Origin of the sequence: Streptomyces sp. NPDC015032 (assembly GCF_043080425.1) — a bacterium.
Classification (GTDB): Bacteria; Actinomycetota; Actinomycetes; order Streptomycetales; family Streptomycetaceae; genus Streptomyces.
The window spans coordinates 56,197-104,894 of sequence record NZ_JBIBVN010000026.1 but is presented as its reverse complement, the minus strand read 5'-3'; the positions used below and the strand labels follow the sequence as shown (position 1 = coordinate 104,894).

Below are 48,698 nucleotides of genomic sequence, written 5' to 3'. Positions count from 1 at the left end.
AGTTGGGCTTCGAGGTCGGCGATGCGTTTCTCGGCGAATCGGAGGTTGGAACGGGCGCCTTCGAGCCGCTCCTGGAGCCTGCGGTGCTCCTGGGTAAGCTGGTGGACGCGGTGTTTGAGGGTGGTGTTCTCGGTGGACAGCTGCTGGACCAACTCGCCGGGGACCATCTGGTCGAAGTCACGGAGCTGGCCCATGAGTTCGCCGATCCGCTGCCGCTGGGCGAAGACCTCCTTCTGGGTGCGGGTCAGCTCGGACTCTGCGTTCAGGGCCCGCTCCCGCCAGGACGCCTCGATCCGGTCGTGCTGTTCCTGCCCGAGTCGGTCATGCCGACTGCGACTGTCGGCGACAGCGGACTTCACGAGGGCGCGAGCGTCTGTGTTCTCGTAGAGGAACGTGGCGGACACCCCGGCTCGTTCAGCGACGGCCCGGGCCGTCAGACGTCGGCGTTCGCGGCGGAGCTGACCGGTGGCCTTCTCGACCTGGGCGAGCTTGTCCTGGGTCTGCTGCCTGCGGGCCGCGATGGCGGCCCTGGTGGATTCAGGCCCGGAGCTCATGCTGCCTCCCCGGTGTTGTCTTCGCGGGCAAGTTCTTGGGCCCGGAAGGCGGTGCTCCAGACACGGCCGAAGTAGTCCTGGGGCCGCCGTAGGTCGAGTGCGAGGGCTTCCTCGAGGAGGCCGACGGCTTCCAGCGCTCTTTCCAAGCCGGTGATCGCCCGAGCGGTGGGCTCGAAGATCTCGTGCAGGTAATCGGCGGTTGTGCTGTCCGGGGCCCGCTCGGCAAGCATCCGCCACTGTTCCCGCTTGCGGTGCCAGTAGACGAGGTCGGCGCCGGTCATGACGAACTTGTCGCAGTTGTGGCAGTTGAGTTTCCAGGGGCAGGCGTTGCCGTCGACGACGGGCTGGAAGGTGCAGAAACCTCCTTCGGCCGGTGTCGACCTGCGGGTGAGATCGACCAGCATGGCTTCGGCTTCTTCCCTGGTCATCGGCTCGCCGGTGGTCAGCAACGTCCCCGGTTCCGCAGCGCCCGGACCGGCGACCCAGATGGCGTTGAGCGCGTCGTCGAGGCGGGGGTCGGTGTGGGCGAGATGGACGTAGTGCTCTGCCATCCGCTCGGAGACCTGGCCGAGGTAGCGCTTGACGTGCGTGAGGTCCGCGCCGTTGCGCAGGAGTTGGGTGGCCAGGGTGTGCCGCGTCCGGTGCGGGACGGAGTGTCCGATGTCGAGGGTGGTCACCCATGTGCGGAAGAGGCGGTGGAACCATCCGTAGCTCACGCCCTTCAGGCACCCGCGGTTGGCGGTCAGACGAGGGAAGAGCGCGATCTGCGACCTCTCCTCGGCGGTCGGCTCGCGTCCCTGCCGCTGGACGAACCTTGCGATCGTGGTGGCCTGCCGTCGCTCGATGGTCTGGTAGAGGCGTTCGGGGATGCGGATCGCGGCGTCGAGGTTGCCGACCTTCGTCTGGTCGTGCCAGAACAGCGGGACTCCGTTGTGGCGGCTGATGCATTTCAAGCGGGCGTTGAGGACTTCCTTGCAACGCCGGCCGGTGAAGACGAGCATCTCCCAAGGCATCCCGCAGGCCTCTGTCGCCCGGGTCGCCGGTCGCCAGGCGGGCCAGGTTGTCGGGGTGGGCGAGGGCGCGGGCGACATCGTCGGGGAAGGGACGCCGACGCCCGGTTCTCGTCAAGATAGGCAGCCAGATACGCCAGTGCCTCCGGCGACAGCGGGACGGGCTCGCGTGCTCGGGTGCCCTTGGAAATCACCCAAAGCTGGCCTTTTTGTCACTCGGTGTCGCCGAGCTGTACACCCAGCAGTTCCGATGCACGGCAGGCGGAGGAGATGGAGCACGCCAGCAGGGCCCGGTCACGGGTACAGCGCATCTGCTGGAACAGTGCGTTCCACTGATCGTCGGGAATCGCTCGCGGCTGACGAGCCGGGATCTTCGGCCGCATCCGGCCGCGCCGATACCGGACTCGTTCCTCGACCGGCGACCGGTGCGCGAGCGCGGCACGGCGGGCAGGATTCGCAGGGACCGGATTGGCTACCGGACCCCGGCCATAATGCAGGTGAAACGCGTAGAAGCCGTGCAGCACCGACAGTTTGTGCGCGATGCTGGCAGGCGCGTACCCAGATCGCAGCGCCGGCTTTCCCATGATCGCATTCACCGTACCGGGCTGGTATGCACCGCGTTTACGCTCCCGCTGCGGGTTCCGGGCCGATCGCAGCCAGCCCACCGGGACAGCCGTCTCCGACTCGGTAGCCCGCTCCCACCCCACATCCACTGCCCACGGCGCCCGGTACCAGCGGGGCAGGTCATACGCATGGCTCCGGCAGGTCAGCGGGCTCACATCACCGAGCATCCGGTCCAGCAAGTAGTCGCTGACCGGCACGGTCTCCTGACGCGCACCATCCACCACAACCCACGGAAGCGACGGGCTGTCACCAGCAAGCACCGCCCCGATCTGCGGCAGCCGAACCCGCCCATCCATCACGTCCCGGTGCGGATGCTTCGTTTACAAACATGCAGCGATCTTCGACGGGGAATCACCGCCGAGTCGATTCACGCCCTTCGATAGTGCAGTCAACAGACCAGTTCGGCGCCATCCTCGCCACGGCCGCGCCCGAACTCGCCGGGTACGTCCAGGCCGTGGCACGCCGGCAGGTCTTGGTGCGTGGCAGTGGTCAGCCTTGCCGGCGGAAGTCGAGCATGTAGAAGACCTTGTCGTAGCGGCGTTCGCCGACGGCGACGAAGCCGGGCAGGCGGCCGTACTGGGTGAAGCCCAGCGACCGGTAGAGGCGCAGGGCGTTGGTGTTGTCGCCACGGGCGTCCAGGGTGAGGACCTCGACCCCGGCTTCCTGGGCGTCAGCGATCAGGGCAGCGGTCAGTGCCCGGCCGACGCCACGGCCATGGGCAGTAGCCTCTACCGCGATCTTCTCCAGGTCGGCGTGCGGCCGATGGGTCGGTCGGGCGTAGCGGAGCCAGTACCCGAGCCCGACAAGCCGACGGTCGAGGTAAGCGGCGCGCAGGGCCGCTTCACCGGCCTGCACGGCAAAGACGACGTGGCCGAGAAGTTCGGCCACCTCATCCCGCGAGGGTGGTTCGACCCAGCCCAGGGCGGCACCTCCACTGACCAGATCCGCCAGGATCTGGTGGGCCGACTCCGCGAACCGGACCTCCAGCTCCGGATCGGAAGTCAGCTCCACGGCGTCAAGGATGGCGGGCTCAGGGGTCATGTCGCTGATCATGGCCGGCAGCGTAGCCAGCACAGGGCCCGGCCGAGGCCCCGCGCTCCAGTTTCGGTTGCAGGCACGCCGTTACTGCCCCATGCTGCTGGATGATCTGTTCCAAGGGGCAAGTGTGCTGCCGGGGGTGCCTGCCTTTCGCAGCGAGGTGGCTGCGGGTTCAGTGGGAGCCGTAGAGCCTGGCCAGTTCGTGGAACGCGGCCTTCGGCTCCCAGCCGTCCCCGGTCGCCCTGACCATGCCGAAGCCGGCCATGTCCAAGTCGTAGCGCGGGTCGGGTGAGTGCGGCTTCGGCGCGATGAACTCGAACACGTACGCCCCGTAGACCCTCTCGGCTGCGAAGAGTTCCAGTTGTTGTGACAGGTAGTCCGCCTGCACCTGCTCATTGCGGGTGAATGTGCCTGCCAGTTTGGGGGGATTGGCGGTCCAGTCGATGATGCCGTATCCGGCCGGGCCCATCTCGGCGGCGCCGTCAAAGGAGCAGCAGCCGAACTCGGTGATCACTATGGGCTTGCCGTGTTGATGGAATCGCCGGAGGTTGGTGGCGTAGTCGGCGTCGTTGTAGGCCATCCGGTAGTAATTCAGCCCCACCATGTCGAAGCCGTCCCAGTCCACCTCCTCCCACAGGCCTGCTCCGTAGGTCAGGTGGCCGCCGAAGTGCGTCCGGGCCACATCACGAGCGCGTGCGAGCAGGTCGTTCAGCTCCTGGTTGAACTGCGGCAGACGCGGCCACCACTGCGGGTCGGCCAGCTTGGCGGACCGGTCCGTGTGAGTGCCGCCGGGGATGATTCCGGAGCCGAAGACTGTCAGCTCGCAGCCGGCATTGAGGGTGACCTGGCCGTGCCGCTTTCGCAGTTCTTCGGCGGCCGTGGCGGCTGCCGCGAGGTGTTGCAGCATCGCGTCCGGCTCGGCTTCTATGAGCCGGGGCTGCAGGCTGACGTGCAACCCCAGGTCCAGGGCGGCACCGGCGGTCTCGGTCAGCCGCCTGATGTCGGTGCCGAAGAGGTTGACCGAGGTGCAGTTCAGGTCGTTGCGGATGACCGCCATGTGCCGGCGGATCAGGCCGCTGGGCACTTGCTCGCGTGACAAGCCGCTTTCAGCGTAGTTGGTGCCGGTGTCGTAGTTGATGCCTTTTTGGACCAGACCTGTCGTTTCCTCTCGCATGACCGGAGCTTAGGCCGGTCGGCTCCCGAGGGACTGGCTGCGCGCATGGGGCGAGGGCGTTTGACGTCGGTGTGTGAAGGCAGAGTTGGACACCCTTGCGACCGCACTCCGTGTGAAGACCGGCGACGTGCTGACGGCGTCTTCGCATCTCGCGCCCTGGCGGCCGGCCGTGGGGGACGACGTGCTGACGGCGTCTTCGCATCTCGTGCCCTGGCGGCCGGCCGTGGGGATCGCCCCCAAGCCCGTCGGCGCCGAGCTGGTCGCACTGGCGATGATGCAGGCCATGCCCGGCTTCACCTTGGAGGCCGGATGAGTGATTCCAGGGCCCTGCAAGCCGGGGAAGGGTCTGTGGCCGTCTGCGCCCTCGCACCGCCTCGTCGGTCTCCTTCTCCGGGCGGCTGTGCTCATTACCGTCCTCGTCCGTGCGGTGGCCTTGGCGGCTTTGAAGCGGTGGCGGTTGCGCTGCTGCACGGTTCTGCGTCGTCCGCGCGCCGCGGTTGATGCCGGACGCGGCAGCGAGCAGCACACTGATCCGTTCGGCAGAGCCGGGCCCGGGCGGGGGAAGGCCGGTGTCCGGGTCGGTCTCGCCGAGTGAGAGAGGGTGAAGGTGCAGGCAGCAGGAGGCCGCTTTCGTCGCCGGCTTTGGCCGCGTACTGCCACCAGGAGCGGGCGCCGTCGTCGGCGTCGGCGAGCTGCTGGGGGTGTGGGCTGCTTCTCGCCCTGTGGATCCTGCTCTCGGTACCGCGGTTTCCCGGCCACAGGCGAGGTGAGCGGCATCCGCTCCCGGGTGCACTGCGGATGCGGCGTGGCCACCGCACCACCCGGGGGCTTCAGCTCATTTGGGGAGTCCTGCGGTGGCCACCAGCGGCGGCGAAAGGGGAAGCTCGGAGGCTGTCCGGTTGGTTACAGCCCGACCGGGTTGAGGTAGGTGGCCGGGTGGGTGGCACCGTCCTGCTTGAGGATCTGGCCGCCAAAGGGCCACTTCAGGGTGAAGTGCTGCGTCTCGTTCGGCGGGGTGACCAGGAACTTCACCGGAACGAACTTCTCCTTCTGCGGCGTGGACCTGGCCACCGGGAGCAGGCTGATGCTGAAGTCCACCGTGTCGCCCTGCTTCAGGATCATCTTTTCGGGCTTCTTGGAGGAGCGCGCCAGCGACCAGGTCCCGTCGGTGTTCTGAGCGCCGGTCATGTCGACACCGGCGAAGCCGGACAGGGTGCAGGTGCGCGTGCTCCGGTTGGTGAACCAGATGTACGCCTGGGTCTGCTTCTCGGTCTGCTCCATCTCCGGCTTCGCGTCATCCCCCATGGCGAAGCCGGCCTTCAGGTCGGCGGTGTGGCAGCGGGCCGGCTCGGCCTTGGCGGGGGCGGCCGAGGCCGGGATGGCGGCAGCGGCGGTACCGGCGACGACGACGGCCGCAAGGGCCACGGCGGTCAGCTTGCTCTTCATGGAGTTTCGGTTCCCCTTTCGCATACGAATCGGCGCGCGATGGTCAGTGCGCTCCTGTGCACCTGAAGATGTGCAATGCCCGGGGGAGGTTCGATGTGCCGGAGAACCTTTTTTCCGGCAGCCGGGCTCCCTGCTGTGGCCGGGTTGCGAGAACTCATGCGGTGCGGGCCGTTGCAGCGTCGTGGGAAGGACACCGCAACGCCCGGCGACCTCGGTCGGCGTCCGGTCCAGCGCGGCGGGGCCGGTGGCAGCGTGCGACGTCCGTACCCGGCCTGGGTTTCACGCCGGGCTGCAGGGCACTTGGTTCGCCGCCCGTTGACGACACCCCGCGAGGCTGCGAGTCCGCCGCACGCTGCAGGGCGAGTTCACCGGTCTGCGCCCTCCGTACCGCATACGCTGGGGCCCGCCGCCGCGTGCCACGGCAGACAGCGGGCGGCAGTCAAGGGCACGGAACGGGAGGAAGAGCGGGATGACGCAGGCTGCGGGGAGCGAGCTGGACGAGCGGGTGCCGGGACGCCGGTGGACAGTGCGTCTGGACGCCGCCGGCCGGGGCAGTGCGGCGGTGCGCGTCTCGTGCAGCCGCCCCGCCTGCGCCGAGCAGCGTCTTCCCTCTGCGGCCGCCGGCCGGGCAACCGCGGTCGCCCACCTCAAGGCCCACCTGCGTGCCGCCCCCGCCCCCAAGCCCGGGGCGTACTGCGCGTGCAGGGCCGAGGGCTGCCACGCCCATCTGCCCGACACCGGCCGCAATGCGCGTGCCGAACCCTGGCGGTGCGGCGGACCGGTCGTCCTGGCCGTGGTCACCGACCGGGAAGGACGCTGGTGGCAGGCGCTGGAGTGCTGCTCGCGGTGCGCGGCCGCCACACCCGGGGCCAGGACCGCGGCCATCTCCCAGGCCCCCGGGCCCCAGCCCTGCGAACGCCCGGCCCCCGCTGCGGCGGGCGCAGGCGCGGGCACGCCGCAGTTCTCCGACCACCAGGTCGCGGCCGGGACGGGGGTGCCGGCTCCCCGCTGTGCACCCGTGCGGCGCCGCCCACCGCAGGCGAAGATCGCCCAGCGCGTCATCCCGCACCATCTGCGGCCCATCACCCTGCGGGACGAACTCATCGAACTCGGCGACCTCTTCCGCACCTACCAGCAGCGCGACCAGCCCGACCTGGCGCTCCTGGCCGACCTGCACACCCGCAAGGCCGGCGCGTTCGCGGCCTGGGCCGAGGCCACCGGCGACACCCGCCTGCGGCTGGAGGCCCAACGTGCCGAGCAGGCCGCCACCGCCGCCCGACTCCAGCACCAGCAGCGCACCGGCCAGACCACGAGCAGCAACGATCCGGCCGTGACCCGCCTGCTCACCGGCCCCGCCCAGTGGGACCACGCCCGGTCCGTCCTGGCCCACGTCACCGACACCGCGCCGCTGCCCGGTCCGCAGGCGCGCCTGCTGGTGGTGATGCTGACGCTGCGCACCGCGCACACCGGCACGGGCAACCTCGTCGGCCAGGACCTCACCGGGCTGGGCCTGAGCGAGCCGGAAGACCTGGTCGCGCAGCTGGCCGGCTCCGGCTGGCTGCGCCTTCCCGGGACCCCCGGTGACCTGCTCGCTTCCCGGCCCGAGAACCCCACCCCCATCACCGTCCCCTCCTTGGTTCCTGACAAGGACAAGCCGGGACCGTTCACGTTCGGCAGGAAACTGCGGCCCAAGCTCTCCGGGTGGGCCCAGAAGGTCGTCTCGGACAAGAAGCTCCGCAAGACCAGAGCAGGCGCCGGTCCCCGGCTGCTCGCCCTGGTCCTGGCCGCCCACAGCTCCCCTGACGGACGGCTGGGCCCCGGCGGCCAGGGCGCCGGCCTGGACCACCTCGCCTCCTGGTGCGCCGTCGGCCCCGGCGAACTGGCTCCTTGGGCCGACCAGCTGGCCGCCGCGGACTGGCTCACCGAGCCCGCCCTCACCACCACCCGTCTCACCGGCCGGCTGACCGAGCGGGTCCTCCCTCTCACCTGCCCCCTCACCCAGCCGGGCCCGGCCGGGACTTGAGGTACGTCATCCGTGCGGGTGAACCCGTGACGGTGTCGTCCGCCCTGGCCCGCAGGTCCGCCGGCTGATGGGCGGGCATGGCGGGAGGCGGGCCGCGTTCCAGCACGCCGTCCCGGTCCGGCGTGCTGGAACGCAAGGAGCGTGGCATTGCACCGGCCCTGCACCAACGGGATCACCCTCAGCAGCTCGTCAGTGTTCGTTGGCGTGCCGGGACCGGGACGGGGCACGTCAGGGAGGCACGGTCGTGGGCGACCGCTCTTCGTGGGAGTCCCGCAAACTCCGCCACTGGGCCGAGTGCAGTGGGCAGCCCCGCCGCGCCGGCCTTCGAACCAGCCACCCGGCACCCGTGGCCTCACCGGTGCAGGCACGGCTGGAAGCCGCATCCTGGAGCAACTGGGCACCTCTGCGGATCTGTGCGCGCGCCCCTTCGGTATCGCCTCACTGACCGGCTCGGGCACGTCCCTCGCCCTGCGCCTCGACGCCTGCAGCGGACACCCCCGCAGCTCCGGCAGTCTCTCGCCGGGGGTGTCGCTGAAACAGCGGCATCTGCCGGTCGGCCGGTGGCCGGATCCCGGCTTGGATGAGCAGGTCGCGCAGGTGGGCAACCGATCGCCAGGGGTGAGCGGGCTCAGGCCGCCGTGGGTGAGCGGGACCTCGCTGCGGGCCAGGGCCCGAAGGCTGCACTGGGCGTGGGGCCTGCTGGCCCAAGTCCAAGCGTGACAGGGGCCGGCGGATCTGCCACGGGGCGTCCAAGAGCGGGAGCAGTTCGGTGCGCAAGGAGCCGGTGCTGTCGTCAGGGACTTCGCGGAGGCGTTCGGTCAGGACGCGCCGGTGGCAGACCCCGCGCCGGTGGCCGGGCTGGAAAGCTGCGCCGCAGACCTGCGCGCCGTGCTCCCCGATGACGAGTGACCAGCGCTCACAGGAGGGCGGCTGCAACTGGTCACCGGGTCTGGTACGTGACAGACCCGCAGCTCACACCGCGTCCACAGCCAGCAGTCCAGTCACCGGTGATCGCCTTGCGCGCCCGCTCCCCCACGGACCCGGCCGCGCACCTGAACGGATCAGCCCGGCTCAGCCCCGCGTGGGCTGGTCACAAGGGCCGGTCCTGGACACGGACGTGCTGCAAGAACTGGTGCGTGGACCGGGCGTGGACCGGGTGGGGCCTTGCCCGGCACCGCCGGCAAGAGGGTCTGTTGTCAGCGGTGCGAGAGGGCATCGGATAGCGAAGCCGGTTGTCCGGATCAGCGTGATCGGGTCCTGGGCGGGGTGGCCGGCTCAAGCCGTCCGTACCTCTTCGGCCTCCTCGCGGGCACGAGCCGCGGCCGTGTGATCGCCGGCCAGGGCGTGTGCCTCGGCCAGGGTGTCGAGGCCGACGGCCAGCCACCTGCTGGAGCCGATCTGCCTCCAGAGCCTGACGGCGGCTTCGGCGCGCCTGCGGGCGGGTACCGAGCGGCCCACTGCGAGTTGTGCCCCGGCGAGCGCATACAGTGTCGCCGCCTCGCCCCAGAGGTTGCCGAATTCCCGGTAGGTCCACAGGCTCCGGGCCAGCAGGCGGCGTCCTTCCCCGTGCTCGCCCTGCCGGACCAGGATGTCTCCGAGCCAGCAGGTGGCGTGTGTGGCGCTGAGGCGGTCGCCGAGGTCCTCGCTGATCGCGGCGGCTTTCCGGTAGGCGTCGGCGGCGGCCGGGTAGGTGCCGAGTGCGCGATGGCTCTGGCCCAGGCATCGCAGGGCTTGGGCCTCCCCCGGCCGGTAGCCCGCGACCCGGCTGACCTGGAGGCACTTCGTGAACCGCGCGACGGCGGCCTCAATGCGTCCCTGTTCGAGGTCGATGACGCCGAGGCCGTTGGTCGCGTAGACGAGGCAGTTGACGTTTCCTGCCGATTCGGCGAGTTCGGCGGCCTCTTCGAAATGGAGCACGGCAAAGGAGTACTGGCCCAGGAGCCGGTGCACATAGGCCAGGCCGGCCGTGGCGCCGGCCCGGTACGTGGGCCCCTGGCCCTCGGCGAGCAGCAGGGCCTGCTCGAAGTGGTTCAGTGCTTCCGGATAGCGGTCGAGGATGGTGGTGAGTTCGCCGAGGCAACGGTGGACCTTCGCGGCGCTGTGCCGGTCGCTGTTGCTCAGGGCCGCCTTGAGCGCCCGGTTCTGGAGCCTCTCCCAGTCGTCGAAGTGGCTGCCGACCTGGAAGAGGGTCGTGAGGGCGGTGGCCAGCCCGGCGGCGGGAGCGACGCCTTCCCTTGCGTCCAGCGCCTGCTCTGCCACGTTGATGAGGAACTGGCGTTCGTCGTTGAACCAGGCCAGCGGATCGGTGAGCAGCTGATCGGCCGCGGCCAGCCGCCAGGAGGCCAGGTCCAGCTGTGAGATGCCTTGGAAGTCGACGCTGAGGGTGTTGGCGGCGAGGTCGGCGAGGTGCAGGCTCGCCCCGAGCAACCGGGTGAGCGCGGCGGTACGTTCCTGTTCCGGGACGTCCTGCTCCGCTCGCTCCCTGCCGAACATCCGTACCAGGTCGTGCAGTTGGTAGCGGATTGAGGTGGCGTTCGTTGAACCGATCTCCACCAGGTGTACTTCGACCAGGTCGTCGAGGACGGCCTCCGCCCGGGGCAGGTCCGCGTCCAGCAGCGCGGCCAGCGCCCAGGCGCCGAAGCCCGGTCCGGGCAGCAGGGCGATCATCCGCAGGGCGTGCTGTGTAGCCGCGGCCATCTGCTGGTAGGTCAGTTCGAGGCTGGCCCGTACGGCGATGTGGCCGACGGCCAACTCGTCGAGCTTGCGCTGCTCGTCGGCGAGGGCGCGTGCCACCTTGGCCAGGGGCCAGTGCGGTCGGGCGGCCAGCCGTGCACCGGCGACCCATACCGCCAGGGGAAGGCCGCCGCAGGTTTCCACGATGGAGCGGGCCGCCCCCAACTCCGCGTCGGTCCGGTCCCGGCCCAGCATCCCGCGCAGCAGGTCGAGCCCCGTCGCGGGGGCCAGTATGCCCAGGGGGAGCCGGCGGCCGCACAGTTCCGCCATGGTCGTCCGGCTGGTGATGATGGTGGCGCAGCGCACGCCGCTTGGCAGGAGGTGACTGACCTGCTGGGCGCTGGCGGCGTTGTCCAGGACGACGAGGACCTGCTGCCCTGCCAGCAGGGTGCGGTAGAGATGGACGCGGTCGGTCAGCTCTGCGGGCACAGTACCGCCCGGGATGCCGAGCGCGCGCAGGAAGGTGCCCAGGACCGTGAACGGGTCGGCCGGCTCGTCGCCGAAGCCCCGCAGGTCCGCATGGAGCTGACCGTCCGGGAAGCGGGAGGCGAGCAGGTGCCCCGTGTGTACGGCAAAGGCGGTCTTGCCTACTCCGGCGGGGCCGGTGACCAGCAGCATCACCGGGCCGGGCCGTTCTTCGCCGAGCAGCCGGCGGGCCTGGTCCGCCTCGTCCTTGCGGCCGACGAAGAGTGACAGGTCCGCCGGGAGGAGCCGGGGTACGAGCTGGCGTGCCATCGGCGGGTTCACCGCCGTGCCGCTCCTGCCGGCCGGCTTCGTGGTGGCGGGCGGTGCAGCGGGGCGGGGCGCGGCCGGCTCCGGGTCGCCGGTGAGGATCCGTTCGTACAGCCGCTGCAACGCCGCGCCGGGGTCGACGCCCAGCTCGTCGGCGAGCCGCCGCCGAGCGCGTTCGTACACCTGCAGTGCTTCGGCCTGCCGTCCGCACCGGTACAGGGCCAGGATCAGTTGCCCGGTCACCCGTTCGTCGAGCGGATACGCCTGGGCCCGGGCGGCCAGTTCGCTCACCATCGCGTCGTGCTGCGCCAGGCGCAGCCGCACATCTGCCAGCTCCAGCTGGGCGGCCAGCCGCTCGCCGTCGAGGAGGTGGCGCTGCGCGTTGAACCATGGGGTTTCCACCCCGGCGAACGCGCTGCCCCGCCACAGTGCCAGGGCTTCCCGCCACAGAGCCTCCGCCTGCCCGTCGCTGTCCGCCTTCCGGGCCCGGCCCGACAGATCGCGGAAGTGGTGTGCGTCCACCGCCGAGGGCTCGACCGCCAGCCGGTAGCCGCCGCTCTGTTCCCGTGTGATGGCCGTGCCGTCGGCCGCCAGTACGCGCCGCAGCCGGGAGACGTATCCGTACAGTTTCCGGCGGCCGTACGCCGGCTCGGCCGCCCCCCATACCCGGTCCACGAGCGCGTCGGCCGGCACCGCCCGGTCCGCGTCGACGAGCAGCGCCGCCAGCACTCGGCGCTGCATCCCGTGCCCCACGTCGACGGGGACCCCGTTCCGCCGTACCTCGATGGTCCCCAGGATTGCGAAGCGCGTGGTCATCACACCCCCTGCGTCACCCGGTCGTCTTCATGCCACACTCTGGGCGCCACCGGCCCGTGGTCCTAGGCGGATTCAAGCTTTTCCGAAGTTTGCCGATGCCGGCCCCTGGGCCGTGAGCGGCACGTCCCCGGGGCTTCAGGAAAGTGGGCCTGTACCGAAAACGGCAGGTGTGGGGGCGCGGCGGATGCTGCCTGGCGCACGTCTGCGGCGCGGGCTGCGAGGCAGTCGGTCCAGGAGGTCCTGGCGAACCCGGCCCGGCGGGCGGTGGTGCCGGGGTGGGAGGGGTCGTGGTTCCATCACTGGCTCGATCGTCGCCTGTGCCAGGGGCATCACCGGCCTCGGCCCGATCCCGCGTGGTCTGGTCCTCGAGCGGTTCCTCGGCCCCGGGCTCTCTCATCGGTGCCGGTCCGATACCGGTGTGCGGGCTGTTCGGGCCGTTCGGCTGTTCGGGCTGAGCGGGCCGTTCGGGCCGTGCCGGCCGTGCGGGCCGTGCGGGCCGTGCCGACTGTTCGGGCCGTGCGGGCCGTGCCGACTGTTCGGGCCGTGCGGGCTGTTCGGGCCGTTCGGGCTGTGCGGGCTGTTCGGGCCGTTCGGGCCGTTCGGGCTGTGCGGGCCGTTCGGGCTGTGCGGGCTGTGCGGGCCGTGCGGGCTGTGCGGGCTGTGCCGACTGTTCGGGCTGTGCGAGCTGTGCGGGCTGAGCGGGCCGTGCCGGCTGTGCCGGCTGTGCGAGCTGTCCGGGCTGTGCGGGCTGTGCGGGCTGTGCGGGCTGTGCGGGCTGTGCGGGCTGTGCGGGCTGTGCGGGCTGTGCGCCGAAGGCGCCGGGCTGGGCTCGCTGCGCCGGGCCGGCGTGCCCATCGGCCCGCAGCAGCGTGCCGTCCTCGAGACCGTGGCCGCCGCCCTGGTGTGGTAGGGGCCGGCCGCCCTGGGCGAACCGCCACGGCGGAGAGCTTGCCCGGGGGTGCCTTCGGCTTGCCCTCGTCGGTCCCTCCGGCGGAACAGGCCGCGACGAGGCTCGCCGGCCCCGGGGGTGCCCCTATCTGTTTCGTCAACCCTGCCAGGGCTGGTTCATGGGGGTTGGTCATGGTTTCCGGGAACGTCCCGCTTCGCGGGACGTTCCCGGCGGATCGGGTGCCTGATGGGCAGCGCGGGGGCCGGCAGGGCTGAAGTGGCCGTGCCGGTGCGCGGGTGTGATGGGGCCTGGAAGGTAGGGGTGGTGGGGGTCTCAAGCGGCGAGGCCGATGTCGTCGGGGGTGCGTGGTTCGTAGAGAGTGTCGGTGCGGATCATCGCGTGGATGACGTTCACGCGTTGCCGGGCCAGGCGGAGGATGGCCTGGGTATGGGTCTTGCCGCGTGCGCGTTGGCGGTCGTAGTAGATCCGGGAGGACGGGTCACTCCTGCAGCCGATCGCGGCGAACGCGGCCTGGAACAAGGCACGTTTGAGAAGCCGGTTGCCGCGGTGCGGCGCGTGCTCACCGCGGATCGAGGTGCCCGAGGACTTCGTGGCCGGGGCGAGTCCGGCATAGGAGGCAAGGTGTCCGGCAGTGGGGAAGCCGGTGCCGTCACCGATCGCGACGATCACCGCGGCCGTGGTCCTGACGCCCAGACCGGGCAGGGACGTCAGGAGGTGGAAAAGAGGGAGAGCCTCCAGCAGGGCGGCGATCTCCTGCTCGGTGGCCTGACGCTGGGTATGGGCGGCGGCGAGCTGGGCGGCCAGGCCAGGCACGATCAGCGCGGACGCCTCGGTGCCGGGAACAACCAGGGTCTGCTCGGCGAGCGCGTCATAGATCTCGGTGGTGAGGTGGTGGGCCTTGCGCGAGCCGTGTGCCTTCAGCAGAGCCTCGCACCGCGTGCGGCCGAGCTTCTTCAGCCTGGCCGGGGAGCCGTGCCTGGCCAGAAGGGCCTGAACGTAGGGGTAGGCCAGGCGCGGGCCGAGCACGCGCTCCAGGGAGGGATGGATCTGGGAGAGCAGGCCGCGCAGCCGGTTGGTGGTGCGGTTGACCTCGCCGGCCAGGTCGTTGTCGTAGCCGGTGAGCATCGTCAGCTCGGCCAGCACCTCGTCGTCGCGGTCCACCGCGCGCAGGGTGTGCGGCATGGATCGGGCGGTCTCGGCGATCACGAACGCGTCGCGGGCATCGGTCTTGGCCTCGCCCGGGTGCAGGTCGGCGGCCCGCCGCATCGACAACCCGGGCAGGTAGGCGACCCGGCAGCCCGCCGCGCGGGCCACCGTCAACGGCAGCGCGTCGATGTTGGCAACCTGGTCCACGATGACCAGAACGGTGCCGAACTTCGCCACCAGCTTGGTGAACAGCTCCAGCAGTTTCGGCTCGGTGTTGGGCAGCCGCTTGTCATGCACGGTTCTGCCGTCCTCGGTCCGGCCGTGGGCGTGGTGGAACTGCTTGCCCAGGTCCAGGCCGAGGAAGAGATCTGTCGCGGTCGTGTCGACCATGTGCGCGTGCCCCTCGCCTCTCGTCGCCTCAACTCCCGGCCGTCCCTGCGGCACCACACGCCGGCAACCACGTTACGCAGACATCCCCACCCGCAAAGCGGTCCGGCATTGCGCCGGACCAGGCGGTCGTCAGGCCCCTCATCAGCGGTCAAGCGGTGCCCCGAAGCCCGGCGGCAACACCCCCCAGGTCATCGACTTCGACAGGGGGCACACAGCCATACCGGACCCGGGGGCCAGGCGCCCCATTGCGGGGCCACGAAAAAGGCAACGGGGCGGGCTCTGCCTCCGGGGGCGCGGCTGCCTGGCGGCGGGCGGCTGCAGCGGCGGCTTCGTCCCGGGCGACGTCGTCGGCGTGGCAGCTCCCGCACGCGGACGGATCACCGGCCCGCCACGCATAGCCCCGCGTGGCGGTCTCCTCCCAGCGCTGGTCGGTGAGCTTCGCCCCGCACCGTGAGCACGCCCGCCGCGCCTCCGGCTCCGCGGCCCGGCACCGTTCCTCCTCCGCGTCGGCGCGATCGGTCTGGCGGCGGCAGAGGACGTCGCTATCGAGGTTGTCGAGCGCGGCTGTCAGCCACTGCTCGCCCTCGCGGCCCAACCGCCGCCGCACCACCGCGCCCGCGCCGTGCTTCTGGAGCTGCTCCAGGGCGGTGACGGGCACGGGCACGGGGACGGGAACGGGAACGGGGACGGGGACGGGCACGGGGACGGGCACGGCCTGGCGTAGGTCCGGGCGGTGATCCCCCGGTGGCGGGTGCCCGGCGCGACGCCCGGTAGCGGGGGCCGGTAGCGGGGGCCGGTCTCTTCCGGCACGGCGACGGTGCCGGCGGCCTTCACGGAGGTGGTGTCCGCGAACACGAACGCGAGTGGCGGCAGGCCCTGCCTCCCGGCCGGCGGGCAGCCCCGGCGCCACAGCCGCTTCTCGTGGTCGGTGTGCCCGATCGCGTCCGGCCGGGACCGGGCCGGACGCATCGTCTTGTCGTCCGCGTCCGGCGGCAGCCGGAACGTGGACCTCGCGCAGCCGCGCTCCCCTGTCCGCCGGTCTCCGGCGGCCCGGCGGCGGACCGGATCGCCGGAGTCCTCGGCACGCCCGTCCAGCCAGGCGGGAAGGCGGCCATGACCGCGTTCGTCGTCCGGTGCCTCCTCGGCCGCGCTCTGTTCACCGAGCCGAGCGCGAACCCCGCCAAAACACTGCTCCGCCCCGGGCATGCCTCGGACATCTGCCGGCGGGAGGACCTGGCGGAGCTGCTCGCCGCCGGCACCCTCATGCCGCGCGCGGTGGAGAAGGCCGGCGCTCACCGCTCGCGTCGCTGCGCCCGGCACCGGCGCCGCAACCCGCATGAGCATCCGGGTACCCGTACAGCGCCAAGACGGCGCCCCCTGCCCGCCGCGTCCCGGTCGTCCAGGAAGGCGGCCAGGGTGCGGCGTTGCGCTTCCTCGCGGACGGCCTGCCGGGCGAGGACGTCGCAGCAGGGGGCGGCGGCGAGGCCGGGCGGCGGCGAGGCCGGGCGCCCGGCCCCCTCGGCGGGCGGGCGCCGCCGGTCCCGCCGCAGTGCGCGTACCGTCCCGAGCGGGCTGCCCCGGCCGTTCCGGTCGTTCCGGTCGTGTGGGCGGTGCCCAGCAGGAGGCGGGTCAGTCCACGCAGATGGTCTGCGTGCCCGGACAGGTCCCGGCGCTTGCCCGCCCGGGCCCTCGGGACGGTCGGCCGGGCCGCGGCGGGCAGGCCGTGCCCGCCGGTATTGGTCACCGTCCGGCCCGGACGAACCCTGCTGTGCGCGGTCACGTCCGTCGGACAGCCGCCGCGCGCGTGGCCTCCTTGGAACCTACGGCAGGCCACATGTCAAGCAGCGACTTGCCGATACTTCCCGGCGCCCCACCGCCACGGCGGGTGAGTAGACGTCAGAAGATCACCTGCAAGGGCTAATGGACGTTCAATCTCCCAGAATCCAGGCATTTCTGACGGATAATCAGCTTGTGTTCGGAGTGCTGAAAAGGAGCTCTGCACACCCGATCAGCCCCACGGAGCCGGGGGTCCCGATTTGCTCGACATGACAGCAATGGGGGGCGTTAGTACGTTCAATCACGCACCGGCTGTCACAGCGGGACTGTCTCTGAGTCCGAGAAGGAGAACAAGCGACATGATCATGACCCGTTCCCAAGCGATCGCCACGGCCGTCGCGGCCGCCGCGGCACTGACCGCGACCGGCATCACCTACGCCACCGCCGCCCCCACCCCCCAGGCCCAGGTGGCCCCGGTCACCGTCCCCGCCCAGGCCCTCATGGGCGGGGAGGGCGGCAACACGGGCAAGGGCAACGAAGGCAAGGGCAACGAAGGCAACGAGCGCCGGGGCAACGAGCGCCGGGGCAACGAGCGCGAGGGCAAGCGCCACCACGAGGAGGGCAGGATCCACATCAACGAGCGCGAGTTCTCCGGCCGCCCCGACGGCTGCATCACCGTTGTCAGCGGCCTGGGCGCCAAGAGCTTCAACATCCGCAACGACAGCCGCAACGAAGTCGAGGTCTTCCGCGGAGCCGTGTGCGACAACGGCGCCCCCATCGCCACCGTCGGCCCCCGCAGCACCGCCAACAACGTCCGCCCGGGCAAGGACGAGGACGAGAACTTCGAGAAGGGCGAGCACCACGAGAAGGGCAAGCACCACGAGAAGATGAATGACGGCGTGAAGGTCAAGAACGGAGTCGTCGCCAGCTTCCGTGTCGTCAAGCGCCACCACAACGAGAAGGGCGAGGGCGGCGAATTCGGCGAGGGCGGCGAATTCGGCGACTACTAAAACCACCAACCCCCTGATGCGCATGCCGCAGAACCCCGGCCCGCCGTAATCGGGCCGGGGCCCATTGGCCAGGCGCACAACACAGAATCCCGGCCCGCCGTAATCGGGCCGGGATTCTCCTCTGCCACCCAAGGATATCCCTTCCCGGAACATCCGGCTCGGGACCGCAAAGGCGCCTGGAGGCATCAACGAGGACGGTATACAGCCCTACGGACAGGGAACCCAACCGCGCACAGCACCCCAGCGAGCCCGGCCCATCCGTTCTCGACATCACCACAACCAACGAAACAACCACCCACACCGCCATGACCACACCCGAACAGCAGTAGACCACTTCAGGGACCGGCCCCATACACAAAGCGCCCGGGCGAACCAGGAACCACAGCACACATGCACACGTACACCCGGCAGCGCCCTGCCCAGCACACCGGCCGCCTACACCAGGCACCAGGCACCAGGCACCAGGCCGGAACCCGGACCAGACAGCCCCCAGGCACACGGCGGGCAAGACAGGAACGAACACAGCCCCGCTCTTCAGCGCACCCCATCACCACCGAACAGAACAACAGCCCGCCTGCACACCACGAGATGCCAGTACCGGTGCCAGTGCCGGTACCGTGCCGATGCCAGTGCCGGTACCGGCGCGGGCGCCGGTGCCAGTGCTGGTGCGGGCGCCGGTGCCGCTGCCAGTGCTGGTGCGGGCGCCGGTGCCGCTGCCGGTGTCAGTGCTGGTGCCGATGCCAGTGCCGCTGCCGATGCCGGTGCCGGTGCAGATGCCAGTGCTGGTGCGGATGCCGGTGCCGGTGCCGGCGCGAGTGCCGGTGCCGCTGCCGGTGCGAGTGCCGGTGCGGGCGCTGGTGCCGGTGTCGGTGCCGCCCTTCAACTCCTGGCCGAAAACAGGCACTTGTGTGCCTTTTTACTCCTTCCCTGCCGCTGCCCGGCGTCCTGCGGGACGCCACCTGCACCAAGGGCCCGTGGTGACCAGTGCCCCTCAATCCTCAGCAACCGGCTGCATCCTGACGGAACGTACAAGCCCGGACTGCTCCTGATGATCACACACAGGGGCAAACATGACAAACGACGACACTGACACCGCCGGCAGCACAGAGCCACACGTAGCCAGCCGGCCGCTCCAACCGGAGATACCGGCCCCCCGCTCCGAGCCACCACCGCCCCCGAACCCAACACACTTGACACCCCCAACACCACGGCCACCGCCACCGCCGCCACCACCAGACGGACCCAACAAACCCAGGCCGGACACGGCAGTTCGGACAAGGCGTACTGCACCCGGTACAACACCGACACCGACGACACCGAAACCCCACCACCCCCAACGACCAGCCCGCACCTCAGAAACAAAAGAGGGGGCGAACCCCAAGCAGAACCCCTCGTTCGGCGACCGGCAAAGAGCCCTCGGAGCAAGGGCCTTCAGCGGATCGGGTCGGCCCAGCCGGAACCTGACGGCCTGCCGCTCGCCGGCAGGGACACGGAACCGATCCACGCGCAGCACACCAGCGAGCCCGGCCCTGCCGTCCTCGGCATCACCGCGGCCGGCGAAGCAACCGTCCACGCCGCCATGACCGCACTCGGCCAACTCCGGGCCACATCAGCGACCAGACTTCAGCAACCAGACCCGCGCGACGGACGGCCGCTCTCACGGGGCCGGGGCACCGCTGTTCGCGGACAACCGTCGTCGCCCCACCGACTGAACCGGGCACCCGCACCGAAGACCACACCCTGTTCCGGACCACGGAACGCCGGACAGGCCGCCACCAAAACGAGCACCCGCAGGAGCCCGGCCACCAGCAACGTACGGTGCTGGCAGCCGGGGTTCTTCCACCCTCCGGCGACCATTCTCCACCCCCGCCCCCGCACCCCGTGCCCCCGGGAACCGGGATACAGCAGCCGGAACGCAGACGTAGCGCAGACATCGGCCGGAGGCGGCTACCCACGGGGCGGACACAGCATCACCCCGACAATTCCGTCCCGTGGGGGCACCGGAACAGGTGAGACCACCCCGGTACCGACAGCTCACCCGTGCCGCGGTGGCGACGCTGCTTAGCGAACCGTCACCTTGAAGACCGGCGAGGCCGTGGCACCGCTGACCATACGCAGATCGTTCTTGCCCTTCAGCCCGAGCTTGACACCGAGCGAGTAGGAACCATCCCGCAAGATGCTCGTCGACGCGGGCAGGCCGACCCACTTGCCGCGCTGCATCTGCTGAAGAGTCACCTTGCTGCCCGCCTCGAGACCGGTGGTCCGGCCCGTGACCCGGAACAACTGCCAGGCGCGGACGGAGGACGTTGACGGCTTGGCCGTGATACCCGCCTTGGCAGGCACGGCGGGTTCGGCGGGCGGGGACGGGAAAGCTGGCATCGGAAACGGTGCACGGCGTCTCGTCCCCGACCCAACACGCGAACCTGGACAAGAAGGGCTCCAAACTGCTGTTCCAGATCTTCACCGAGAGGGAAGAACGCAAGGCCATCGCGGTCGCGACGAACTCACCGTTCGCCGAATGGGAGAAGACCTTCGGCGACTGCCGGCTCTGCGCGGCCATCGCCGACCGCCTCACCCTCCGCTGCACCCTGGTCCAGACCGGCACCGAGTCCTACCGCCCCCAGGCCACCCGCGACGAACGCGAAATGAGCCTGACGCAGGGTCCCTTCACCATCGGGCTCACCAGCCAGGACTACCTCGACGACCTGGCGATTCGGACCCAGAACGAGGGCATCAGCCACCTCGCCGCAGCGGCTCTGATCGAGCACGAGGGACGCTTCCTCCTCGTCGAGGCCCCGCCCACCGCCGACTTCGACACCGCAGGCTTCAGCTGGGAACTGCCCACCGGCCACATCCGCGCCCGCGAGACCATCCTCCAGGGCCTGGGCCGCATCCTGGCCGAGCACTACGGCTACGAGTCCGTGCAGATCAACCGCTACCTCGGACACACCGACCACCGCCACGAAGCCAACCATGACGCCCGGGCGTTCATCCCGACATCGTCCCCGGCCAGCCCGACACGATCTGCCGGTCCGCCCACATGGGACACCACTGGACCGACAGCGACCACCTCAGCCGCACCGTCGAGGGCATCGACCCCATCCTGCGGGCCCCGTCATCGCGTGCGGCCGTACCGCCGGTTCGAGCAGCGATAACATCCGCTGCCGCGCATCGAGGCCGACGCGGATGCCGACCGGCATCGGCAGATTCGGGCCGGCATGTCCGAACTCGACGTTGCCAAGGACCGGGATGTCACGGTCGCCGAGGACATCGAGGACTATCTCGGGCAGGGTCGGGGACGTGTCGCACGCACCGAACCCGTCGATCGCGTACGGAACGCCCACGACCATGCCGGAGATCCGATCGAGGATGCCGCAGTGCCGCAGTACCTGTAGATAGCTCCACACATGCGATGCTTGGCCGCCCATTTCCTCCCAGAACAGCACCGCGCCGTCGAACCATTCGAGCGGCAGCGCGAAACGCGTCGCCTGCGCCAGCACGATGCGATTGATCAGCCCGCCGATCAGTCGGCCTTCGGTGCGACCGGCACGCCAGCACTCCCACGACGGGGTGGCTGGCAGCGCACCGATCGCCTCGTCGCCGGTCAGCAGCGTCGAGTAGAGCTTTTCAAGTTCCGCTCTGCGTGGCGCGGGCGCGGCCTGCCAGTACCCGCCGAGTCCAGGGGTGGCCAAGTCGGCATGGAATCCGATCAGACCCGTGCGCGCATAGAGCACCAGATGCAGCAGCGAGATGTCGCTGTAGCCGAGGATTGGCTTGGGGTCGGCAGTGATCGCCTCGATGTCGATCAGATCGAGGTAACCAAGCGCCGTCTGGCCGCCGTCATGCGCGATGATCGCGCGCACCTCGGGATCACGCAGTAGTCCATTGAACTCCTCAGCGATCTCCGCCGGCCGAGCCGCGCTCCACCAATGGTGCCGCCCTGCTTCGAGGAGCGGTGCCCGACGCACGCGGAATCCCATCCGCTCGAGCACGACCACCGCCTGCTCGAGGCCGGGCTCGTAAGCGGCATGGAGCGGCCCGGACAGCGATGCGATAACGACGAGATCTCCGGGCCTCAGGGCACGAGGGCGAAGCGGTTGAGGCAGTGCAGAACCGGTCACCGAAACAGTGTCCCGACACGCGCAACAACACGCTACACATTTACCGATCGACGGATGCGACGCCGACAACTCGCACGAGACAGGACATGAGCCGACAAGGGAGCCGGGCCCTTCCGAACCGCGCCTGTCAGGGACGCGGGCCGACAGGGCCCGGTGACACACAAGCTATCGCCACCTGGCTCTACTGCATCGGGGACACTCCACACCGCACGGCCCGATCACGAAGTCACCGATAGGGGTGGCTCCCATTCACTCCGACGATCACGGACTTGTGTCGTGTCCATCCACTTCACGGATGGAGCAACCTGGCTCTCAAACTCGCCGAGACAGTGGCTCTCGTTCGTCCCGACAAAGACAACACGGTCAACGGGGAGCTGCCCACCGCACGCAAGACGACCCGCTGATGGCAGCACCAGGACCGGATCGAAGGCAACCCGACGATCGGCGTCGAGCGGCAACCGGCATGCCCGACCGCACCAACGCCATGACAGGGAACCAGATCACCGCCCCGTGGCGCCTGGACGCCCCCCGCGGGAGAAGACGCGGCGGAAGATGCTCTACGAGAGGCATCAGCCGTGGCTCGAGGTTTAGTCTCACGGGAGTTGATGTCCTCAGCTTCCGGAGGGTGACCTATGACCGTGCACGTGACCGTGTGGGATGACCGTGACCGGGCCGGAGGAGGCCGGGCCCCGACAGCTTCGACGGCCCCAGTGACCCCGGCGGCTGCTGCTGCCCCCGCCCTCTTCATCCACAACATCTTCACCTGGGGCAGCGACTCCACATACGGGTTTGCCGGGCAGCGGCCCCTCGCGGACAGCCGGCCGCTCCTCCTGATAGATCGCCGGGGCTACGGCGACAGCCCGGACACCGCGCGCAGCGACTTCGACATCGACGCCCAGGACATCGTAGAGGTCCTCGGCGACAGGGCCTCAGCCGTGAGGCTCGGCGGCGCCCACCTCGTGGGGCACGGGAACGGCGCCGTCGCCGCGCTCATCGCCGCCGCACGCCGACCCGACCTCGTCCGCTCCCTTGCCCTCATCCAGCCCTCCGCCTTCACCGCCGCCGCACACCACCCAGTCGTCGCCGACCTCCTCGACCGGGTGCGCGACAGCGCCCCCGGCATCCCGGACGACGTCACGCCGGAGCAGTACCTGCGCGCGTCCACCGAGGGGCTGGGCATGGCCATGCCCGAGCCCACGCCGCGCCGGCTCCGTGCCGTGGCCACCTCCATGAGAGAACGGCCCATCTGGGAAGCGGAAATCCCGCTGGAGGCGATCCGGGACGCCGCCCTGCCGACTCTGGTGATCTGCGGAACCTGGGAGCGCGCGCCGGCCGCGTACCGCGAACACGTGGGACTCCCCCTCATGACCGTGGCCGAGTCCCTCACAGACTCCCTCGGAGGCCGCCTCCTACAGGTACCCGGGTACTACCCGCACACCCAGAACCCCACCGCCGTCAACACCACCCTACGAGAGTTCTGGGGCTGAGGGGGTTCAGTGTCCTGATCACCAGGACCCCACTCAGGGCGCGCTACCACGTTGCCGATGACCAGCCGTGCGCTGGCTCACCGCGATCACGATGATGCCGGTCACCATGAGCACGCTGCCGGTCAGGGTTCCCCACTGCCGGGTGTCGAGGTCGTCGGTCATCAGCCCGAAGACCGCCTGACAGCTGACAGGGAGGGCGCCGACGAGTACGGGCCGATGGAGCCGCTGAACTGCAACAACCTCAACCTGATCAAGGTGATCACGCGCCGGCCGGGCATGCCGCGGGTGAGCGCCCAGGCCCCGTCGCACAGACGAGGGCGAGGAGGCGGGCCCTGGGCACGCGTCAGGTACTCCCATAGTCTGCGGCCGTCAGACCGTGTGCACAGGCGGCCGGGCGTGCCGTCCGGTACTCCGCTGTTGCTGCCGTTGCCCGACCCACCGGACCAGCGGCAGCAGGCCCAGCCACACCACCAGCATGACCGGCACGCTCGTGAAGTCACCCACGACCAGGGCCGGAAGCGTACACATGGCCGCTCCGGCCGCTTCCTTGCCCCGCGGCACGAGCGTGGCGGGCAGGCCCCTCACAGCGTGGCGCCGGGCCCGGACCAGGGCTGTTCCTCCCGCGTACAGGCCGTACGCGCCGCCGCAGATCACCGCCAGGGCGAGCGCGCACACGAAGACCGGCTCGCCCTCCGGCGTATCGGCGGTCTCCTGGGAGACCTTGCCCTGGCGTACCGCGGTCGCGTAGTCCCGCCACATGGTGACCGATGCGTTGTCACCGGGACGCAGGCGCTTGAGCAGCGGCTCCGAGCCGCCCATGTCGATGCTGCGGGGCACACGCGCCGGGCCGTCCAGGTACAGCGTGTACTCCGATGACTTGGCCTGCTCCCTGATCACCGTGCGGGTCACAGTCGCGTCGAACGAGCGCAGGCAGTTCGTCCTGGGGAGAGGACGGTGCGGTGCAGGCAGTCGCGGTGCCGAACGCCTTCTCGTCCTCGATCAGGCCCGGCACGATGGCCAGCCCCGCGGCACCGAGGAGGAGCATCGCGACACCGAGCAACGCCGCACACAGGCCCCAGACTCGGCGCCAGGACGATACGCCGCCGGCGTCGCCCGGCTCGGGCGGAAGGCTGATGCGGTGGCTCACGCGCGGGTTACCGTGCGGCGGTATGACGGCATCCTGTGACGCGGCCCAGCAGGGTGAGCACGGCTACGGAGGCAGTCGCCGCTGCGCCCGTGGCCAGCGCGTCCGCGACGTACCGGCCCAGCTCCGGCCGCAGGATGTCGACGAGGCCGAACAGTACGGCAGCCCCTATAAGGCCGGCTGCGATCCCTGCCGTCCAGGAACGGTGTCGTGCCCAGAACCACTGCATGAACCCGGCGGCAACAGACAGTTACGGCTCGTCAAGGACCGCGCTCGCGGTGTACCCCAGGCCGCTGACCGTCCAGCAGGCCGCGGTGACCAGCGCAGCCTCGCGCCAGGAGACGGATCGTCTCACGCCCGCCGCCTGCCCTTCACAGTTCGGGCCCGATGGCGCTTCCACCGCCGGGCAACAAACGCCGCCACGATCGAGCCGACCACGAGCGGCCCTGCGACCCAGCGGATCACATCCGCCGCCCAGCCGGGCTCCCCGCCGGTCATCAAGGTGATCGTCTCGATGGCGAGGGAAATCCCAAGCAGGACAAAGCCGAGCCCCCAGATGCGGACCACCCACACGGGCCCCCGGATGGGCTCCGGTGGCCGGCGCGGCCGGAGCACGGCCCAGCATCCCAGCCACACACAGCCCAGCCCCACGGCCACCATGAGCACGTCCATGGCCCTGTCGAGCACGTCGATCGCGGTCCCGAGCATCTGTCCCTCCCCTCAACTGTCACTTCCTGCGGACCTGCAGAACAACAGTGCCCCCGGCTCATCATGATGACTGCCCGGACATCTCCTCTCATCCACCGGGCACGGCAACCGGCCCGCGGGGCTGCTTTCCGGAACCCGGCAATGTGGGTGACGACGGCCCTGGCCTCGTGCCCATCGAGCAGCCTTCGTCGCCCGGTTCGGGCAACATCCGGTGGTCTTGCTCCTCGCGGACGTGCACGAGTTGACGTCGATGTCGGAAGGACGGCAGCTGCCAGGTAGTGGCCCGGCCGAAGGCAGGCCCATCAGCTGCCATACCCTGCCGCCGTGGCGACCTGGAAGCGGTCCCCGTGCGAAGGCCGAGGGGAGCAGGACAATGTCACAAAACCCCAGGGGCGAGTTCTTCGATGGCCCGGGCTGGATGTGCGCGAGCATCTTGTTCTATGGGTGGACAGCAGCCAGTAGCGGCACCGCACCCTTGCTGAGTTGTCGCGGCGCTGGGGCTGGCGGTCTGGGTGACGTTGCTCGCAAGGCACCTTTTGCGACGTGTCCATGCCCGTACGTCTTCTGCGCCCCCGATGGGTCGGCGGACCCTCCCCGAAGCGGTTGAGCGCGCAGAATTCAGAGGATGATATGTACATTTTTGTCCGGTACGCCGTTGTGTGCAGATGAGGCGCAGTGATCAGTTGCTTGGGGTTAGCCGATACCAGGTGCCGAACGACGGAACTCATTGGATGGGAACCAGCTCGGACGACGGCTGCCACTCCCGCCTGAGCAGCCCGTAGACCCACGAGTCGGAGACGTCGCCGTTGACGACGCAGTCCTCCCGCAACGTCCCCTCACGCACGAAGCCGAGCTTCTCCAGCACGCGGGCAGAAGCCACATTGCGCGTATCGGCCTCGGCTTGGACGCGGTTCAGGTCCAGCGTGTCGAACGCCCACCCCAGCAGAGCGCGCGCGGCCTCGGTCGCGTAGCCCTGGCCCCACGCTGCATCGCCATAGCAGTAGCCGAGCGACGCGCTGCGGAAGTCCGGATTCCAACTGTTCAGGGTGCACCAGCCGATGAACGCCCCGTCGGAGACACGATCCACGGCCAACCGTGCCCCGGTGCCCTCCTGTTCCATCCGCCGGCAAGCAGTGATGAACTTCTCGGCGCGCGAGCGTTCGGTCCACGGTGGGGAGTCCCAGTAACGCAGGATGTGGGCGCTGCTCTGCAGTGCGAAGAGGTCGTTCGCATCCGCGTCTTCGAAGGCACGCAGTCGAAGACGAGCGGTGTACAACGAGGGGGTGGGCAGCGACGCCCTCATCTTCCCTCCCTGGTCGGTGGCCGACCAATCAGACATCCGATGCGGGTCACTCGCAACGGGATTTCTCGGCGGGCCGGCAGACGTGTCCGCTCATCGGCGCGACCGAGCGCCCCCAGAGGGCGGCAGCTGAGGTGATGCCCGGTTTGGCCCAGCGCTCGTCGGATAAACCGCTCTTGCAGGACTGGCGGTCGCTCACAGGTGACACTCCAACACCCCCATGCCTCCCGGGCAGCGGAGATGCAGCGATCCCACACGTTCCAGTGACGACAGATACGGCATCACGTCACATACCACCCTCTGAGCGTCCGGGCGTGCGATCCGTCCACAGCACAGTCGTCCAGGTCCAGCAGGTCGACGCGGTGCAACTCGGAGCGATTGGGTGCGGTCAGGTCTTGTTGGTGAACAGTCGGTCGAGGTGCTGGTCGACGGCGGTCAGAGCCTCTTGGGGCTCGATCACGCTCAGTTCGATGAGCGGGGTCAAGCCGGTGAGTGTCAGGAGCAGGTTAGCCTCTGTCGCCGGGTCGCGGTCGGGGCTGATGTGGCCATCGGTGATTGCCTGGTGGACGATCTGCTCAATGAGGTCGCGGCCGTGAGTCAACCCGTCGTGTGCACGTGTATGGATGTTCGCGTTGTGCAGTGCCTCCAGGACGTAGGCGGCACTCATCCGGCTCGTCGCACGCGCGTCGGGATGTAGAGGGAGCATCTCCGTAAGCATCACTCGGAGCATGTCACGGGGGTGTGGTGGGTTGCCGAGTTCCCTGACACCTTCGGCGACGCGTAGCGAGGTCTGTTCGGACGCGAAGTCCATGGCGAAGACCAACATCTCTTCCCGGGTGGCGAAGTAGTGCTGCACCGCGCCGTGGGAGATGCCCGCTTCCTGGGCTACTTCGCGGACACTCGCGTGTGCGATGCCGCGTTGTTCCACTACGCGCCACAGCGCTCGGGCGATCGTCTCGCGGCGTTCGCGGTGATCCACCTGCTTGGGCATCGTTGGCCTCTCCTTCTTCAATACACTTGACATATTACAGCTGACCGGTAAAAGCTGGGAGTCCGTTCGCGGAGGAAGGGTGTGACATGCCCGAACAACCAAGAGCACGGACTGCGGAGGGTCTCGTCGAAGGGCGCTGGAGGGGAGAGCATGCGGTGTTCCGTGGCATCCCCTATGCTCAGCCGCCGGTCGGGCCACTGCGCTTTCAGGCGCCCGCCCCGGTCAAGGGGTGGGACGGGACGAAGCAGGCGACCGAGTTCGGCCCCGTGGTTCCGCAGGCGGGACCCACGGCCGAGAGCTCAGTCGGGGACGACTGGCTCACGCTCAACGTCAGCACCCCGGCCCTGGGGGCGGCCGGGCTGCCCGTGCTGGTGTGGATCCACGGCGGCGCCTACATCGCGGGGGCCTCCAGCGATCCGATGTACGACCCTGCGGCCCTGACCAGCGCGGGCCTGGTCGTGGTGAGCATCAACTACCGGGTGGCAGTCGAGGGTTTCGCTCTTGTCGAGGGCGCCCCGGCCAATCGCGGGTTTCTCGACCAGATCGCGGCCTTGGAATGGGTACAGCGCAACATCGCCGCTTTCGGCGGAGACCCTGACCAGGTCACGGTAGCGGGACAGTCCGCCGGGGCGGGATCGATCGCGGCCCTGCTGACGATGAAGCGGGCGCACGGGTTGTTCCACAGGGCCATTGTGCACTCGGTGCCGGGATCGCTGTGCACCCGCGCGCTGGCGGAAGAAGTCGCCGCCGCGCTCGCGGGACGGGTCGGTGCGGCACCTGACGCCGAAGCCCTGTCCGGCATCGACCCCTTGCGCCTGGCCGGCGAGCTCACCGCCCTTGGTGTCGGCCTACCCGGCCACCGCAAGAGTTGGGGTCGGCTCTCGCAGATCGGTGTCGCCGTGTGCCCGGTCCTCGACGGCGTGGTGCTCACCGAAACTCCCTGGAGGGCGCTGGCCGGCGGCCTTACAGGCGGAATCAAACTCCTCGTCGGCCACACCCGCGACGAATTCCGACTGTTCAGCGTCATGATGGGGCGGCTGGGCACCTTCACTGAGGACGAGGCCCATACGGCCCTGGACCTGTTCGCCCCGGCACCGGACGGCGCCGACGCCTACCGTGCCGCCTACCCGCAGGCCACCCCTGAAGAACTGCTCGAACTGGTGTACTCCGATGCCCTCTTCCGGATGCCCTCACTGCAGCTGGCCCAGGCGAACCAAGCGGCTGGAGGCACATCGTTTCTCTTCGAGCTGCAACTGGCGGCTCCGGCGTCCGGCGGAGTCCTGGGCGCCTGCCACAGCCTCGACGTTCCCCTGGCGTTCGGCACGTTGGACAGCCCCGCCGGCCGACACCTCTTCGGCGACCGGCCAACACCCGAGGTCTCGGCAGTATCCCAGGAACTGCAGCGGGGATGGGTCCGCTTCGCCACGGCCGGCGACCCCGGGTGGCCCGCCCACCGGCCCGAACGACAGCTGACTCGCGTCCTGGATGTCGAGTCGAAGACCCTGCCTTACCCAGAAGAAGCCTCTCGCCAGATCTGGGAGCGACACGACCCGGCCCCCTTTGACCTCACGTAGACGAGGATCCAGTCTGCCTGGGTCTCCCCGACCAGCGGGGAATAGAGTTGCCCATCTGCTCGTCGTGTTCGCGGAGCATCCGCATGATGTGGCGGGCGATCGAGGTCCGCCGCTGCTTTGCGCCGCGGGCCAGAGACAGGAGTCCGGGGCCGAGATCCCCGCAGGTTCAGGGAAACCGAAGGCTCTTCAGCGTGAACCCACGGGTCCAGCGCTGTGGCTCAGGCCGATGCATCCGTGGGTTCGGCTGGAACACGAGGATGCTGAACGAGCGGAATTCGCGCGCAGGGTCATCGGGGAACTCGCCCAGGTTGTCCCAGACGGTCACGGTCACGGTTTCAAGCCGTGCACGGACACCGACATCCAGACCGGGCCGACGGGTCGGAAGCTGCTGCGGCTGTCAATCGTCCGAGGCTCCGGCGCGCGTACGATAGCTTGCCCGCCATGACCGAACTGGAACCCGTCGCCTGGCCACCGTCCCCGATACGGACCGAGCAGCTCGTGCTCCGCAAGTCCGAGGCCCGGGACCGTGCGGCGCTCATCGAACTGTTCGCCTCGCCCGAGGTGGGCACCTACCTCGGTGGCCCTCGACCGCGTCATGAGCTCGAGCGCACGTTGCCCGAGACGCCCGGGAGGCGCCCCGGCCTTTTCGTGGTCGATCTCGACGGAGCGGTGATCGGCACCATCGAGCTCAACCGGCGCGACGCGGAGCGCCGGGGTCATGTCCGTCCGGATGCCGGGGAGGCCGAACTCGGCTACATGTTCCTGCCGGAGGCGTGGGAATGCGGGTACGCCGCCGAGGCGTGCGCGGCGGCGCTCGACTGGTTCGCGGACGCGCATCCCGGCGAGCCGGTGGTGCTCTGCACCCAGACTGCCAACGCCCGCTCGATGCGCCTCGCGGCGAAGCTGGGGTTCACCGAGGTGGAGCGGTACGAGGCGTGGGGCGCCGAACAGTGGATGGGCGCACGATCCCGGTCACGCCGCCCGCTTGAGATTGTGCCCGGCAGCACGACGGATCTACGAGGCCGCCGATCGGTCATCGGCCTCAACACCTGGCTTGACCTCGTGGAGCCGCTGCTCTACTTCTCACCAACATTCCGGGCCTGTGCACCAGGTCGGGAGCTGCCGACTCTCAGCAACGATTCGGTTCTCGCGCTGCTTGCCGACGGCCGCGTCCCGGGCAGCGAGGATGTCATCCCGGGTGACTTCTCGCAGGTGGTCGTAGCGGCTGCACCACTCTGGCAGCACCGGCTGGATCTCTCCCAAGCAGGCCCATGCCATTTGCCGGGAGCGAGGCCCGGATCGCGGGCCACCGTCGAGGAGAGTGCGGATCCAGGCTTCGACGGCGCGGTGGATGCCCGGGCCATCCCATCGAGTTCCCGTTCCAGCCACTGGCCGCCTGCGGGTGCCCGGTCGCCGGTGAACAAGCCGAGAGGGTCAAACTTCGGCAGCCCGCACGACGGGAAGCCCGCGGACCCGCAGGGCCGGGAAGGGCTTGGAGTACCGGATCGGCTCACCTTCGCGGTAACCGGACAGCACTGGGATCAAGGCTCGGTGCCTGCTGACCTGGGCGCCTGACCTTCCCGGGCTCGGGAATCAGCAGGTCGCCGATCTCAGAGGACGTTCTGAGCCGGTATGCCCGCTTCGGATGCGGGCTTGAGTTGGCCACGGCTCGCAAGATCACGCGGTCCCTTCGGCAGCTTCTACAGTGTCCCGAGACGAAGGGGCCGGGGGCACGGCGATCAGAAGGGTGTACGCACCGACGTGGCACAGAACGAGCGGTTGGCTGACCTGAAGCCCGTTCGCCAGCGTCAGGCCGCCGCTCTGGCGCTATGGCAGTGGCGTGCGCCGGTACTCGTGTTCGAAATGGATGCGGACTGGGGCGTCGACCCGCATGTGCTGGAGTCGCTGCTCCGACTGGCAACGGAACCTCCTGGGGAACAGTCGAACCACGCCTACCGTCAGGCATTCGCCGAGCTGTGCACGGCCCCGCTCTTCGAATCCGAAGTCGACCCGGACACGGTCCAGCTCTTCCAATTGGAAATCTTCGGGGGCTTGTGGGCCTTCGGCGAGCTGCTCGACAAGCCAGGCCTGGACGAGGCCAAACGAGTAGTCGAGTTGTCGTCCGGCCTGGCGCGCTACCTGGACAGTCTCGTCGAGGGCTCGTTCTACTCCCATCCCTCGGAGGAAGCGCACCACCAGTACCTCGCCAACCTGGCAGACCGGACGAGCGGCGAGGGCTACTTCGCCTCACGCAACTTCGTTGTCGAGTCCGCCTGCCACGGCGCCCTCCGGACCTTTCCCGATTCCGATGGGCTGCTCGACTCGTCCGCCGGACGCGAGTTGCTCGCGCTTTGCGAGGACTTCGGCGACGAGCTCGTCGTAACGCTACGGTGGCTCCGCACGACAGGCCATTAGCGATCACGCCCCGAGCCCGGTGGCGGGCAGCCGTAGTGGGCTGGCGACTCGGCGGAGGGCAGCTACGGACGGCGCTGGGCGAACAAGCCGGGTTCGGTCTCGGCGACGACGCCGAGACCGGCCAGGCGCTTGAGCTTGTGCCGGGGGCTCTCGATGTTCTTCGGCGCGACAGCGAGATCGAGGCGCTCGCACAGGTCGCGGGCGCGCATCGGTCAGACGGCGTCGGCGAATGCGTCGAGGATCTGTTGGTAGGCCGGGTGAGCCGGCAGGACCGGCGGCGGATCGGTCGGTTCCGGAGCGGTCGGCGGTAGGGCAAGGAACGTCTTGCGGGTCACCGCCAAGTTCCCCATCTCCTCGTCGAGTTCACGCAGACGCGCGGCGAGTGCGTCGATCTGCGCGCGGAGTTCTTCCGCGGTGGTGCCGATCTCCCGCTCGCGTACCTCGATCCGCTCCAGGAGCGGAGTGACCTGGGCGTCCACACGCTCACCCGCGCCAGGTCGGCGCGGTCTGGCCGGTGAGCCGGCGCGCTATCACGTCGATCACGCCCAGCGCTCCCTGGACTCCGAGGACTTCGGCCTGCTCTCGCACCGCAGCGTGCGGTCGGCACTGTTGATCAGAGGCACCATCCGCTCACGCGGGCCCGAACCGCGGGCGCCTTTGCCGTGGCACACATGGAGCTTGCCGAAGTGGCCCAAGTCCCACTTGATGTCGGCCAGGTCGAGCCTGCATGCCTCGCTCACCCTGAGTCCGACCTGCGACATCAGTTTCGATGCGGTGTAGCTCCGCGCGGCCGGGGCGGACTTGCGGCAGGTCGCCGGCTCACCGCCCCAGCCGGTGAACAACGTCTTGATCTCCGGCCCGGTCGGCGGGATCCGCAAAGCCGCGTTCTTGGGGAGGCCGTCGCGGGTGAGACCAGCGACGTGCCGGTGCGCTTCGAGCTGCCCGTCGCGCCGGACTACGCCCCCGCGTTCCGCGTCGAGATACGGCAGGACGTCAACCTCGTCGAGCTGCCCGACTACTGGGCGCGCGGGGTCGTGGTGGTGGCGTATCCGCCGGACCGGCCGTGGAAGACGCGGATCATTAAGCAGCCGACGCCGGAGTGGAAGGAGCGGGCGGCCATGGCCCAGGTGGACTCGGCACCTGGTCCTGCCATGAAGAGCGACGCCCCGGTGGGCTGTTTCGGTGGGCTCCTCGCTCTCCTCGGGCTGCTGCTCGGCGTAGCCGGCGTGCTCGTGCTCTTCCGTGCTGACCTGTTCGACTCCCCCGAGGGCGGGAGCGGCGCCCCCGAGCTGTCCGTCTCCTCCTCGTCGTCCATGAGCGTCGTGACGTCGGCGACGGGCACGGTCACACTGGGCCGGGCCAGTCGATGCTGGACAAGGGTGAACTACGCAAGACCGTCGAGTCGTTGGCCGAGGGCGGGGACGAGCGCCAGGCGCTCATCGTCGTCGTGCAGGACCGCCAGCTGACGGTTGCCTTCTCCCCCACCGGCGCGACGACCGCCGGGTTCGACCCGAGGTCCCTGCCCTACGATCGCGTTCCCGGCCTGGTCGAGGAGGCCAGGACCACCCTGGGCGTCGACTCCCCGCAGAGCTGGCAGCTCACCGCCGACGGCGTCACCGGCTCGCTCACGCTCGGAGTCGTGGTGACCGGTGGCGGAGGCACGGGAACGCTGCAGGCGGACGCGCGGGGCAAAGTGCTGCGCCACAGCGGAAGTTGATCGGAACGGGAGGAGAGCGCATGGGGTGGGGCAGGTTTCTGGCGCTATGGTGTGCGGTGTGGGGCGCGGTGGCCGTGGCCGGGTTCGTCCGGTCGCTGGCCGGGGTGACGAAGGTGCAGCGGGGGGGCCGGCTCACGGGGCGGATCGTGCGGGTGCGGGTGCCGCGGCACGGCGGGTCCCGGATGGGCGGGATATGGGTGGTCGTCTCCTACCGTGACCCGGCCTCCGGTCAGAAGATCACCGTCACGAACGACGGTGAGCGCGGCGAGATGATCACCTCCGCGTGGGAGGGCCGGGAGATCGGGGTCAGCCACCCGCGGGGCAGACCGCACGCCTCCCAGTTCTCCAACGCTCCGGAGGAACCCAGTCGTGGGCTCGGCCGGCCGAGTTTCGCGGTCTTCCTGGTCTACGTCGGGCTGGTGGTCCTCGCCGCGCTCGAGTGGGGGTGGCCGTGGGCGCTGATCGGCTTCGGCGGGCCTTGGGCGGTCTTCGCCGCCGTTCATCTGCCCGGGGCGGTACGCGTCAAGAACCGCCGCATCGAGAGGCTGGCTGCGATGGAGACCGTCCCGGAACGGGTCGTCACGGTCCTCAAGGACGTCAGCGTCGACCAGGACGACGGTCATACCTCTATCACGATCACCCCGGTCGTATCGTTCACCACCCGCGAGGACACGACTGTTACGGCCCACTGCACGTCGAACCTTCCGGACCCCGCCGGCGCGTACGGCCGTGACGTGACGGTCCACTACACGCCCGCCGACCCGGCCGAATTCACGCTGGACCGCGCAGTCGAACACCGCTCGACGGAGCGGGAAGTGACGTTCGACGTCCTGGTGATCGTCGTGCTCGCGGCGACGGCCGTGGCGGGAGTGGTGTTCCTCTGAGACCCAAGAGGGGCTCTGGACCAGGTGGGTTACCTTCTCACCCATGGAACCGTTCACGTTCGACTACGAGAACCTGCATGCGCGGGTGGACCGGGGGGTGTTCGAGCTGTTCGACCTGGACAGTTCGGCGCACACGTTCCGTGTCCCGCTGCGCTGGCTCGGGGTGTCGCTGTATTACAAGAAGCCGGACCGGCCCGGCACACCGTACTTCGGCGTCGTCCGCGATCCGCAGGCCGCCCTCTACAACACCGACCGGTTCGCCTTCCGGTACTCGACCTCGCCCGCGTTCCTGGTGCCGCCCGGCGACGAGCCGTTGTTCCGCGCCTACTTCACCGAGGTGGCGCGGCTCGCCGACCGGCCGGTGGTCTGAAGTGGAGCCGCCTCCAGGGCCGGGGCGGTACTGCGCGTGCAGGGCCGACGGCGGCTCCGGGCAACCTCCGGGACCATACCCGCGTGCGGGACAGCCGGGGGGAACCCGGGGTCACGGTGCGATTGTTCGCGGACACCCGCCGTCTCCACGCCGAGTGAGCCTGACCGCCCGTGTCGAAGGCCCTTTCCCCGACCTGATCGTGCTACGACACCAGAACGCCGCATCCGACATCCGTGGTGCGCTGCCCGGCGGGGTGCCCGCCCTGATCGACGGCGCCGCCCTCAACGCGCAGGCGCTCGGGGCGGTCTCCGACGGTGGAGCACTGGTCAGCCTCAAGGGCTGGACGGGCCCGACCGAGCGCGGCATCACGATCCACCCGATCTCCTCCTACAACGCGGCCACTGACCCCGCTCTGCTCCAACGGATCGTCCGCCAGGCGAAGAACGGCGAGCTGCCCCTCCGCGTCGGCGACCTGCTACCGGCCTCGCGCGCCGCCGAGGCACACCAGCGTCCGGCCACCGGTGGCGTGCGCGGACGCCTCGTGCTGGATTTCGCGAACCCGCAGTGGTGACCACCACACGGCGCCGGACAATGTCCGCCACGGCGGCCCCACGCCCGCCCCTGCCGCCCACCGACACCCATGCCCCCTGGTGATCAGCGATGCGATGCCGGACCGGATCGAGCCGTCGATGCCGGCCGATCCGGTCCACCGGCGACGGCGGGCCGACCACCGCCGTCCCTTCAAGGCGACCGCGTCAAGATGAGGCCGGACGGCATCCGCCCCAGGAATCAACCGAGCAGCGCGGTTGCTTCGACCTCGACGAGCACATCCGGCTCGAAGAGGTACTCGACACCGATCAGGGACGCCGGCGGCATGGGAAGCCGGAGTCCGATCTCGTCGGCGACGGACTCCACCCCGGCCATGAAGTCGCCGATCTTCTCCGGGCTCCACCGGGTCACGTAGAACGTCAGCCGCAGCACGTCCGCGAACGACGCGCCCGCGCCCGCCAGCCCGACGGAGGTGTTGCGCAGCACCTGGGCGACCTGCCCGGCCAGATCGCCGGGCGCGACCGGAGTCCCGTCCGCCCGGCGCGCGACCTGCCCGCTGACGTGGACGTGCTTCGTCCCGGTACCCATGGCCACATGGTGGTACGGGACCGGCTGCAGCATGCCTTCCGGAGTGAAGTGCTCAACAGTCATGGGTGTTTCTCCTCTGAACTAGGTATCGATAAGCTACCTAGTGGAAGAAGGACACTTCAACGAGACCAGGTTTCTCCATGGATACCGAGAGCGAAATCCTCATCGGCCCCCCGCACCGCGAACTGCTCGACCAGATCCTCGACAAGTGGTCGCTCAGCATCCTCAGCGAGCTCTGCGAACGTCCCTGCCGCTTCAACGAGCTGCGCCGAGCCATTCCCCAGGTCACGCAGAAGTCGCTGACCGCGACACTTCGGCGACTCGAACGGAACGGCGTGATCGAGCGCCAGGTCGTCTCCACCCGCCCGGTGGCGATCAGGTATCGGATCACACCACTTGGCAAGACCCTGCGGCAACCCATCGACGTACTGCTGGCATGGGCCTCGGAGAACATGCCCGCCATTGCACACGCACGCGAAGCCTTCGATATGCGGGAAGAAACAAGCCTCTGAGCCCTTCCCCCGCCCCGGCAGGGTGCCGGTCGGGGCAGACGGAACCCAGCACGGGAAAGCTCGTGTACTACTCCAACGCCAAGTGGGGCCGCACCCTCGACGGCCGCCGCCGGGAAGTCATCGCCGAGATTAACCGCAAGGCCTTCGCGTGAACCCCCTCCGGCCGGAACGAAGTAGTCCTGGCCGCATCCCGCCAGTCCGACCGACGGTGAGCTCCTTGACAGCCGCGGCGGGCTGTTTCCTATGTAGACGACCCACGATGTGGACGCTCTGCGAAGTGAACAGAGCCATCTGCACATTGGTGCTTGGTCTACGACTTGTGCGCCGCATCCGTTCGCTGCGCAACGGAACCGCCGATCAGCGGCGTTTTCCTTGCCGACCAGACCGATCGGCGGAACGCGAGGACCTTTGTGCTCGCTCAACACGCGAGCGATGTGGCCCGCCGCTCGGTGTCGCGCACCGCGTTCCCGGTGCCTTGTCGCAGTCGGGACAGGTGACATCGGATGGCTGCCGTGGCGGGCTTTCCTTGCGGTTCTGGGTCTTGGATCTGCGTTCCTCCACGATCAGTCGCAGCCGCTCATCGTGCGGAGTTTTTCGTTCCGCGCCGGTGCCCGTCCGGCCGCCATCGACACAGTTCTTACCCGCGGCGGCAAGACAGCGCGGGCACGTCTTCTTGATCCAGAACCGGCGTGCGACCCGATCGTGCAGCGGCCGCTTCTTCGGCCGTGACCCACCGCCGGCCTGCGCCTTCAGCGTTGCCATCGGGCTGGGTGCGGCCGGACTGCTGGTGTCCGTTCCTCCGCGCGTTGTCCAGCTGGCGATCTGCGTCGCCTCGTCTGCGCTGACACGGTCGCCCGCCTGGGCTGCTGCCCGGGTGAGGATCTTCACCAGCCTGCGGACCTCTGCCACCGAAAGGGTGTCGCCACGACGGCGAAGATTGCTGAGGACGTTGCGCATTCGTGTGGCTGCTGCCTCCGACCCGTTCTCCCGGGCTTTGCGGGCTTCGGCCTTTGCTGCCCGGTTCTGGTTCGCACGCCCGAGCGCGGCAAGGCAGTCGGCGGCCGCACCTGCGATGCCGTTCTCTGTCGCGGTCCGGTCATGGCCCGCGGTCGCGTTGACACGGATCAAAAGCTCGCGGACCTGCTTGATGTTCCGCGTGGTTACCGCCTCGTCGAGATGGGAGAACATGCTGCGACGGACTTCGGCCTGCCCCTCCAGCCAGCGGTGAGCGTCCTCCAAGGCCGCGGCCACCTGAACCCGGGTCTCCTCGTCCAGCCCGTCCAACGCGGTGATCTCGCCACATACCCGATTCACCACGACCGCGGACTCCACCTTCCGCGCGTCGGCCAGACGACGCAGCAGCACCTGTACGTGCGCCTGCGCATCCGGCAACCTCTTGGCCTTCCTCGCAGGCCCTCGGAACGGAGGCGGGGTGCTGCGCGAACGGACGATCTGCTCGATGGCCGGCGTGGACAGCCCGCGCTCCGTCATCTCGCACTCGTCCAGCCCGAACCACTCGGTGGGCCGGGCGAACGCCTCGGTACCAATACGGACCCGGCGAGCCGTGCCATCGCTGTCCAGCCGGATGCGGTGGACATACCAGCGACGGACCAGCGTGTCCCGGTCCACCGGCACCGACACCCCGAGCACCGGCTCCAGGCCATCCTCATCCCACCTGGGCTCCACCGCCTGGTCCAGATGCACGCGCAGCCCACGTGCCTTGAACCGGATATCGACCACCGAACCGATCTCCGCGCCATCCGGCCGGGCGAAGCCGAAGCCGACCTGATCGCCGCGACCCCTGAGCCAGGCTGCGGCCGCGGACTTCACGTACAGGTGGTCCGCGCTGGCGACACCCCGGGCGCGGCGCCCGCAGACGTGAGGCAGTCCGTCCGGGCCCGGGTGGTGAGCGAAGTGGCACACGCGGTCGGTGTAGAGCTTCGTCGTCAGCCGGCCACCGCAGCCGCCGAGCAGCAGCCCGCACCAGAACGTGTCATCGCCGTGCCGGCGTCGGAAGGCGTCCAGCTCGATCGCCTCCAGCGGCAGCATCAACGGCTCCTCCGAGTCCGCACCGCCCAGGACCGCCGTCTGAATCCGCCGCCTGTCACCCCGCACGAACCCCACCCCTCGCTCCAACTCATCGTGCCATTCGTAGCGTTGGCCGGCCCGAAGGCAGCCTCCCAGGACTGGTGCAAGGCCAGGGGCAACGGGCCGTGCGGCCCGCGGCGGCAGCGATGTTTCAGCTTTCGATCCAGGCCTGGCCCGGGAAGCTGGTACCGCGCCAGCGCGGAAGGCTGTATCGGTGGACCAGGATCCATGCGGTGTGTGTGGCGTCCTCCACCCACGCGTGGCCGGCGGCGGGCAGGCCATCGACCCCGGTCAGGTGGCGCGTGATCTGCTCCTCAGAGATGTACTTGTTGCCTCGTCCGAGGTACTTCAGGACGTAGACGGCGAGGTAGTCGACGTCCGTCGCACGCCCGCTGCCGTTGAGGACTTCCCTGAGCCTGTACCCGATCTTGGACCCGATGCCGTGGTCACCGTCGCCCCAGAAGCCCGAGACGTCCGGGTGCGGAAGGATGTCGATGAGATCGACCAGGTGAGCGAGATCGGGGTCGTCGTCAAGAGTGATGGTTTCGTGCACAGTTCTGCCCTCCGGTGGACGGTACGCGGGCGCCCGGGACAGGGGCGCTGCCGCAGATCATGGAACGGCCGGGGCCCCGCCACGCCGCCTGTGCCCCGGCCTGCCCGGTTCACCACGGGCAATGGCCGAGAAGGCGCTGTTGCCGGGCCCGGACCGTCTGCCAATCGACCAGATGCTGTACCCGTGCCCGGTAGAAGACGGCAGCGGCAGGAGTGGGTGGAACGTGACGGCAGGCCCTGTTCGACGGCGCGGAGATGTGCTCGGCTTCGGCCTGGCGGTCGCGCTCTTCCTGCCCGGTGCCGCCTGCCTCGGGAGCACCAACGGCCACCGCTTCATCGAAAACCGGTTCTTCGCCTTCACGTACTACCTGGCCGGCATCGGCTTCGCGGCTGTTCTCCTGCTGGCCTGGCGGCGGGGAGGAGGCCGGTACGCGGACCCGGGCTTCGGCCGGTCGGCATGGTCCCCGTGGCTGTTCAAGACCGGGCAGGGCGTGGCCTACGGCTCCAACCGGACCGACACCGGCGTCGTCCTGGCCCTGGTCCGGAGCGCGTTCATCTTCGCGGGCGTGGTCGCCATGTACTACCTCGGGCACGTGCTCTGACTGAACAAGAGCGATCAGGCCGCCACCTCCGGGCCGTTCGGCGTGGACACCGGGCTGCCGGAGCTCCACAAGCCGGAGGCCGGCGGCTGATCAGTCGGCGATGTGCACGGTGACGTACATGTCCCCCGGGGCGCCACCATGCTTGCAGGGGCCGCCGAGTTCGCGGATCCGGAGCTCGTGGCATCCCTGGCACCGTCTGCCGAATCCCGTCGGCGGGCTTCCCTTTCTGCTGGTCGTGCAAAGCCTTTGAGACGGCGGCCGGCTGGAGCGTAGGCGCCGTCTGCAGCCCACAGCGCGCAGCGGCCACGGCCAGTCCCCGCACAGGATGGGCCGACATGGTTGGACGCGACGACGCCGACACGCTCACGGTGGCCACCGCTTGAGACCGGACAGAGGGCTCTGGACAGCAGCGCAGCCAGATCTGAGGACCTCAGCTCCCAACCGAGCAGGCCCTACATGCCGGTCCGGACGGTGTTTCGAGGAACCCCACAGCCAGCCCCCGGCCACGGCAATGCCGGAGCGCCTGCGTCCAGTCACGTGCGCGAGCCCGCCATGCGGTGTTGTCGCTGTTGGGACATGTCGCAACAGCGACACCAGGATGCCGTGACAGCCCTTCCGGCTCTGCCGGATTCTTTCGGACAGCGTGTATCCAGTCGTGTCGAAAGAAGGGTTGGAAAAATGAGACGTGCCCGCCTCTTGGCGGCAGCACCGACCGCTTTGCTGCTGACCGCGGGTGCCGTGGCGCCGGTCTCCGCCGATTCCCCGGCGCCGGGCGGCCCTGTCCGCTCGGCCCCGGCGGAACCGGGAGCCACGGTGCGGCTGATCACGGGTGACCGGGTGACCGTCAGTGCCGGTCCCGACGGCAAGCAGGTCGCCTCTGTTCAACCGGGTCCCGGCCGCAAGAACATCGTCTTCCGGACCACGGAGGAGGACGGCGCCCTGTCCGTCCTGCCGTCCGACGCCATCGCCCCGCTCTTCTCCGGAAAACTCGACCGGCGGCTCTTCGACGTGACCGGGCTCCTCGCGCAGGGGTACGACGAGGCGCACACCGACGCCCTCCCGCTGATCGTCTCCCGGCCGCACGGCGAACCGCTCTCCGCCCTCGGCTCCTTGTCCGCGCTGAACGACGACTCGGCCCCCACGCGCCGGCTGGACAGCATCAACGCCCGTTCGCTGCACATCGGCGACAAGGACCTCGGCCGTTTCTGGAAGCAACTCGCCCACGGCTCGGGCAAGTCGCCCTCCATCCTCGACGCCACCGCCGCCACCGTATGGCTGGACGGGCGGGTGAGCCCGACGCTCGACCGGAGCACGGCGCAGATCAACGCGCCGGCCGCGTGGGACGCCGGCTACCAGGGCCAGGGTGTCAAGGTCGCCGTTCTGGACACCGGCGCGGACCTCGACCACCCGGATCTGGCCGGTCGGGCCACGGCCACGAAGGACTTCTCCGGCAGCACCGGGACCAATGACGCCTTCGGACACGGCACCCATGTCGCGTCCACGGTCGGCGGCACCGGAGCCGCCTCGGACGGCAGGCGCAAGGGCGTGGCGCCCCGGTCCGAGCTGATGATCGGCAAGGTCCTCGGGGACGACGGCTACGGCAGCGAGTCCACCGTGATCGACGGCATGGAATGGGCGGCGGCCGGCGGTGCCCGGGTCGTCAACATGAGCCTGGGCTCGGACGCGCCCAGCGACGGCACCGACCCGATGAGCCTCGCGGTGAACGGGCTGACGAAGAGCAGCGGCGCCCTGTTCGTGGTGGCCGCCGGGAACAACGGCGAGCAGGGGAGCCAGACCATCGGTTCGCCCGGAGCGGCCGACGCGGCGCTCACCGTGGGTGCTGTCGACCGCGACGACTCGCTGGCCCCCTTCTCCAGCCGCGGGCCGCGCCCGACCGACAGGGTGGCCAAGCCCGACGTCACCGCGCCCGGTGTCGGCATCGTGGCCGCCCGTGCCGCGGGGACCACCATGGGCGACCCGGTGGACGGCGACTACATCGCGTCCTCCGGAACGTCCATGGCCACCCCTCATGTCGCCGGGGCCGCGGCGCTGCTCGCCCAGCAGCATCCGGACTGGGACGCCGTGCGTCTCAAGGACGCGCTGGTGAGCACCGCCCACCTGGTGTCCGGCCAGCAGGTGACCGAGCAGGGCGGCGGCCGCGTCGACCTGGCGGCCGCGGCCTTCGGACCGGTCACCGCGACCGGTGCCGTGGCGCTCGGCTCCTTCGTGACGGGCGGCACCACCGAGCGGGCCGGGAACACCACCGTCCGGTACACCAACACCTCCGACTCCGAGCTCACCCTCGGCCTGACGCTCCGGCTCGCCACCACCGGCGGGCGCGAGATCGCGAAGGGCGCGGTGCGGCTCGGCACCGATTCGGTCCGTATCGCCCCCTCTGCCACGGCCGAGGTGTCCCTGCGGGTCGATCCCTCGCTCCTCGAACGGGGCGACTACTACGGATACGTGAACGCCTCCACCGCCGACGGCAGGACGAGCGTCCACACCACGGTGGGCCTTTCGGTCCACGGTCCCAAGCACCGGATCACCGTGAACGTCATCGACCGCGAGGGGAAGCCCGTCGACGACCTGCCGACGATCTGGGGTGCCGACGGGTTCGAGAGCTACCTCAGTACCAGTCCGGCCGTCGCCGAGGTCGAGGAGGGCACCTACCAGCTCAGCCACTCCTCGCTGGACAACGCGGCGGACGGCCAGGAGCTGCACGAGGTCGTCCTGCCCGAGGTGAAGGTCACCAAGGACATGTCCGTCACTCTGGACGCGCGCAAGACCACCGAGGTGGAGATCCGCACGCCCCGGCCCGCCGAACAGCGCGGCATCATCAGCTATCAGACGTATCGTCAGCTGGACGGCCATGGCCTGACCCAGGGCACGATGTACTTCGACGTGGCCAAGCGGCTCTACGTCAGCCCCACGGCGAAGGTCACCGAGGGGCGTTTCGAGTTCGCCTCCCGCTGGCAACTCGTCGCTCCGTTGCTGAAGGCGGAAGTCCCCGGATCACCGCTCGCCGTCAGCCCGTACTACACGCACAACTCCCCGCTGTTCAGCCCGAAGGGCACCCGGCTGACCGCGGTCGACGCGGGAACCCACTCCGCCCCCGATCTGCGCCGCGTCCGCGGCAAACTCGCGGTCGTCAGGAGCGACGGCACCGACGCGACGGAACTCGCCCGGGCGGCGGCCGACGCCGGTGCAGGCGGCCTCATGCTCGTCCATCCCCCGGACAGCTACCCCTGGAGCCGTTGGACCCCGGACGGCGAGCGCCTCCCCCTGCCCACCATGAGGGTGAGCGCGGCCGAGGGCGGCGCCCTGCTGGAACGCGTCGAGCGCCGCAGGACCGCGGTGGCATTCTCCGGCACCGCCAGGAGCCCGTACCTGTACGACGTGATGCAGGTGTCCACGGACCGCGTCCCCGAACGCGTCGTGCACACCGTCTCGGACCGCAACAGTGCCGTCGTCGAGTCCACGTACACCGAGAGCGGCGGCATTCCCTGGGCGAGTGAACAGCGCTTCGGCAGCCGCCCCTACCAGAACTTCTTCTGGAATCAGTACAGCCGGTACGTACCCACCGGGGCACGACGCACCGAGTACGTCAGCGCCGACGACACCCAGTGGCTGCATGTGGTGAACGACGGGCTCGTCTTCTACGTCGACACGCCCCTGACGGTCGGCATGCGCGACTTCATGCGGACCTACCGGCCCGGCAGGCAGCCTGCCGAGAACTGGTTCGGGGCCGTGGTACGGCCGTCCGTCCCGCGCGGGACCACGACACCGTCCGTACGCTCCCGCGACGTTCTCGCGCTCCGTGTCCCCGAGTTCAACGACTCCCATGCGGGTCACTGGTCGCAGGCCCTGACCGGCGGTTTCGGCACGGCCGACGAGGGGGCCGAGGGCGACACCGTCTCCGTCGCCCTGTTCCGTGACGGCAAGAGGATTGCCGACGCCACGGATGCCTGGGAGGACTTCGAGGTGGCGCCCGGGAAGGCCGACTACCGGCTGGACCTGTCGGCCTCCCGTGTCTCCCCCGAGTGGAAGTTCGGCACACGGACGCAGACCTCCTGGTCCTTCCGCTCGGACACCACCACCGGGAAGACGGTGCTCCCGCTGCTCCAGCTCGACTACGACGTGCCGGTCGATGCACACAACACCGTGACCGCGCGGCGCGGCCACACGATCGGCCTGGCCGTCCGCAACCAGGACGGTCTGGCCGCACCACGCGGCGTCTCCGTCCAGGTCGCGGTCTCCTACGACGACGGCAGGACCTGGACGAAGGAGGTCAAGGTCCGGGACCACGGCCGAAACCACTTCACCGCCGCCGTCGGACGGCCGGGCCGGACCCACACCGACACGTTCGTGACGCTGCGGGTCACGGCGACCGACGAGGCCGGGAACAAGGTCCAGCAGACCGTGGAACGCGCGTACATGATCGGCAGGTAGGCCGGGCGCAGGCCCCGGGGAACCGAAGATGCGGCGGGCACGGAAATGGTCAATCCTCTGTGTCCGCCGCTTTCCCCTTCCGCCCCGGACATGTCCGGGGCGTATAGTGCGGTTGCCCACCGGCGGTTGTCCCCGGCAAGTCCCTGTCGCCGGGCGCTTCCACCAGGCCGTTCCGTGGCGTGCCGCACGTTCGGCAGGAGGCGGAAAGGATCACGATGCTGGAAGCAGTGGGGCTCACCCCGGCCGAGGAAACCGTGTACCGGCTTCTCGTCACCCTGCTCACCGCCTCGGCGGACGAAATCGTGGAGCAGTCCGGTCTGGCGGCGGCGGAGGTCGAGCAGGTCTTGGCGGCGCTCACGGCGAAGGGGCTGGTCAGCGCGACGGACCGGGCACCCCGCAGTTTCGCGGCCACTCCCCCGGACGTCGCCCTGCTTCCGCATCTCCAGAAGCAGTCCGACGCCCTGGACCACGCCCGTGTAGCGGTCACCGATCTGCTGGAGACCTACCGGCGCACCCGGCGCCGCCGGGACCCCGACCAGCTCATCGAAGTGATCACCGGTGCCAAGGCGTTGCGCCAGCACCTGCGCCGGATACAGGACGACACGCGTCACGAGATGTTGTGGTTCTGCAAGGCCCAGTACGTGGCCATGCCCTCGGGGAGCAACGAGGCCGAGTACGACGCCCTGGCGCGCGGGGTGCGCTACCGCGTCCTGTACGAGCGGGCGTTCTTCGACGACTCGGGCGCCGTCGGCAACGTGGTGCGGGGCATGCGGGCGGGAGAGACGGCCCGCGCGGTCCCGCACCTTCCGCTGCGGCTGGCGGTCGCCGACCGGGCCATCGCCATCTGTCCCCTGGTCCCCGGCGGGCCGAGCGGCAGCACCGAGGAGCCCACCACGGCCCTGGTCCGTGGCAGCAGTCTGCTGGAAGCGCTGGTCGCCCTGTTCGAACGCTACTGGGAGGACGCGGTGCCGCTCCATGTGAGCGAGTCCGGAACGGTCAGCGGCACGGACGGTTCGCCCAGCAACCGCGAACTGTCGGCGATGGACCGTCAGTTGCTGTCGCTCCTCGTCGCAGGTGTCACAGACAAAGCCATAGCCAGTCAGATGCAACTCAGCAGACGGACCGTGCAGCGGCGCGTCCAGTCGATGATGGCCCTCGCGGGCGCCACTACACGGATGCAGCTGGCATGGCAGGCCGCCCGGCGGAACTGGATGTAGCAGCGACGTCGGCGTCTTCCCCGGCGGCTGGGCTGGTCCCGCGGCCACCGCCTGGTACAGGCCCCCTCGCCCCCACCCCACCGCATGAACCCGGCAAACCCAGACCACGCGAACGACCGGCTGGAAGGCACCCCACACCACCCACTCGGCAACCCACCCCGGGCACCGTAGAGCGCCCCGACACCCGAATTGCTTACGTGCTTCCCACCTGGCACTACTTCCTCCGGAAATCAGGTCCCTTCCTCCAGGTATCCACGATCACGGGGAAGCTTCAGTGCGGACCTGCACCCAGGAGGTTTACGTCCGCCGCTGTCCACCGCCACTCCGGCGGCCTGCTCGGCCTGGCCTCCCGGGCTGTTGGTGCTGGGGGTTGAGGAACATCCGTACCGGACCGTGCGCAGAGGCCGGATCGCCGCTGGTGGTCGGCTGACGGGTCGTCGGCGCCAGGGGGCTGGTGAAGCCTTCCCACCGTGCTATATCGCTGAGCGCGACCTGCGGGGACGGTTTCCGCACGCTGCATGAAGCGGCCCCAGTTGTGCCGGCTGTCCAGGTAGCGGCCGTTGTCGTAGCGCACCCTCGCCTCGATCGGCGCGACGTCGTAGCCGAGCTCCACCGCGTACGCGATGGTCTGCGTCGCGTACCAGGCCGGCTCCGTCGGCCGCTCGCCGCAAGCCGCGTACACGCCCAGGAGCCGCGCGGCTGGTTGGTTAGTCTGCTGGTATGGGGATCGTCGAGCGGCTGATGCCGGATGAGATGGACCGGCCGATCGGCCTGAAGCGTTCTGGGGTGCTGGAAGTGCACACCGGCCCCGAGGAAGTGCTCGGACGCCGAACCACCCCTTGGGACGAGGTGGCCGCGGGGCTTCTCGCCGCCGATGCGGGTCGGTGAATCGGTTCATGTGGTCGGCGCCGGACGGTCTCTTCGCAGGACACGCATGGGTCCTTGCTGTCCTTGCGGCGGTCTCCGTGCTGGTCGTGCTCCATCTCCTGGCCGTGCGCCGAACCGCTGGACCCTCCCTCGTGGGAGCGGTCATCGCCACGCTGGCCGCCGCCGGAGTCGCCGCTGCCCGCGGTCAGCCGCTGCACTATGTGGCAGGGGTCGTGCTGATGGCCGGCGGCGGGGTGGCGATCGCGTGGGCGACGGGCCGGTCACGCCGGCACAGGTTGGCTCATCGGTCCGCGCTTGCCGACTACGAGGCCGGCACCGTGGCAGTCCCCCTGTTCGCGGCGCTCGCCGAACGGGACCGGCTGGCAGCAGAGCTGCACGATGTGGCCGCGCACCGGCTGACCGGGGTCGTGGTGTCCGCGGGCGCCGCGCTCCGGCTCACCGACCAGGAACAGACCGGTGCTGCACTGCGGCACGCCGGCGAGGCGGGCCGGCAGGCCGTTCGCGAACTGGAGCGTCTCACCGGGCTGGGCGAGTACGCGGCCCTCGCCACCTTCGCCCATATCGACGCGCTGGCTGCCGCGCACGCAGTGGATTACCAGCGCACGGTGGACAAGGCGCCGGCCAGCAGTACGGAGGCGGCATACCGGGTTGTCCGAGAGGCGTTGACCAACGCAGCCCGGTACGCAGGCGGTGCGGTGGTGCGTGTCCGGGTCGAGGAGGCCTTTGACCGGGATGAGCCCCCGGAGGTCAGCAGGACGGCCTATGGCGATCCCCGGCTCATCGTCACCATCACGGACGACGGCGGTACGGCTGTCGAGCCGGGCCTCGGGACCGGCCACGGCCTCGCGGGGCTGGCGGCCACGGTCACCGCGGCGGGCGGGACGCTCTCTGCTGGACCGGTAGGGCAGGACAGCCAAAGGGGTACCGGCTGGATTGTTCGGGCGCAACTGCCCGCGGCGGCAGCACCTCACATCCGCCGGTGGCCCCTCTGGCGCGGGATGGTTGCGCTCGACTATGCGCTGGTGGTCCTGGCAATCGCGCTCTCGCTCGGTGCGAGCCTGCTGTCAGCCGACGTACCGGATTCCTTCGGCGGCGTGCTGCCTGCGGTGCCGACGGTCGTGCTGTCGGGCCTGCACGCCGTGCCGCTGGGCTGGCGCTCGCGTGCACCCGGACGCGCGCTCGCGGCGGTGCTGCTCGCCCTGGTGCTGTGGCTGGCCTGCGACCGGCCGGCTGGACACAGCCGCCGGTGAGCGACATCTTCCTGGTATACGGGTGGGTCGAGCTGACGCTCGCGTACAGCGCCGGGGTGTATCTGCCGTTCCGACGGGGTCTGTTCGCGCCGCTCGCCGTCGCCGCCGTGGGCGGCCTCGCACTGGCGAGCGGCAAAGGTATCACCGGCAGCCGTGTGGCGGCCTGGGTCGTGCTGACGTGCATGCTGGCCCTCCCAGCCTTCGCCGTCTGGTCGTGGGGGCGCCGGACCGCCCGGCGTCGCGACCGGCTGCGGGCTGCCGACGCCCGGCAGCGGGCACTGCTCGATGGGGACGCCGACGCCGCGGTGCACGAGCAACGTCTGCGGTTCGCCGCCGGGCTGCGGGGAACGGCGCTCCGGCACGCGCAGGCGGTGGTCGCCGCAGCCGAGGCGGGGAACCTGCGGACCGTACGCGAGGAAGCCCATGCCGGCCTCACCGCTCTGCGGGGGCTGCTGTCTGGGCTACGCGGACGGGACAGCGACGACGTGAGTGACGGGGAAGACGCCCCGCCCCCTACTGCTTCCGGGATCGCCGCATTGGCCAGGCGGTACGGCGGCGCCGTCCAATACATCGGCCCCCGCCATCCGCTGCCCGCAGCCGTGGAGGTCTTCGCATACCGGATCGCCTCCACGCTCATGGCCGTGGGCGTTACTCTCACCGTGCGCAGAGTCCACGACGGGGTGGAGGTCTCCGGTCCAGCGCCCGCCGTTCCGGGGGTGGAGCGGCAGCTGCGCGCAGTTGCGGACGCCGCTGGCGGTACCCTCTCCACGACCGACCGCGGTGCGGTACGAGTGTGGCTGCCGGAGGTCTTCCCATCGCAATCAGAGTGACCGTCGCGGACGATCAGGCCGTCGTACGGGCCGGGATCGCGGCGATTCTCGACGCAGAGCCCGACCTATGCGTGGTCGGGCAGGCCGCAGACGGCGACACGGCGGTCGAACTCGCGCTGTCATCACGGCCGGACGTCGCGCTGATGGACATCCGGATGCCGGGAATCGGGGGCCTCGCGGCAACCGCAAGGATCAACGAACGGATCCCTGAAACCCGCGTACTGGTGCTCACCACCTTCGATCTCGACGAGTATCTGTTCGCCGCGCTGCGCGCCGGAGCCGCCGGCTTCCTGCTCAAGGACGCCGAACCGGAGCGGGTAATCGACGCGGTGCGGGTGATCTACGGGGGAGCCGCGCTGCTCGATCCGGCGGTGACCCGCAGGCTCATCGACCAATTCGCCGACGCGCCCGGCCCACTCGACAGGGCACGGCTCGACCGGCTCACTCCGCGCGAGACCGAGGTCCTCCGGCAGGTCGCGCGTGGGCTGTCCAATTCGGAAATCGCGGCAGTGCTGGGGGTGAGCCCGCCCACCGTGAAGGACCACGTCTCCGTCCTCCTCGGCAAGCTCGGGGTACGCGACCGGGTGCAGGCGACGATCGCCGCATATGAGACGGGGCTGATCCGCCCCGGCAGCCGCTGACACCCCCGCCGCGGGGCGGGGGTGTCACCCCGCCGCAGGGCGGTCGGCGCATGCTGCCAGACCATCCCGGAGCCGGACGGATCACCCGCGCCGTCTACGTAGCCTCGAACGTATGTCACCCACACTTCCCCGCCGTATCACTGGCGGTGCCCTTCTGCTCCTGGCGATACCACTGACCCCTGTCGTCGCAACGGCCGGCTTCCTCGCCGCAGCGTTCGTCACCACGAGCGTGCCGGCCCTGGTCCTCACGGCTCTCGCCTCCAGCGCTCTGGCCGGCGGGCTGCTGGGCCGCGCGGCGTTCGCCCTGCTCGGCCTCGAACGCCGCCCGGGCCTGCGGGCAGCCGTGTTCCTCGCGGTCGGAGTGACCGTGGCCGTCGCCGTCCTCGCCAGCGTCACCATTTTCCGTCCGATGGCCACCACCACGGCAGCGCCCGCCCCA

At 69.8% G+C, this 48,698-nt stretch carries 47 protein-coding genes and 3 pseudogenes (1 of these 50 running past the window's edge); 26 read left to right on the top strand and 24 right to left on the bottom strand.

The window, feature by feature from the left end; all coding sequences use genetic code 11:
* The 5 genes from ACF08M_RS29435 to ACF08M_RS29415 form a co-directional block, all read right to left on the bottom strand.
* Positions 1-554, bottom strand: a 554-nt coding sequence (locus ACF08M_RS29435; RefSeq protein WP_392188288.1) for a DUF6262 family protein, incomplete at its 3' end; no start/stop codon positions are given.
* Positions 551-1,567, bottom strand: coding sequence for a tyrosine-type recombinase/integrase (locus ACF08M_RS29430; RefSeq protein WP_392188287.1), 1,017 nt, complete (start codon positions 1,565-1,567; stop codon positions 551-553). The genes ACF08M_RS29430 and ACF08M_RS29435, both read right to left, overlap by 4 nt.
* A gap of 209 nt (positions 1,568-1,776) precedes the next feature.
* Positions 1,777-2,487 carry a hypothetical protein gene (locus ACF08M_RS29425; protein ID WP_392188286.1) on the bottom strand — a complete coding sequence of 237 codons (711 nt, stop codon included), beginning with the start codon at positions 2,485-2,487 and terminating at the stop codon, positions 1,777-1,779.
* Between the two features lie 190 nt (positions 2,488-2,677).
* Positions 2,678-3,241, bottom strand: coding sequence for a GNAT family N-acetyltransferase (locus ACF08M_RS29420; protein ID WP_392188285.1), 564 nt, complete (start codon positions 3,239-3,241; stop codon positions 2,678-2,680).
* A 157-nt stretch (positions 3,242-3,398) separates the two neighbouring features.
* The gene (locus tag ACF08M_RS29415) at positions 3,399-4,400 is read right to left on the bottom strand and encodes an abortive infection protein (RefSeq protein WP_392188284.1); all 1,002 of its coding nucleotides are present in this window, start codon (positions 4,398-4,400) and stop codon (positions 3,399-3,401) included.
* Between the two features lie 73 nt (positions 4,401-4,473).
* Here ACF08M_RS29415 and ACF08M_RS29410 point away from each other — a divergent pair, with 73 nt between their 5' ends.
* Positions 4,474-4,713, top strand: a complete 240-nt coding sequence (locus ACF08M_RS29410; RefSeq protein ID WP_392188283.1) for a hypothetical protein — start codon at positions 4,474-4,476, stop codon at positions 4,711-4,713.
* A 590-nt stretch (positions 4,714-5,303) separates the two neighbouring features.
* Here ACF08M_RS29410 and ACF08M_RS29405 read toward each other — a convergent pair.
* Positions 5,304-5,846, bottom strand: coding sequence for a DUF4232 domain-containing protein (locus ACF08M_RS29405; protein ID WP_392188282.1), 543 nt, complete (start codon positions 5,844-5,846; stop codon positions 5,304-5,306).
* A gap of 469 nt (positions 5,847-6,315) precedes the next feature.
* Between ACF08M_RS29405 and ACF08M_RS29400 the strand changes: the two genes are divergently transcribed.
* A complete protein-coding gene (locus ACF08M_RS29400; protein ID WP_392188281.1) occupies positions 6,316-7,869 on the top strand; it encodes a hypothetical protein in 1,554 nt (517 codons plus the stop codon).
* Positions 7,870-9,144: 1,275 nt separating this feature from the next.
* Here ACF08M_RS29400 and ACF08M_RS29395 read toward each other — a convergent pair.
* Positions 9,145-12,150, bottom strand: a complete 3,006-nt coding sequence (locus tag ACF08M_RS29395; protein WP_392188280.1) for a BTAD domain-containing putative transcriptional regulator — start codon at positions 12,148-12,150, stop codon at positions 9,145-9,147.
* Between ACF08M_RS29395 and ACF08M_RS29390 the strand changes: the two are divergent.
* Both ACF08M_RS29390 and ACF08M_RS29385 read left to right on the top strand, forming a co-directional pair.
* Positions 12,119-12,523, top strand: a pseudogene (locus ACF08M_RS29390) (hypothetical protein); the annotation flags it as partial. The gene ACF08M_RS29395 and the pseudogene ACF08M_RS29390 overlap by 32 nt on opposite strands.
* Positions 12,415-13,314: a DUF4573 domain-containing protein gene (locus ACF08M_RS29385; protein WP_392188291.1), complete on the top strand. Its 900-nt coding sequence runs from the start codon at positions 12,415-12,417 to the stop codon at positions 13,312-13,314. The pseudogene ACF08M_RS29390 and the gene ACF08M_RS29385, both read left to right, overlap by 109 nt.
* 58 nt (positions 13,315-13,372) lie before the next feature.
* Here ACF08M_RS29385 and ACF08M_RS29380 read toward each other — a convergent pair whose 3' ends face one another.
* Positions 13,373-14,596, bottom strand: coding sequence for an IS110 family transposase (locus tag ACF08M_RS29380; RefSeq protein WP_392188279.1), 1,224 nt, complete (start codon positions 14,594-14,596; stop codon positions 13,373-13,375).
* 148 nt (positions 14,597-14,744) lie between these two features.
* Entirely contained in the window at positions 14,745-15,260 is a 516-nt protein-coding gene (locus ACF08M_RS29375) for a hypothetical protein (protein ID WP_392188278.1), read from the bottom strand.
* Positions 15,261-16,731: 1,471 nt separating this feature from the next.
* Here ACF08M_RS29375 and ACF08M_RS29370 point away from each other — a divergent pair.
* The gene (locus ACF08M_RS29370) at positions 16,732-17,382 is read left to right on the top strand and encodes a hypothetical protein (RefSeq protein ID WP_392188277.1); all 651 of its coding nucleotides are present in this window, start codon (positions 16,732-16,734) and stop codon (positions 17,380-17,382) included.
* 547 nt (positions 17,383-17,929) lie between these two features.
* Here the strand turns inward: ACF08M_RS29370 and ACF08M_RS29365 are convergent.
* Positions 17,930-18,286, bottom strand: coding sequence for a hypothetical protein (locus tag ACF08M_RS29365; protein WP_392188276.1), 357 nt, complete (start codon positions 18,284-18,286; stop codon positions 17,930-17,932).
* 534 nt (positions 18,287-18,820) lie between these two features.
* Here ACF08M_RS29365 and ACF08M_RS29360 point away from each other — a divergent pair.
* The gene (locus ACF08M_RS29360; protein WP_392188290.1) at positions 18,821-19,447 is read left to right on the top strand and encodes a DUF6207 family protein; all 627 of its coding nucleotides are present in this window, start codon (positions 18,821-18,823) and stop codon (positions 19,445-19,447) included.
* On the opposite strand, the gene ACF08M_RS29355 is transcribed toward ACF08M_RS29360, so the two are convergent.
* Positions 19,444-19,761 (bottom strand): hypothetical protein, encoded by a 318-nt coding sequence (locus ACF08M_RS29355; RefSeq protein ID WP_392188275.1) that lies wholly within the window; start codon positions 19,759-19,761, stop codon positions 19,444-19,446. The two genes, ACF08M_RS29360 and ACF08M_RS29355, sit on opposite strands and share 4 nt — an antisense overlap.
* An 8-nt stretch (positions 19,762-19,769) precedes the next feature.
* Here ACF08M_RS29355 and ACF08M_RS29350 point away from each other — a divergent pair, with 8 nt between their 5' ends.
* On the top strand, positions 19,770-20,537 hold the full coding sequence (locus ACF08M_RS29350) for an ATP-binding protein (protein ID WP_392188274.1): 768 nt from the start codon (positions 19,770-19,772) through the stop codon (positions 20,535-20,537).
* Here ACF08M_RS29350 and ACF08M_RS29345 read toward each other — a convergent pair.
* A complete protein-coding gene (locus ACF08M_RS29345) occupies positions 20,454-21,503 on the bottom strand; it encodes an LD-carboxypeptidase (RefSeq protein WP_392188273.1) in 1,050 nt (349 codons plus the stop codon). The two genes, ACF08M_RS29350 and ACF08M_RS29345, sit on opposite strands and share 84 nt — an antisense overlap.
* A 632-nt stretch (positions 21,504-22,135) precedes the next feature.
* Between ACF08M_RS29345 and ACF08M_RS29340 the strand changes: the two genes are divergently transcribed.
* The gene (locus ACF08M_RS29340; RefSeq protein WP_392188272.1) at positions 22,136-22,990 is read left to right on the top strand and encodes an alpha/beta fold hydrolase; all 855 of its coding nucleotides are present in this window, start codon (positions 22,136-22,138) and stop codon (positions 22,988-22,990) included.
* A gap of 33 nt (positions 22,991-23,023) precedes the next feature.
* Here ACF08M_RS29340 and ACF08M_RS29335 read toward each other — a convergent pair whose 3' ends face one another.
* The 6 genes from ACF08M_RS29335 to ACF08M_RS29310 all read right to left on the bottom strand — a co-directional run bounded on the left by ACF08M_RS29335 (position 23,024) and on the right by ACF08M_RS29310 (position 27,133).
* Complete coding sequence (locus ACF08M_RS29335; protein WP_392188271.1) at positions 23,024-23,152, bottom strand: hypothetical protein; 129 nt, start codon at positions 23,150-23,152, stop codon at positions 23,024-23,026.
* A 207-nt stretch (positions 23,153-23,359) separates the two neighbouring features.
* A complete protein-coding gene (locus ACF08M_RS29330; RefSeq protein ID WP_392188270.1) occupies positions 23,360-23,899 on the bottom strand; it encodes a hypothetical protein in 540 nt (179 codons plus the stop codon).
* A gap of 245 nt (positions 23,900-24,144) precedes the next feature.
* On the bottom strand, positions 24,145-24,363 hold the full coding sequence (locus tag ACF08M_RS29325) for a hypothetical protein (RefSeq protein WP_392188269.1): 219 nt from the start codon (positions 24,361-24,363) through the stop codon (positions 24,145-24,147).
* 122 nt (positions 24,364-24,485) lie between these two features.
* Complete coding sequence (locus ACF08M_RS29320) at positions 24,486-24,842, bottom strand: hypothetical protein (protein WP_392188268.1); 357 nt, start codon at positions 24,840-24,842, stop codon at positions 24,486-24,488.
* Positions 24,843-25,566: 724 nt separating this feature from the next.
* Complete coding sequence (locus ACF08M_RS29315; protein WP_392188267.1) at positions 25,567-26,145, bottom strand: GNAT family N-acetyltransferase; 579 nt, start codon at positions 26,143-26,145, stop codon at positions 25,567-25,569.
* Between the two features lie 385 nt (positions 26,146-26,530).
* Positions 26,531-27,133 (bottom strand): TetR/AcrR family transcriptional regulator, encoded by a 603-nt coding sequence (locus ACF08M_RS29310; protein WP_392188266.1) that lies wholly within the window; start codon positions 27,131-27,133, stop codon positions 26,531-26,533.
* An 86-nt stretch (positions 27,134-27,219) separates the two neighbouring features.
* On the opposite strand from ACF08M_RS29310, the gene ACF08M_RS29305 reads away from it, so the two are divergent.
* From ACF08M_RS29305 to ACF08M_RS29295, 3 genes and pseudogenes are all read left to right on the top strand, one after another.
* On the top strand, positions 27,220-28,707 hold the full coding sequence (locus ACF08M_RS29305) for a carboxylesterase/lipase family protein (protein WP_392188265.1): 1,488 nt from the start codon (positions 27,220-27,222) through the stop codon (positions 28,705-28,707).
* 441 nt (positions 28,708-29,148) lie between these two features.
* Positions 29,149-29,676 (top strand): annotated as a pseudogene (locus ACF08M_RS29300) (GNAT family N-acetyltransferase); the annotation flags it as partial.
* Positions 29,677-30,468: 792 nt separating this feature from the next.
* Entirely contained in the window at positions 30,469-31,122 is a 654-nt protein-coding gene (locus ACF08M_RS29295; RefSeq protein ID WP_392188264.1) for a hypothetical protein, read from the top strand.
* Positions 31,123-31,184: 62 nt separating this feature from the next.
* Here ACF08M_RS29295 and ACF08M_RS29290 read toward each other — a convergent pair whose 3' ends face one another.
* Genes ACF08M_RS29290 through ACF08M_RS29280 form a run of 3 tightly spaced genes read right to left on the bottom strand, consistent with a single transcriptional unit; the run spans position 31,185 to position 32,000 of the window.
* On the bottom strand, positions 31,185-31,331 hold the full coding sequence (locus ACF08M_RS29290) for a hypothetical protein (RefSeq protein ID WP_392188263.1): 147 nt from the start codon (positions 31,329-31,331) through the stop codon (positions 31,185-31,187).
* A gap of 3 nt (positions 31,332-31,334) precedes the next feature.
* Complete coding sequence (locus ACF08M_RS29285; protein ID WP_392188262.1) at positions 31,335-31,601, bottom strand: hypothetical protein; 267 nt, start codon at positions 31,599-31,601, stop codon at positions 31,335-31,337.
* A gap of 60 nt (positions 31,602-31,661) precedes the next feature.
* The gene (locus ACF08M_RS29280; protein WP_392188261.1) at positions 31,662-32,000 is read right to left on the bottom strand and encodes a hypothetical protein; all 339 of its coding nucleotides are present in this window, start codon (positions 31,998-32,000) and stop codon (positions 31,662-31,664) included.
* 42 nt (positions 32,001-32,042) lie between these two features.
* On the opposite strand from ACF08M_RS29280, the gene ACF08M_RS29275 reads away from it, so the two are divergent.
* The 6 genes and pseudogenes from ACF08M_RS29275 to ACF08M_RS29250 all read left to right on the top strand — a co-directional run.
* Positions 32,043-32,588 carry a hypothetical protein gene (locus tag ACF08M_RS29275; protein ID WP_392188260.1) on the top strand — a complete coding sequence of 182 codons (546 nt, stop codon included), beginning with the start codon at positions 32,043-32,045 and terminating at the stop codon, positions 32,586-32,588.
* Positions 32,570-32,839: a hypothetical protein gene (locus tag ACF08M_RS29270; protein WP_392188259.1), complete on the top strand. Its 270-nt coding sequence runs from the start codon at positions 32,570-32,572 to the stop codon at positions 32,837-32,839. The genes ACF08M_RS29275 and ACF08M_RS29270 overlap by 19 nt, the downstream gene beginning before the upstream one ends.
* A 20-nt stretch (positions 32,840-32,859) precedes the next feature.
* Positions 32,860-33,723: a DUF3592 domain-containing protein gene (locus tag ACF08M_RS29265; protein WP_392188258.1), complete on the top strand. Its 864-nt coding sequence runs from the start codon at positions 32,860-32,862 to the stop codon at positions 33,721-33,723.
* 43 nt (positions 33,724-33,766) lie between these two features.
* Positions 33,767-34,093 carry a hypothetical protein gene (locus ACF08M_RS29260; protein WP_392188257.1) on the top strand — a complete coding sequence of 109 codons (327 nt, stop codon included), beginning with the start codon at positions 33,767-33,769 and terminating at the stop codon, positions 34,091-34,093.
* 154 nt (positions 34,094-34,247) lie between these two features.
* Positions 34,248-34,664 carry a zinc-binding dehydrogenase gene (locus ACF08M_RS29255; protein WP_392188256.1) on the top strand — a complete coding sequence of 139 codons (417 nt, stop codon included), beginning with the start codon at positions 34,248-34,250 and terminating at the stop codon, positions 34,662-34,664.
* Between the two features lie 94 nt (positions 34,665-34,758).
* Positions 34,759-34,848: pseudogene (locus ACF08M_RS29250) on the top strand (IS5/IS1182 family transposase); the annotation flags it as partial.
* Positions 34,849-34,882: 34 nt separating this feature from the next.
* On the opposite strand, the gene ACF08M_RS29245 reads toward ACF08M_RS29250, so the two are convergent.
* Complete coding sequence (locus ACF08M_RS29245) at positions 34,883-35,293, bottom strand: RidA family protein (protein WP_392188255.1); 411 nt, start codon at positions 35,291-35,293, stop codon at positions 34,883-34,885.
* A gap of 77 nt (positions 35,294-35,370) precedes the next feature.
* On the opposite strand from ACF08M_RS29245, the gene ACF08M_RS29240 reads away from it, so the two are divergent.
* Positions 35,371-35,742: a winged helix-turn-helix transcriptional regulator gene (locus ACF08M_RS29240; RefSeq protein WP_392188254.1), complete on the top strand. Its 372-nt coding sequence runs from the start codon at positions 35,371-35,373 to the stop codon at positions 35,740-35,742.
* A gap of 357 nt (positions 35,743-36,099) precedes the next feature.
* Here ACF08M_RS29240 and ACF08M_RS29235 read toward each other — a convergent pair whose 3' ends face one another.
* Both ACF08M_RS29235 and ACF08M_RS29230 read right to left on the bottom strand, forming a co-directional pair.
* Entirely contained in the window at positions 36,100-37,791 is a 1,692-nt protein-coding gene (locus ACF08M_RS29235; protein WP_392188253.1) for a hypothetical protein, read from the bottom strand.
* 190 nt (positions 37,792-37,981) lie between these two features.
* A complete protein-coding gene (locus ACF08M_RS29230) occupies positions 37,982-38,383 on the bottom strand; it encodes a hypothetical protein (RefSeq protein WP_392188252.1) in 402 nt (133 codons plus the stop codon).
* A gap of 223 nt (positions 38,384-38,606) precedes the next feature.
* Here ACF08M_RS29230 and ACF08M_RS29225 point away from each other — a divergent pair, with 223 nt between their 5' ends.
* From ACF08M_RS29225 to ACF08M_RS29190, 8 genes are all read left to right on the top strand, one after another.
* The gene (locus ACF08M_RS29225) at positions 38,607-38,984 is read left to right on the top strand and encodes a hypothetical protein (RefSeq protein WP_392188251.1); all 378 of its coding nucleotides are present in this window, start codon (positions 38,607-38,609) and stop codon (positions 38,982-38,984) included.
* A 678-nt stretch (positions 38,985-39,662) separates the two neighbouring features.
* Positions 39,663-43,433, top strand: coding sequence for a S8 family serine peptidase (locus ACF08M_RS29220; protein ID WP_392188250.1), 3,771 nt, complete (start codon positions 39,663-39,665; stop codon positions 43,431-43,433).
* 215 nt (positions 43,434-43,648) lie between these two features.
* Positions 43,649-44,650, top strand: a complete 1,002-nt coding sequence (locus ACF08M_RS29215) for a helix-turn-helix domain-containing protein (protein WP_392188249.1) — start codon at positions 43,649-43,651, stop codon at positions 44,648-44,650.
* A gap of 720 nt (positions 44,651-45,370) precedes the next feature.
* Positions 45,371-45,538 (top strand): hypothetical protein, encoded by a 168-nt coding sequence (locus ACF08M_RS29210; RefSeq protein WP_392188248.1) that lies wholly within the window; start codon positions 45,371-45,373, stop codon positions 45,536-45,538.
* Positions 45,539-45,669: 131 nt separating this feature from the next.
* The gene (locus tag ACF08M_RS29205; protein WP_392188247.1) at positions 45,670-46,788 is read left to right on the top strand and encodes a sensor histidine kinase; all 1,119 of its coding nucleotides are present in this window, start codon (positions 45,670-45,672) and stop codon (positions 46,786-46,788) included.
* Complete coding sequence (locus tag ACF08M_RS29200) at positions 46,785-47,618, top strand: hypothetical protein (RefSeq protein ID WP_392188246.1); 834 nt, start codon at positions 46,785-46,787, stop codon at positions 47,616-47,618. Before ACF08M_RS29205 ends, ACF08M_RS29200 begins: the two co-directional genes overlap by 4 nt.
* Positions 47,615-48,259 (top strand): response regulator, encoded by a 645-nt coding sequence (locus ACF08M_RS29195; protein ID WP_392188245.1) that lies wholly within the window; start codon positions 47,615-47,617, stop codon positions 48,257-48,259. Before ACF08M_RS29200 ends, ACF08M_RS29195 begins: the two co-directional genes overlap by 4 nt.
* A gap of 112 nt (positions 48,260-48,371) precedes the next feature.
* Positions 48,372-48,698 carry the start of an alpha/beta fold hydrolase gene (locus ACF08M_RS29190; protein WP_392188244.1) on the top strand. The gene runs 960 nt beyond the window's last position, so the window shows 327 of its 1,287 coding nt (coding positions 1-327); its start codon is at positions 48,372-48,374; its stop codon lies off the right edge, out of view.

What these genes read in the sequence shown, in the direction of transcription:
- ACF08M_RS29430 (WP_392188287.1), bottom strand. Translation starts at nt 1,567, where the DNA reads ATGCCTTGGGAGATGCTCGTCTTCACCGGCCGGCGTTGCAAGGAAGTC.
- ACF08M_RS29310 (WP_392188266.1), bottom strand. Translation starts at nt 27,133, where the DNA reads ATGCCCAAGCAGGTGGATCACCGCGAACGCCGCGAGACGATCGCCCGA.
- ACF08M_RS29260 (WP_392188257.1), top strand. Translation starts at nt 33,767, where the DNA reads ATGGAACCGTTCACGTTCGACTACGAGAACCTGCATGCGCGGGTGGAC.
- ACF08M_RS29220 (WP_392188250.1), top strand. Translation starts at nt 39,663, where the DNA reads ATGAGACGTGCCCGCCTCTTGGCGGCAGCACCGACCGCTTTGCTGCTG.
- ACF08M_RS29395 (WP_392188280.1), bottom strand. Translation starts at nt 12,150, where the DNA reads ATGACCACGCGCTTCGCAATCCTGGGGACCATCGAGGTACGGCGGAAC.
- ACF08M_RS29380 (WP_392188279.1), bottom strand. Translation starts at nt 14,596, where the DNA reads ATGGTCGACACGACCGCGACAGATCTCTTCCTCGGCCTGGACCTGGGC.
- ACF08M_RS29290 (WP_392188263.1), bottom strand. Translation starts at nt 31,331, where the DNA reads ATGCGCGCCCGCGACCTGTGCGAGCGCCTCGATCTCGCTGTCGCGCCG.
- ACF08M_RS29235 (WP_392188253.1), bottom strand. Translation starts at nt 37,791, where the DNA reads ATGCTGCCGCTGGAGGCGATCGAGCTGGACGCCTTCCGACGCCGGCAC.
- ACF08M_RS29340 (WP_392188272.1), top strand. Translation starts at nt 22,136, where the DNA reads ATGACCGTGCACGTGACCGTGTGGGATGACCGTGACCGGGCCGGAGGA.
- ACF08M_RS29265 (WP_392188258.1), top strand. Translation starts at nt 32,860, where the DNA reads ATGGGGTGGGGCAGGTTTCTGGCGCTATGGTGTGCGGTGTGGGGCGCG.
- ACF08M_RS29245 (WP_392188255.1), bottom strand. Translation starts at nt 35,293, where the DNA reads ATGACTGTTGAGCACTTCACTCCGGAAGGCATGCTGCAGCCGGTCCCG.
- ACF08M_RS29355 (WP_392188275.1), bottom strand. Translation starts at nt 19,761, where the DNA reads ATGCCAGCTTTCCCGTCCCCGCCCGCCGAACCCGCCGTGCCTGCCAAG.
- ACF08M_RS29415 (WP_392188284.1), bottom strand. Translation starts at nt 4,400, where the DNA reads ATGCGAGAGGAAACGACAGGTCTGGTCCAAAAAGGCATCAACTACGAC.
- ACF08M_RS29400 (WP_392188281.1), top strand. Translation starts at nt 6,316, where the DNA reads ATGACGCAGGCTGCGGGGAGCGAGCTGGACGAGCGGGTGCCGGGACGC.
- ACF08M_RS29320 (WP_392188268.1), bottom strand. Translation starts at nt 24,842, where the DNA reads ATGCTCGGGACCGCGATCGACGTGCTCGACAGGGCCATGGACGTGCTC.
- ACF08M_RS29420 (WP_392188285.1), bottom strand. Translation starts at nt 3,241, where the DNA reads ATGATCAGCGACATGACCCCTGAGCCCGCCATCCTTGACGCCGTGGAG.
- ACF08M_RS29210 (WP_392188248.1), top strand. Translation starts at nt 45,371, where the DNA reads ATGGGGATCGTCGAGCGGCTGATGCCGGATGAGATGGACCGGCCGATC.
- ACF08M_RS29370 (WP_392188277.1), top strand. Translation starts at nt 16,732, where the DNA reads ATGATCATGACCCGTTCCCAAGCGATCGCCACGGCCGTCGCGGCCGCC.
- ACF08M_RS29335 (WP_392188271.1), bottom strand. Translation starts at nt 23,152, where the DNA reads ATGACCGACGACCTCGACACCCGGCAGTGGGGAACCCTGACCGGCAGC.
- ACF08M_RS29215 (WP_392188249.1), top strand. Translation starts at nt 43,649, where the DNA reads ATGCTGGAAGCAGTGGGGCTCACCCCGGCCGAGGAAACCGTGTACCGG.
- ACF08M_RS29325 (WP_392188269.1), bottom strand. Translation starts at nt 24,363, where the DNA reads ATGCAGTGGTTCTGGGCACGACACCGTTCCTGGACGGCAGGGATCGCA.
- ACF08M_RS29405 (WP_392188282.1), bottom strand. Translation starts at nt 5,846, where the DNA reads ATGAAGAGCAAGCTGACCGCCGTGGCCCTTGCGGCCGTCGTCGTCGCC.
- ACF08M_RS29240 (WP_392188254.1), top strand. Translation starts at nt 35,371, where the DNA reads ATGGATACCGAGAGCGAAATCCTCATCGGCCCCCCGCACCGCGAACTG.
- ACF08M_RS29305 (WP_392188265.1), top strand. Translation starts at nt 27,220, where the DNA reads ATGCCCGAACAACCAAGAGCACGGACTGCGGAGGGTCTCGTCGAAGGG.
- ACF08M_RS29315 (WP_392188267.1), bottom strand. Translation starts at nt 26,145, where the DNA reads ATGAGGGCGTCGCTGCCCACCCCCTCGTTGTACACCGCTCGTCTTCGA.